The sequence below is a fragment of the Pyrococcus yayanosii CH1 genome (assembly GCF_000215995.1).
Lineage (GTDB): Archaea > Methanobacteriota_B > Thermococci > Thermococcales > Thermococcaceae > Pyrococcus > Pyrococcus yayanosii.
In genome coordinates this window covers 429,031-484,573 of the sequence record NC_015680.1, presented here as the reverse complement: position 1 = coordinate 484,573, position 55,543 = coordinate 429,031, and the positions used below count along the sequence as shown (strand labels likewise).

58 protein-coding genes, 3 tRNA genes and 1 pseudogene (2 of these 62 running past the window's edge) are annotated in these 55,543 nt (G+C 51.2%); 42 read left to right on the top strand and 20 right to left on the bottom strand.

The genetic code is table 11. The features are described 5' to 3' along the window. Together PYCH_RS02855 and argF are read left to right on the top strand one after the other, a co-directional pair. A protein-coding gene (locus PYCH_RS02855) for a sodium ion-translocating decarboxylase subunit beta (protein ID WP_013905328.1) crosses the window boundary here: on the top strand, window positions 1-736 show its 3' portion. It extends 467 nt beyond the left edge of the window; the window shows 736 of its 1,203 coding nt (coding positions 468-1,203); its start codon lies beyond the left edge, outside the window; it ends in the stop codon at window positions 734-736. Window positions 737-850: 114 nt separating this feature from the next. Further along, on the top strand, window positions 851-1,798 hold the full coding sequence (argF, locus tag PYCH_RS02850; protein WP_013905327.1) for an ornithine carbamoyltransferase: 948 nt from the start codon (window positions 851-853) through the stop codon (window positions 1,796-1,798). Between the two features lie 31 nt (window positions 1,799-1,829). Here the strand turns inward: argF and PYCH_RS02845 are convergent, their stop codons facing one another. Next, entirely contained in the window at window positions 1,830-2,582 is a 753-nt protein-coding gene (locus PYCH_RS02845; RefSeq protein ID WP_013905326.1) for a hypothetical protein, read from the bottom strand. A 50-nt stretch (window positions 2,583-2,632) separates the two neighbouring features. On the opposite strand from PYCH_RS02845, the gene PYCH_RS02840 reads away from it, so the two are divergent. After that, window positions 2,633-2,720: transfer RNA gene (locus PYCH_RS02840), tRNA-Leu, on the top strand. 1 nt (window position 2,721) lies between these two features. Here PYCH_RS02840 and PYCH_RS02835 read toward each other — a convergent pair. Continuing rightward, window positions 2,722-3,015 (bottom strand): family 4A encapsulin nanocompartment shell protein, encoded by a 294-nt coding sequence (locus PYCH_RS02835; protein ID WP_013905324.1) that lies wholly within the window; start codon window positions 3,013-3,015, stop codon window positions 2,722-2,724. Window positions 3,016-3,074: 59 nt separating this feature from the next. Between PYCH_RS02835 and PYCH_RS02830 the strand changes: the two genes are divergently transcribed. After that, entirely contained in the window at window positions 3,075-4,160 is a 1,086-nt protein-coding gene (locus tag PYCH_RS02830; RefSeq protein WP_013905323.1) for a radical SAM protein, read from the top strand. 6 nt (window positions 4,161-4,166) lie between these two features. Here PYCH_RS02830 and PYCH_RS02825 read toward each other — a convergent pair whose 3' ends face one another. After that, window positions 4,167-5,135 (bottom strand): beta-ribofuranosylaminobenzene 5'-phosphate synthase family protein, encoded by a 969-nt coding sequence (locus tag PYCH_RS02825; RefSeq protein WP_048058352.1) that lies wholly within the window; start codon window positions 5,133-5,135, stop codon window positions 4,167-4,169. Window positions 5,136-5,191: 56 nt separating this feature from the next. Here PYCH_RS02825 and folP point away from each other — a divergent pair, with 56 nt between their 5' ends. Further along, window positions 5,192-6,010: a dihydropteroate synthase gene (gene folP, locus PYCH_RS02820; protein ID WP_013905321.1), complete on the top strand. Its 819-nt coding sequence runs from the start codon at window positions 5,192-5,194 to the stop codon at window positions 6,008-6,010. Between the two features lie 200 nt (window positions 6,011-6,210). Then, on the top strand, window positions 6,211-6,600 hold the full coding sequence (locus PYCH_RS09590) for a hypothetical protein (RefSeq protein ID WP_193383890.1): 390 nt from the start codon (window positions 6,211-6,213) through the stop codon (window positions 6,598-6,600). 191 nt (window positions 6,601-6,791) lie between these two features. Here PYCH_RS09590 and PYCH_RS02810 read toward each other — a convergent pair whose 3' ends face one another. From PYCH_RS02810 to PYCH_RS10130, 6 genes and pseudogenes are all read right to left on the bottom strand, one after another. Continuing rightward, complete coding sequence (locus tag PYCH_RS02810) at window positions 6,792-7,058, bottom strand: hypothetical protein (RefSeq protein ID WP_013905318.1); 267 nt, start codon at window positions 7,056-7,058, stop codon at window positions 6,792-6,794. Between the two features lie 40 nt (window positions 7,059-7,098). Continuing rightward, a complete protein-coding gene (locus tag PYCH_RS02805) occupies window positions 7,099-7,890 on the bottom strand; it encodes a hypothetical protein (protein ID WP_013905317.1) in 792 nt (263 codons plus the stop codon). 40 nt (window positions 7,891-7,930) lie between these two features. Further along, window positions 7,931-8,263 carry a hypothetical protein gene (locus tag PYCH_RS02800; protein WP_013905316.1) on the bottom strand — a complete coding sequence of 111 codons (333 nt, stop codon included), beginning with the start codon at window positions 8,261-8,263 and terminating at the stop codon, window positions 7,931-7,933. A gap of 573 nt (window positions 8,264-8,836) precedes the next feature. Then, window positions 8,837-9,886, bottom strand: coding sequence for a hypothetical protein (locus PYCH_RS02790; RefSeq protein ID WP_193383889.1), 1,050 nt, complete (start codon window positions 9,884-9,886; stop codon window positions 8,837-8,839). Continuing rightward, window positions 9,871-10,902, bottom strand: a complete 1,032-nt coding sequence (locus PYCH_RS02785) for a hypothetical protein (protein WP_148236184.1) — start codon at window positions 10,900-10,902, stop codon at window positions 9,871-9,873. Before PYCH_RS02785 ends, PYCH_RS02790 begins: the two co-directional genes overlap by 16 nt. Window positions 10,903-11,104: 202 nt before the next feature. Then, window positions 11,105-11,304: pseudogene (locus PYCH_RS10130) on the bottom strand (hydroxylamine reductase); the annotation flags it as partial. 48 nt (window positions 11,305-11,352) lie between these two features. Here PYCH_RS10130 and PYCH_RS09455 point away from each other — a divergent pair. The 7 genes from PYCH_RS09455 (at window position 11,353) to PYCH_RS02755 (ending at window position 15,360) form a co-directional block, all read left to right on the top strand. Next, window positions 11,353-11,667 carry a hypothetical protein gene (locus tag PYCH_RS09455; protein WP_148236183.1) on the top strand — a complete coding sequence of 105 codons (315 nt, stop codon included), beginning with the start codon at window positions 11,353-11,355 and terminating at the stop codon, window positions 11,665-11,667. A gap of 178 nt (window positions 11,668-11,845) precedes the next feature. Then, entirely contained in the window at window positions 11,846-12,076 is a 231-nt protein-coding gene (locus tag PYCH_RS02775; protein WP_013905311.1) for an antitoxin VapB family protein, read from the top strand. Next, entirely contained in the window at window positions 12,046-12,417 is a 372-nt protein-coding gene (locus PYCH_RS02770) for a type II toxin-antitoxin system VapC family toxin (protein WP_013905310.1), read from the top strand. Before PYCH_RS02775 ends, PYCH_RS02770 begins: the two co-directional genes overlap by 31 nt. Before the next feature lie 174 nt (window positions 12,418-12,591). Continuing rightward, on the top strand, window positions 12,592-12,912 hold the full coding sequence (locus PYCH_RS10125) for a hypothetical protein (RefSeq protein ID WP_237698687.1): 321 nt from the start codon (window positions 12,592-12,594) through the stop codon (window positions 12,910-12,912). Then, window positions 12,905-13,246 carry a hypothetical protein gene (locus PYCH_RS10120; protein WP_013905308.1) on the top strand — a complete coding sequence of 114 codons (342 nt, stop codon included), beginning with the start codon at window positions 12,905-12,907 and terminating at the stop codon, window positions 13,244-13,246. The genes PYCH_RS10125 and PYCH_RS10120 overlap by 8 nt, the downstream gene beginning before the upstream one ends. 201 nt (window positions 13,247-13,447) lie before the next feature. Next, window positions 13,448-14,524 (top strand): hypothetical protein, encoded by a 1,077-nt coding sequence (locus PYCH_RS02760; RefSeq protein ID WP_013905307.1) that lies wholly within the window; start codon window positions 13,448-13,450, stop codon window positions 14,522-14,524. A gap of 44 nt (window positions 14,525-14,568) precedes the next feature. Next, window positions 14,569-15,360 (top strand): hypothetical protein, encoded by a 792-nt coding sequence (locus PYCH_RS02755; RefSeq protein ID WP_013905305.1) that lies wholly within the window; start codon window positions 14,569-14,571, stop codon window positions 15,358-15,360. Window positions 15,361-15,567: 207 nt separating this feature from the next. On the opposite strand, the gene ileS is transcribed toward PYCH_RS02755, so the two are convergent. Next, window positions 15,568-18,771, bottom strand: a complete 3,204-nt coding sequence (gene ileS, locus PYCH_RS02750; protein ID WP_013905304.1) for an isoleucine--tRNA ligase — start codon at window positions 18,769-18,771, stop codon at window positions 15,568-15,570. 154 nt (window positions 18,772-18,925) lie between these two features. Continuing rightward, window positions 18,926-19,285, bottom strand: a complete 360-nt coding sequence (locus tag PYCH_RS02745; protein WP_013905303.1) for a hypothetical protein — start codon at window positions 19,283-19,285, stop codon at window positions 18,926-18,928. Window positions 19,286-19,397: 112 nt separating this feature from the next. On the opposite strand from PYCH_RS02745, the gene PYCH_RS02740 reads away from it, so the two are divergent. Next, a complete protein-coding gene (locus PYCH_RS02740; protein ID WP_013905302.1) occupies window positions 19,398-21,119 on the top strand; it encodes a glutamate--tRNA ligase in 1,722 nt (573 codons plus the stop codon). Between the two features lie 130 nt (window positions 21,120-21,249). Then, on the top strand, window positions 21,250-24,729 hold the full coding sequence (locus tag PYCH_RS02735) for a CARDB domain-containing protein (RefSeq protein ID WP_013905301.1): 3,480 nt from the start codon (window positions 21,250-21,252) through the stop codon (window positions 24,727-24,729). An 89-nt stretch (window positions 24,730-24,818) separates the two neighbouring features. On the opposite strand, the gene PYCH_RS02730 is transcribed toward PYCH_RS02735, so the two are convergent. Further along, the gene (locus tag PYCH_RS02730) at window positions 24,819-25,700 is read right to left on the bottom strand and encodes an AEC family transporter (RefSeq protein ID WP_013905300.1); all 882 of its coding nucleotides are present in this window, start codon (window positions 25,698-25,700) and stop codon (window positions 24,819-24,821) included. Window positions 25,701-25,912: 212 nt separating this feature from the next. Here PYCH_RS02730 and PYCH_RS02725 point away from each other — a divergent pair, with 212 nt between their 5' ends. Genes PYCH_RS02725 through PYCH_RS02715 form a run of 3 tightly spaced genes read left to right on the top strand, consistent with a single transcriptional unit; the run spans window position 25,913 to window position 27,790 of the window. After that, window positions 25,913-26,227 carry a hypothetical protein gene (locus PYCH_RS02725; protein WP_048058173.1) on the top strand — a complete coding sequence of 105 codons (315 nt, stop codon included), beginning with the start codon at window positions 25,913-25,915 and terminating at the stop codon, window positions 26,225-26,227. After that, window positions 26,224-27,015 (top strand): hypothetical protein, encoded by a 792-nt coding sequence (locus PYCH_RS02720; RefSeq protein ID WP_013905298.1) that lies wholly within the window; start codon window positions 26,224-26,226, stop codon window positions 27,013-27,015. The genes PYCH_RS02725 and PYCH_RS02720 overlap by 4 nt, the downstream gene beginning before the upstream one ends. Window position 27,016: 1 nt before the next feature. Then, window positions 27,017-27,790 (top strand): oxygen-binding di-iron domain-containing protein, encoded by a 774-nt coding sequence (locus PYCH_RS02715; RefSeq protein WP_013905297.1) that lies wholly within the window; start codon window positions 27,017-27,019, stop codon window positions 27,788-27,790. A 24-nt stretch (window positions 27,791-27,814) separates the two neighbouring features. Here the strand turns inward: PYCH_RS02715 and PYCH_RS02710 are convergent, their stop codons facing one another. Continuing rightward, window positions 27,815-28,213: a transcriptional regulator gene (locus tag PYCH_RS02710; protein WP_013905296.1), complete on the bottom strand. Its 399-nt coding sequence runs from the start codon at window positions 28,211-28,213 to the stop codon at window positions 27,815-27,817. A 312-nt stretch (window positions 28,214-28,525) separates the two neighbouring features. Between PYCH_RS02710 and hcp the strand changes: the two genes are divergently transcribed. The 8 genes from hcp to PYCH_RS10090 all read left to right on the top strand — a co-directional run bounded on the left by hcp (window position 28,526) and on the right by PYCH_RS10090 (window position 34,660). Further along, on the top strand, window positions 28,526-29,866 hold the full coding sequence (hcp, locus tag PYCH_RS02705) for a hydroxylamine reductase (protein WP_148236182.1): 1,341 nt from the start codon (window positions 28,526-28,528) through the stop codon (window positions 29,864-29,866). A 224-nt stretch (window positions 29,867-30,090) separates the two neighbouring features. Then, window positions 30,091-30,474: a hypothetical protein gene (locus PYCH_RS02700; protein WP_013905294.1), complete on the top strand. Its 384-nt coding sequence runs from the start codon at window positions 30,091-30,093 to the stop codon at window positions 30,472-30,474. Window positions 30,475-31,011: 537 nt separating this feature from the next. Continuing rightward, on the top strand, window positions 31,012-31,797 hold the full coding sequence (locus tag PYCH_RS10115) for a hypothetical protein (protein ID WP_237698686.1): 786 nt from the start codon (window positions 31,012-31,014) through the stop codon (window positions 31,795-31,797). 10 nt (window positions 31,798-31,807) lie between these two features. Beyond that, window positions 31,808-32,347: a hypothetical protein gene (locus PYCH_RS10110; RefSeq protein WP_013905291.1), complete on the top strand. Its 540-nt coding sequence runs from the start codon at window positions 31,808-31,810 to the stop codon at window positions 32,345-32,347. A 346-nt stretch (window positions 32,348-32,693) separates the two neighbouring features. Beyond that, on the top strand, window positions 32,694-32,918 hold the full coding sequence (locus PYCH_RS10105; RefSeq protein ID WP_013905290.1) for a hypothetical protein: 225 nt from the start codon (window positions 32,694-32,696) through the stop codon (window positions 32,916-32,918). Beyond that, the gene (locus PYCH_RS10100; protein ID WP_013905289.1) at window positions 32,900-33,415 is read left to right on the top strand and encodes a hypothetical protein; all 516 of its coding nucleotides are present in this window, start codon (window positions 32,900-32,902) and stop codon (window positions 33,413-33,415) included. The genes PYCH_RS10105 and PYCH_RS10100 overlap by 19 nt, the downstream gene beginning before the upstream one ends. Beyond that, the gene (locus PYCH_RS10095; protein ID WP_237698685.1) at window positions 33,405-34,505 is read left to right on the top strand and encodes a hypothetical protein; all 1,101 of its coding nucleotides are present in this window, start codon (window positions 33,405-33,407) and stop codon (window positions 34,503-34,505) included. Before PYCH_RS10100 ends, PYCH_RS10095 begins: the two co-directional genes overlap by 11 nt. After that, a complete protein-coding gene (locus tag PYCH_RS10090) occupies window positions 34,496-34,660 on the top strand; it encodes a hypothetical protein (protein ID WP_237698684.1) in 165 nt (54 codons plus the stop codon). The genes PYCH_RS10095 and PYCH_RS10090 overlap by 10 nt, the downstream gene beginning before the upstream one ends. A gap of 300 nt (window positions 34,661-34,960) precedes the next feature. On the opposite strand, the gene PYCH_RS10085 is transcribed toward PYCH_RS10090, so the two are convergent. Continuing rightward, window positions 34,961-35,248, bottom strand: coding sequence for a DUF1858 domain-containing protein (locus PYCH_RS10085; protein ID WP_013905287.1), 288 nt, complete (start codon window positions 35,246-35,248; stop codon window positions 34,961-34,963). A 190-nt stretch (window positions 35,249-35,438) separates the two neighbouring features. Between PYCH_RS10085 and PYCH_RS02670 the strand changes: the two genes are divergently transcribed. The 3 genes from PYCH_RS02670 to PYCH_RS02660 are packed head-to-tail and all read left to right on the top strand — an operon-like array spanning window position 35,439 to window position 38,175. After that, complete coding sequence (locus tag PYCH_RS02670; RefSeq protein ID WP_013905286.1) at window positions 35,439-36,779, top strand: DUF438 domain-containing protein; 1,341 nt, start codon at window positions 35,439-35,441, stop codon at window positions 36,777-36,779. 1 nt (window position 36,780) lies between these two features. Further along, entirely contained in the window at window positions 36,781-37,092 is a 312-nt protein-coding gene (locus PYCH_RS02665) for a cupin domain-containing protein (RefSeq protein ID WP_013905285.1), read from the top strand. 3 nt (window positions 37,093-37,095) lie between these two features. Then, window positions 37,096-38,175 (top strand): M24 family metallopeptidase, encoded by a 1,080-nt coding sequence (locus PYCH_RS02660; protein ID WP_013905284.1) that lies wholly within the window; start codon window positions 37,096-37,098, stop codon window positions 38,173-38,175. Window positions 38,176-38,242: 67 nt separating this feature from the next. Here PYCH_RS02660 and for read toward each other — a convergent pair whose 3' ends face one another. Then, window positions 38,243-40,102 carry a tungsten-containing formaldehyde ferredoxin oxidoreductase gene (gene for, locus PYCH_RS02655; protein WP_013905283.1) on the bottom strand — a complete coding sequence of 620 codons (1,860 nt, stop codon included), beginning with the start codon at window positions 40,100-40,102 and terminating at the stop codon, window positions 38,243-38,245. Window positions 40,103-40,251: 149 nt separating this feature from the next. Here for and PYCH_RS02650 point away from each other — a divergent pair, with 149 nt between their 5' ends. The 3 genes from PYCH_RS02650 (at window position 40,252) to PYCH_RS02640 (ending at window position 40,955) form a co-directional block, all read left to right on the top strand. Next, window positions 40,252-40,749 (top strand): DUF2118 family protein, encoded by a 498-nt coding sequence (locus tag PYCH_RS02650; protein ID WP_013905282.1) that lies wholly within the window; start codon window positions 40,252-40,254, stop codon window positions 40,747-40,749. Between the two features lie 43 nt (window positions 40,750-40,792). Beyond that, a tRNA-Glu gene (locus PYCH_RS02645) sits at window positions 40,793-40,870 on the top strand. Window positions 40,871-40,877: 7 nt separating this feature from the next. Then, window positions 40,878-40,955: transfer RNA gene (locus tag PYCH_RS02640), tRNA-Ile, on the top strand. Between the two features lie 5 nt (window positions 40,956-40,960). Here PYCH_RS02640 and PYCH_RS02635 read toward each other — a convergent pair. Next, on the bottom strand, window positions 40,961-41,731 hold the full coding sequence (locus PYCH_RS02635) for an amidohydrolase family protein (protein ID WP_237698683.1): 771 nt from the start codon (window positions 41,729-41,731) through the stop codon (window positions 40,961-40,963). Between the two features lie 54 nt (window positions 41,732-41,785). Here PYCH_RS02635 and PYCH_RS02630 point away from each other — a divergent pair, with 54 nt between their 5' ends. Beyond that, window positions 41,786-43,756, top strand: coding sequence for an IGHMBP2 family helicase (locus PYCH_RS02630; protein WP_013905280.1), 1,971 nt, complete (start codon window positions 41,786-41,788; stop codon window positions 43,754-43,756). A gap of 1 nt (window position 43,757) precedes the next feature. Further along, window positions 43,758-44,345 (top strand): tRNA(Phe) 7-((3-amino-3-carboxypropyl)-4-demethylwyosine(37)-N(4))-methyltransferase Taw3, encoded by a 588-nt coding sequence (gene taw3 / locus PYCH_RS02625; RefSeq protein WP_013905279.1) that lies wholly within the window; start codon window positions 43,758-43,760, stop codon window positions 44,343-44,345. On the opposite strand, the gene PYCH_RS02620 is transcribed toward taw3, so the two are convergent. From PYCH_RS02620 to PYCH_RS02610, 3 genes are read right to left on the bottom strand one after another with little or no spacing between them, the layout of a single operon-like run. Next, window positions 44,332-44,673, bottom strand: coding sequence for a DUF192 domain-containing protein (locus PYCH_RS02620; RefSeq protein ID WP_013905278.1), 342 nt, complete (start codon window positions 44,671-44,673; stop codon window positions 44,332-44,334). The genes taw3 and PYCH_RS02620 overlap by 14 nt on opposite strands. Beyond that, the gene (locus PYCH_RS02615) at window positions 44,674-45,696 is read right to left on the bottom strand and encodes a radical SAM protein (protein WP_013905277.1); all 1,023 of its coding nucleotides are present in this window, start codon (window positions 45,694-45,696) and stop codon (window positions 44,674-44,676) included. It lies immediately after the preceding gene. After that, window positions 45,693-45,947, bottom strand: a complete 255-nt coding sequence (locus PYCH_RS02610; protein ID WP_048058171.1) for a hypothetical protein — start codon at window positions 45,945-45,947, stop codon at window positions 45,693-45,695. The genes PYCH_RS02615 and PYCH_RS02610 overlap by 4 nt, the downstream gene beginning before the upstream one ends. Window positions 45,948-46,042: 95 nt before the next feature. On the opposite strand from PYCH_RS02610, the gene PYCH_RS02605 reads away from it, so the two are divergent. Genes PYCH_RS02605 through PYCH_RS02595 form a run of 3 tightly spaced genes read left to right on the top strand, consistent with a single transcriptional unit; the run spans window position 46,043 to window position 47,154 of the window. Beyond that, the gene (locus PYCH_RS02605; RefSeq protein WP_013905275.1) at window positions 46,043-46,312 is read left to right on the top strand and encodes a 50S ribosomal protein L34e; all 270 of its coding nucleotides are present in this window, start codon (window positions 46,043-46,045) and stop codon (window positions 46,310-46,312) included. 11 nt (window positions 46,313-46,323) lie between these two features. Beyond that, entirely contained in the window at window positions 46,324-46,902 is a 579-nt protein-coding gene (gene cmk, locus PYCH_RS02600; RefSeq protein ID WP_013905274.1) for a (d)CMP kinase, read from the top strand. After that, window positions 46,903-47,154, top strand: a complete 252-nt coding sequence (locus PYCH_RS02595) for a 50S ribosomal protein L14e (protein ID WP_013905273.1) — start codon at window positions 46,903-46,905, stop codon at window positions 47,152-47,154. Between the two features lie 22 nt (window positions 47,155-47,176). Here PYCH_RS02595 and PYCH_RS02590 read toward each other — a convergent pair whose 3' ends face one another. Next, complete coding sequence (locus PYCH_RS02590) at window positions 47,177-48,148, bottom strand: TIGR00269 family protein (RefSeq protein ID WP_013905272.1); 972 nt, start codon at window positions 48,146-48,148, stop codon at window positions 47,177-47,179. A gap of 115 nt (window positions 48,149-48,263) precedes the next feature. Here PYCH_RS02590 and PYCH_RS02585 point away from each other — a divergent pair, with 115 nt between their 5' ends. From PYCH_RS02585 to PYCH_RS02565, 5 genes are all read left to right on the top strand, one after another. Next, the gene (locus tag PYCH_RS02585; RefSeq protein WP_013905271.1) at window positions 48,264-49,049 is read left to right on the top strand and encodes a TrkA C-terminal domain-containing protein; all 786 of its coding nucleotides are present in this window, start codon (window positions 48,264-48,266) and stop codon (window positions 49,047-49,049) included. Continuing rightward, window positions 49,049-50,491 carry a potassium channel family protein gene (locus PYCH_RS02580; protein WP_013905270.1) on the top strand — a complete coding sequence of 481 codons (1,443 nt, stop codon included), beginning with the start codon at window positions 49,049-49,051 and terminating at the stop codon, window positions 50,489-50,491. Before PYCH_RS02585 ends, PYCH_RS02580 begins: the two co-directional genes overlap by 1 nt. 4 nt (window positions 50,492-50,495) lie before the next feature. Further along, the gene (locus PYCH_RS02575; RefSeq protein WP_013905269.1) at window positions 50,496-51,632 is read left to right on the top strand and encodes an ATP-NAD kinase family protein; all 1,137 of its coding nucleotides are present in this window, start codon (window positions 50,496-50,498) and stop codon (window positions 51,630-51,632) included. 155 nt (window positions 51,633-51,787) lie between these two features. After that, the gene (locus PYCH_RS02570) at window positions 51,788-52,906 is read left to right on the top strand and encodes a cell wall-binding repeat-containing protein (protein ID WP_013905268.1); all 1,119 of its coding nucleotides are present in this window, start codon (window positions 51,788-51,790) and stop codon (window positions 52,904-52,906) included. 53 nt (window positions 52,907-52,959) lie between these two features. Continuing rightward, on the top strand, window positions 52,960-55,543 hold the 5' portion of the coding sequence (locus PYCH_RS02565; protein WP_013905267.1) for a lectin-like domain-containing protein. Its footprint extends 206 nt past the window's final position; only the first 2,584 of its 2,790 coding nucleotides appear in the window; its start codon is at window positions 52,960-52,962; its stop codon lies beyond the right edge, outside the window.

Here is a 55,543-nt window from a genome sequence, read left to right as displayed (position 1 = left end):
TTTTGATCTCACGGAGGCCGCTTCGATAGGGATAATTGGCGGTGCCGACGGACCTACGACGATTTACCTTACCACGAAGCTCGCCCCGCATATCCTCTCGGCAACGGCGGTCGCGGCCTACTCTTATATGAGCCTCGTTCCACTGATTCAGCCGCCCGTCATAAAGGCCCTCACCACACCCGAGGAAAGACGGATAAGGATGGAGCAGCTCAGGCCTGTGTCAAAGAGGGAGAAGATAATCTTCCCCATAGCCAGCATGATCATCATAGGGCTCCTCGTGCCCAGCGCTGCCCCGCTCATAGGCATGCTCATGATTGGCAACCTCTTCAGGGAGAGCGGCGTGGTCGAGAGGCTCAGCAAAGCTGCCCAGGAGGAGCTCATGAACATCGTCACCATATTCCTCGGCCTTGGTATTGGCTCAACAATGAGGGCGGAGAGCTTCCTGACGGCAAAGACCCTCATAATACTCGGCCTCGGCATAGTTGCGTTCGCTTCCGCGACGGCTGGAGGAGTGCTCTTTGGAAAGCTCATGATGAAGCTCAGCGGCGGCAGGATAAACCCGATGATAGGCGCAGCCGGTGTCTCCGCCGTCCCCATGAGTGCTCGCGTCGTGCAGAGGCTGGCCAGCGAGGAGGATCCGGGGAACTTTATCCTCATGCATGCAATGGGACCCAACGTGGCCGGGGTCATAGGAACTGCCGTGGTCGCGGGCGTCTTCCTGAGCGCCCTTGGCTGACCTTTACTTCTTTAAAGCCCTGGGCCCTTCTCCCCGAATATTTTCCGCACCTGACTATTTCACACCGACGAAACGGTTATTAATCGGGTCCCCTAGATAATTCCGGTGATGGCCATGGTCGTGAGCCTTGCAGGAAGGGACCTTCTCTGCCTCCAGGACTACACGGCCGAGGAGATATGGACGATTCTCGAGACGGCCAAAATGATGAAGATTTGGCAGAAGATAGGCAAGCCCCACAGGCTCCTTGAGGGCAAGACCCTGGCAATGATATTCCAGAAGCCCTCCACGAGGACAAGGGTGAGCTTTGAGGTTGCCATGGCACACCTCGGCGGCCATGCCCTCTACCTCAACGCCCAGGACCTCCAGCTCCGCAGGGGCGAAACGATAGCCGACACCGCCCGCGTCCTCAGCCGTTACGTGGATGCCATAATGGCGAGAGTTTACGACCACAAGGATGTTGAAGACCTCGCCAAGTACGCAAGCGTTCCGGTGATAAACGGTCTATCTGACTTTTCTCACCCGTGCCAGGCTTTAGCGGACTACATGACAATATGGGAGAAGAAGGGCCACATAGCTGGCCTCAAGGTTGTCTACGTCGGCGACGGAAACAACGTAGCCCATTCGCTCATGATAGCCGGAACCAAGCTTGGCGCTCACGTCGTCGTTGCAACGCCAGAGGGCTTCGAGCCCGACGAGAAGGTCATCAAGTGGGCCGAGGCTAACGCGGCCGAGAGCGGTGGAAGCTTCGAGCTCCTCCATGACCCAATTAAGGCCGTCAAAGATGCGGACGTCATTTACACTGATGTTTGGGCGAGCATGGGACAGGAGGCAGAGGCCGAGGAGAGGAGGAGAATCTTTAGGCCGTTCCAGGTTAACAAGGACCTAGTAAAGCACGCAAAGCCGGACTTCCTCTTCATGCACTGCCTTCCGGCCCACAGGGGCGAGGAGGTCACGGACGACGTCATAGATGGGCCCAACAGTGTGGTCTGGGACGAAGCGGAGAACAGGCTCCACGCCCAAAAGGCTGTGCTTGCCCTGCTGATGGGTGGGATTAAGGGCTGAGCCCTCTCTTCTAAAATTTTAATGAAAGGGATCAGCCAAGAGAAACAACTATCCTGCCTTTGAATGGCCTCACGGCGCTTGCCCGAAGTTCGTATTCCACGACGGCCTTCTCTTCGGATGAGTCGTTGTTAATGATGAGGTAGTACACCGTGCCCGGCAGGTCCCTTGATATCCTGTATATCCCGCTTTCGGCGTTCTTCTTTTCCGTCACGGGGACGAAATGCTGGCCCCTCTCCCATTTGCCATGCTGATAACTGTCGAGGAGCTGGAAGGACACGTTCCCCTGAATTATCAGCTTGAGCTGAAGGTTCTTCAGGAGGATGTATTGGCTTGCGTTGAAGGTTATGACAGTCCTGTTGGAGGGAAGCAACTCGACGGTTCCCTCACCAAGAACGACATCCTCTAGGGGAGCCTCCGGCGGTCCAAAGACGATGTAATACTTACCAGAACCAAGCGTGAAATTGTACGTTCCGGCAGTGACAGAATTCTTCCTGGCTACGTATTGAACTCCCTCATCGTTTAAAATCCACGTCCTCGCATCCTCGGCCCTTATTACCCCTAGGTACTTCAGAACTGCACCCTCGGGCATCTCGAGCTTGACACTCACAACAGCCTCCTCGGTCAAGTTCACTCTGATGGAGAATCTACTCCCAAAAGTGTGGGTTTCGTTAAAGATAACTTTCATTGGTCGGGTGGTGCGGGTGATGGTTGGGGAGGTCGTCGGTCCAATGCAGCCGGAGGCCAGCAGGAGCAGGAGGAGAGCAATCATCAGCCTACCCCTCATGGGAACCACCCATTAAGCTTATAAGCCACCCTTCGAAACTTCATCTTGGTGCGGGGGTTGCCGAGCCTGGTCAAAGGCGGGGGACTCAAGATCCCCTCCCGTAGGGGTTCCGGGGTTCAAATCCCCGCCCCCGCACCATTCATCCCACGATTCTAATTCTCCTCGCCGCTCCTAGTGCAAAACCTAATGCCTTTGAGTCTATGACCACAGCATATCCTCTGAGCTCATCTAAGATCACGATTTTCAGGCCAGAGAGCTCCGTTGGAAGCTCCTCACCACCTAATTCCGACTTGACGAGGGAAGATAAGAAGTTGTAGGCCTCTCTCCCGAAGAGCACGACGTCGGGCTCGAAGCCATCCATCTTGAGCTCATTGGCCTTTTCCTCAACGGCGCTAAGCACCCTTATAAGCTCACCCCTCACGTTCTCCACCATCCTAGAATCAGCCGCCACCTTTAAAAGGTAGTCCTCCGGAAGGGCTACCGGTCGGTGCTATGCCCAGGGAGACAACCTACTACTCATACGTTGTGGGAGAACTCCCCGAGGGTTGCCAGCTCTGCGTTAGGGGTGAGAAGCTCGTCCTCTTCGTCACTGGGGTCTGCCCCAGAAACTGCTTCTACTGCCCGCTGAGTCCATGGAGGAGGGGAGATGTCGTTTATGCCAACGAGAGGCCTGTCAGGAGCGTGGATGACATAATAGCGGAGGCACTGATACAGGAGGCAGGGGGAGCTGGAGTTACCGGTGGTGACCCGCTCGCGAGGCTGAACAGGACGGTCGAATACATCAGGGCCCTGAAGGAGCGGTTCGGCGAGGAGTTCCATCTACACCTCTACACCACCGGTGCCCTGGCTACGAAGAAGGCCCTCGAAAAGCTCTACGATGCCGGCCTAGATGAGATAAGGTTTCATCCAGATATTTTCACTCCGAATTCAAAGCTCTTCGAGAGGGAAATTGAGAACATAAAGAACGCCTTCGACTTCAGCTGGGACGTGGGTGGAGAGGTCCCGGCCGTTCCGGGCCAGGGTGAACGGATAAAGTGGTTCGCGGAGTTCCTAGACAGGCTTGGGGCGAAGTTCCTCAACGTGAACGAGCTTGAGTTCAGCGAGACCAACATGAGGAACCTCCTTGACAGAGGATACAAGCCGATAAACGACGAAAGCTCGGCCATAAAGGGAAGCTTAGAGCTCGGCCTCGAAATCCTTCGCTGGGGCGAGGAAAACACATCCCTGAGCTACCACCTCTGCACCGCCAAGCTTAAGGATGCCGTCCAGCTCAGGAACCGACTCAGGAGAATGGCCAAGAACGTGGCAAAGCCTTACATGGAGATAACCGAGGACGGGACGCTTCGCTTCGGCATAGCCGAATACGGGAACCTCGACGAGCTTTACGCTCTCCTCGTGAAGGATGCTGAAGTTCCGGCTGAGTGGCTCTACATAAACCGTGAGAAGGGTAGGATAGAGATGCCCGTGGAGGTTGCCATTGAGCTGGCTGAAGCTATAGAAGGCGACGTAAGGTTCTTCATCGTCGAGGAGTATCCGACGTGGGACAGGCTTGAAGTGGAGAGGATTCCCTTACCCTAACGTACTTCATTCGGCTACGCTCTTTATCAACCTTTCCAGGAAGGCGTTTTCCCGGACTATCTCAGCCCCACTGTTCCTGGGCAAACCCAACTCAACCCTCGCCCTAATTCCGTGCTCCCGCAGATAATCGGTTATCTCGTCGAAAAGCTCCTGAAATTCGGACTTCAGGATGAGGCCGTAAACTGTTGGTCCCCAGCTGCTTTGTCCTGCCCCGTAGGTTTTCTCTTCCAACCACTCAAGAATCAGCCTCACATCGTCCCTGAACTCTCCTCCTTGGAACTCCGAGAAGTGTCTCCCAACTAGTCTTTGAATAGCCGAAAGGTGCTTACCAAAAACTCTGATGTTCCTTTCCTTCAAAGCGGGCAGAAGGCCAAGGATAACCCGATAGCTTATCTCCATTGCCACATCAACGCGCCCGAAGGTTTTCTCCATTATCGGTTTTTCCTCCTCCTCGTCAAGACCCGGTTTTACATCTGGAATAACGAGCAGGAAAGCCCAATCCTCGGGAAAGTCCTCCCTGAGTATGAGTGGGGGAATTCCATCTTTCACACCGCCGTCAACCACGAAGCCTCCAACTGAAAAGGCGTAAATTCCTACCCCGCTGTTCTTCCCCCTCCCAAGAACTTTGGCAAGCTTTTCGATTGGAACGCTAATTTTGTTGAGCCTCGCTATGGCAGTGCCTACCGCAAGGCTCAGCTGCGTCGTCGAGCCTAGGCCAACGTGCCTTGGAATGGATTTTATTACCTCAAACTTGTAGCTCGTCCCGGTTCCAAAGGCGGAGTTCATCCTCTCGACGGCCTTCTCTATCGTCTTCCTGTCTTCAGCTTCGGCCATGATTTCAAGCCTCTCAGCTGAAAGAACTTTGAGCTCATAACCCCCTTCGAGAGCAACGCCAAGGCTTCCAAACCGTCTCCCAAGGCTTCCAGTGGGATCTATCAGACCGAGGTGAAGTCTCCGGGGAGTGCGAATTATCACGACCACCACCTCGAAGTTTTTTATTTCTTCCTCAAACTTTTCCAAGGGTGGTGCTCATGAAGTTTGCGGGTGTTAAACTGGACGAGCCGAGGATAATGGGTGTCATAAATGTCTCACCCGAAAGCTTCTACAAGGGGAGTGTGAGAAACAATGAGAAGGCCTTAGTTGAAACGGCAGTGAAGATGGTTGATGAGGGGGCAAGTTTCATAGATATCGGAGCCAAATCTACTGCCCCCTATCTCGAGACTCAGATACCGCTCGAGGAGGAAATTAGACGGGCCAAGTGGGCAATTAAAATTGTCAAGGATGTTGTTGATGTCCCGGTGAGTATAGATACAACGAACGCTAAGGTCGCCGAGGAAGCTCTCAAGGCCGGTGCTGACATAATAAATGATGTTACGGGTTTTAAAGGAGACCCTGACATGGCAAAAGTTGCCTCAGAATACAGTGCTCCAGTCGTTTTATGCGCCCATGGGCAGGTGAGAGACTTACTTGACCCTGTTAAAACAGTCATTGAGTTCCTACAGGAAAGTCTGGCAATAGCTGAGGAACATGGGATTAAGGATATAGCCATTGACCCCGCAATAGGATTCCTAAGACCTGCCTATCCACCCTGGTACGAGTGGGACTCAAAGGTCATAGCAAATTTAAACCTCCTCAAACTGTTCGGAAGGCCCATCCTTATCGGTGTCTCGAGGAAATCTTTTATCGGAGCCATAACAAGGAGAAAAGACCCATCCGAGAGATTGGCGGGCAGCCTCTCTGCGACGGCAATAGCCGTCTTGAAGGGGGCGAACATAGTTAGAACCCACGACGTCAGGGAGACGCTCGATGCCGTTAAGGTAGCTGATTTTGTGAGGCGATTTATTCCCTAAAGCTGAATTAGGACATTAAACTCCAACTGCCGGGGCAGTAGGAGTTCATTTTTGGAAATTTTTCCCGTAACTCCCTCAAAAGCCAATCAAGATGAAGGGAAAGTCGACAGGAAAAAGAAAGGATAATCTCGTCTCCCTTCAGGGCGGGGAGGAGGTCAGGGGTTCAAAAGACTTATTTACTCCCGATAATATTAACGGCCATGAGGGTTTTCATCAGGGACTACCTCATCCCGTGGCTTCTCGTTCCGGGCTCCTGGTTCGCCCTGTGGACTCTCTCCTCCCAGACGAGGAAAAACCTCAACGCCGTGAACCTTTTCATTGCCTTCCTCCTTCTCATCCCGTTTCTCCTTGTAGCGCTTCACTTCGTTGGAAAGGCCCTTGAACGCTACGGCTACTCACAAGATGACTTGAAACGTCTCCCAGAAATAATCGAAAAGACCCACGGTAGGCTCTATTTTTCGAAGGAAATTAATGCCCTCGCAGGAGTTGATTGCGAATGCTATTGCCTCAATAACGTCACCAACCGGGTCCTTGGTGAAGCAATCGCCCAGGAGTGTGGTTTTCTCCCCGTGTTTGATGGCAATGGTTAGAGTATCCTCTGGAACTTCCCCACGAAGCGCCTCCTCAAAGCCGAAGAAAACAAAGGAGAAAGACACCACATTCACCTCCTTCTTTTCCCTATGTCATCCGAGCTACCTATCGAACGAGAGTATTTCAATTGACCTGTCAATGTGCCTTATTGTGGCCTTGGCCAGGGATGAACGAATATCAATACGATCGGTTAGGACATATCGAAAATCCAAATCAGAAAGTTTCCACTCCTTAAAAGTACCGCATGAAGGGTAGGGTCAAAGGCCCCAAAGTCCATGTCCACGTAGAGTTTGACCTTTGGTCGTATTCCCACCCAGCTTGGAAGACTTTCAACGGGCTTCAGAATATCCTCAGAAACCATCCTGCCGTCTCCTGCAGGCGTTTTAACTCCCGGTCCTCCAATGAAATTTCTGAACTCGTTCTCCTCGTCTCTGGTTATTGTTATAACGGGCTTCACTATGACGGATTTCAGATTTTTGGAGGGGACTTAGATGGAGTTAAGCCTTCAGTCTTTCGAGTTCCCTTTCCGCGTTTATGATTGCTTCATCCAGGGCTTTTAAAAGGACTCCTTTTGAAACTTTAACTGTGATTTTAGCCCATGCAACAAAGAACAGAACTACCATGCCACCAATACTGGAGACGTAGATTATTTCCAGCGGGTCGTAAGTCCCAAGCGTAAACCTGACAAAAGGTGGACGGGTAGGGCTGGCCAACCTAACCAGTATTGATAACGCTTTTTCCAGACCCGGCTTTAGCTGGGCAGTGTCCCACACTACTCTCCACTCTTCCTTGGGCAGTTTTTCTTTCTCAATGAACTCTTTCAGTTTTTTCAGATCATCAATGTAATTCTTTAAGTTGATGGTAGCATTTAAAATATAAATATCACCATAAATCTCAACATCATATTCATTCAAGTAGCTTTCATCGCTCTCGTTCCAAAACTCACCAGGACGGAGGAGTCTAAATCTTAAATGCTCAACTTTCACCGGCTTCTTCTGCATAATACTACTTATGTTTTCGATAGTGCGTTGAATGTTTTTAGTAAACTCCCTAATGGGAACCTGGAAGTCCCTGTCGTCGGGAAGTTTAATCGTAACGTGCCCTCCATTTCCCACGATTTTCAGTCTGAAAAAGTTACCTGGAGCTTTTAACTCTGCAAGCATCTTCAGCACTTCCATGAACTCCTGTACCGGGACGGGTTCATCGGTGAGGAATATGGGTTCATCGGCCGTTATTAGAACGGGAAATCCTTCCTCTTCTGCAGTGAAATAAAAGGAAAGATGGGCCATAACACAACCCCCTAATATTTAGATGCAGGGAATGCGGTGACTATCCTATACCACCCTTTCCCCACTTTTCAAGAACTATTGCCATTTTTGTTCCAAGTTTTGGAGAGTATCTCACGAGTACTATTCTGTTCGGTTTCTTTCCACAGTCCATGTAATCTGGATTTCGTATGGTTTCCTTTATTTCTCTTATGATATCCTGGGCAGAGATGTACTTAAATTTGTCCTTGAATTTGTATACGTTTGTGAGTATGTGTCGTACAATGATGTGTTTAGCGCCTTCCTTATCAATGATGACTTCTCCCCCAGGGAAGTAGCCTCCACAGTTGTATCTTTCCCTGAAGTGTGCCCTGAAATTTTTGTACTTCCTATTCAACCATTCACTCAGCCATGCGTTTGCAAAAATACAACTGGGCTTATCAGACTGTCGTGTCAATTCTCAATGTTGTTCATTGAGACGTTATAGTTCCCACCGCACTTACGTGCGACTTTTGAAGAGAACTTTCCAATTCTCCTTAGAAAGTCAAGGTAAGCTCTCGCAACATCTTGAAGTGGTTCTCTAATTAGCGACGTGAGCTCGTCTAGCTCGTCAAAGGTTACCTCACCCAGTTTGTGAAACTCACAGGCGAGGGCCCTTGCATTGCATCTTATGAAAACTTCTACAATTTCACAATTATGGTCACCGGAGGGGATCGCTTTATTTGCACAGATATAAGCGCTATCCCCTTTCAGTTTGAAAAGAATTGGTCGGTTAAGCTTCCCGAACCAGACCTCAAACGCTGTACCTTTTATTTTGGAGCATTTGAGGCCGTACTCATACTCAAGCTCCGAGATAGGTGTTTCTTTAAGCCGTGGATCGGGATGGATTTTTTAGGAGGAATAAACCTCTCAGCAAGCTTCCGTCTAATTCTCTCCAAGTTGAAGTGCCAACAGAGCATCTTTGTGTGAATCATTGAAGGGCCCCCTCAAGCTCCCCTATGAGCATGGAAACGGCATCCTTCTTCCTTATGGGGCCGATGAACTCCTCATTCCATTTCCTTAACTCCCTTATTATCTCCCTAACAACATTAACAGCTACAGCCTCCGCTTCTTCTTTCTTGACCCTAATGACTGACCCGGTTTTAGTGTTCACAAAAACGAGTTCGTCATCAACATTGAATACAAACACCGTGCCAGGCCACTCGCCTCCAAACCAGAGTAAGAGGTAGTTACCCGGATTATCGCTTTCAACAAGAGACAGCGCCTTTTCAAGGACGTCAGTGTGGGGTGTCATGTCAATCTCACACCTAATTTCCATGCCCCGGCTGAATTTTAGGAGGTTTATCAAGTCTCCTGCAAAGGCTACAGGCTCGACGAGCCCGCTGAATATTTCCCTCCCATGGCTTACGACAGCGTAAACCAACGGAAATTTCTCCTTCCCGCATTTAACTTCCCCAAGCCATTCAACCTTAATTTCAAATTTTCCCTCAGCTGGAAGAAGACCCTTCCTCCTCGCCATTTCCTCCACAATCTCAACCTTCCTCATCAACCCCTCATCCGGAAACTTCGCAAGAAAAGAACGAACAAAAGCCAGAGAAGAGGAAACAAACTCCTCACGAGGAACCTCCACAGTCTCCAAATCTTTTCTGTTCTCTCTGTGTATTTTGAGCTGGAGGAGGTCGCCCCTGATTTTAAACCTAATATGAGACATTGGTTCATAAGTGCCTAACCTCAAGGTAATGCTGTTATCTCGGCAATATCTGCCTGGAAACAACAAAACTCCACACCGTCCGCTCCTGAGGTACAATTCTTTAACGCCTTCGCAGGAGTTGATGGCGAATGCTATTGCCTCAATAACGTCACCAACCGCGTCCTTGGTGAAGCAATCGCCCAAGGGTATAATCTCATCCCCGTGTTTGATGGCAATGGTTAGAGTATCCTCTGGAACTTCCCCACGAAGCGCCTCCTCAAAGCCGAAGAAAACAAAGGAGAAAGACACCACATTCACCTCCTTAGCCACTCTAAGTACGCAGTGATAATTTCATACCATCCCTTTGACCTGTTGTACCTTAGTATTACCCTTAGTGTTTTTGACGTATGTGGGTTAGTCCTAAGCTCTGGGAATGTTTTTCTAATTATCACAGTATTTGGATCCTTTGGGTCACATGTTACGCTACCAGTTTCTATGGCCTTCTTGATTAAGATTACTATTTCCCTTATCGTTAGGTATTTTGGAAATATCGTTGGATCTGATTGACCAGCATACTCGTAGATCCCAAAGACGTGCCTGCCAACTATGTGCGCAACTCGTTTCTTTGTGAGTACAACCTTGCCAGGTGGGAAGTTCCCACATGGGGCTCCTCTGAACGTCACTCTGTTCTTAACGAATACATCTTTGTACGCATCATAGAATTCTTCTACTACATTCTTCGCATCGTTAGCGTCCCAGCCTTTGAGGTATGCCCGTGCAAGGAGTTTGCCATATTCCTTCGGGCTGAATAAGTCTTCGACAGCCTTGACTTCGTCTCTGGTTATTGTTATGACTGACTTCACTATGACGGTTTCCTTTTTGAGGCCAAACCACTTCTTTTTAACATAGCCGTATCCAATTTCTACTTTAGTCCCCCATCGGTTCTTGTTCTCGATTCCTTTTGCCAGTTCCTGCCCGTTGTATGAAATTCTGTCTGGAAGTTCTTTATAGAACGCTTCAGTGAACTCACTAACCGGTTTGGAGTACAAATATTTTGAAATTGCCAATACAACTCCGCTTATAAACACTACCCATCCTATGCCCGGAACAAATGTACCAAAGAATTTCTCTACTACAATCTCAGCACCAACATTCTCAGGCTGGACCTCATCGCCCGGCTTCCCCGGACTGAGGTCTCCGGGTAGCGTTGCCGTACTGTTCACCGTTGCATTAACGAAGCTGGCAGTAGCACTGGCTCCACTGACCGTCATTCCAAGGAAGAGCACCACCAATGCCAGCGCAACAAACCGCTTCCAGCCCATGAGTTCACCTCCAATATTGTTCATAAGGATAACAAATCCAAGTCTTAAAAAGTTTTCTATTATTAGTATTAACAAAACAACGGCAATTAAAATTAGATCACTACTCCATAGGGAGTTCAGATTACAACCGCCGAAACATGACAATCTAAGAACAGCCAGAAGCCCCACAGAATCCAAATCCATGAATCTAAACACCAGTAGCCGAAAGAGAAAAAGTAGAGTTGGTTTAATCAAGCTCCTCCGCCAGAGCGGAGCCTTCTTCTATTTTAACCCCCTTGCTGAGTATGTCCCTGAGGTCAGCCTCCGGGTCGCCGGTGAGCCTTAGGTCGAACTGCTTCCTGAAGATTTCAAAGACTCTGGGGTGAGGAACTCCGGTGGCTTGGGGCCGAGGTAGATGCCCTTAATCCCTAGGTAGACTTTAACATAATCGGAAAAACACTCGTCTTCTGGGGCCTCTTCGCGAGCTCCCTGGTGATGGCCGGAGGCCCGGTGAGGGGAGTTCTCAATGGGGTTGCTATATTCGCCAGAATCTTTGCCTTCTTCGTTCTCCTCGTTTCCATGGTCATCTGGATCCTGGGGCTTCCCTTTGCCCTCTACGAGTTATTCAAGGGAAAGGAACCTGATAGAGATTTTTTAATTGAGCTGACGGTTAGACAGAACCTCTTTTATACGGCAGTCCTCGTCGCGGTCAGGCTCATCGCGCTCCACTCCAGCTATCCGGCTGGCGACGACCCTATCGGGAGCTCATGGCCTTCGGGCGGAAAACGGAATTGGTGGTCTCACTGCTAGAGCTTTCCGGGTTAAACTTACTCTTTGGTTTAATTGGCCTTTACCTTCCTAAAAGATCGAAGAAACTAACCGCTCTGGCTTTAACAATGATTTTTGTGGCCTAAATCTGGATGGTTTGGAGATGCTCGCGGGCAAGTTTTAAATATTTCGTGCATGCATGCACTTATAGGTGGTGCCGTTGGGAAAGACGATAACCATAGCGGATGACGTTTACTACGAGCTCGTCAGGATGAAGGGGAACAAGAGCTTCTCCGAGCTCCTGAGGGAGCTCATAGGCAAGAAAAAGAAGGGCAACCTCGGTGTGCTCATGATAGCCTTCGGGACAATGACGGAAGAAGAGGCCAAGGAATTTGAGAAGGAAATGAAGGAGGTCGAGGAATGGCTGAACTCCTGGACACCAGCGTGGTGATTGAGCTGTTCAAAGGCAATCAGAAGGTTTTAGTGCAGCTCTCCGAAGATGCCGAGTATGCCCTTCCGTCGATAGTGCTCTTTGAGCTCCTCTGCGGGAATCTCAAACCCCGACAAAGGCTGGCCCTTGAAAAGATGCCTGTCCTGGACTTTGACAGGACAAGTGCAGAGATTGCAGGTGAGATATTCAGGGACCTGATGTCAAAGGGCCTGAGACCTCCAACAAAGGACCTTCTCATAGCTTCCACTGCCATAGCCCATAACGCAACGCTCTATACCTGCGATGCTGATTTTGAGCGCTTTAAGGAGTACGGTCTGAGGGTAAAGGTTTTGGAGAGGTGAACCTCAGAAAGCCGGGGGATGCTTTGTGAGTAAAAACCCTATATCTTTAGCATTTAGGTACGCCCCCTTTTCCTGATTTCGTTTGGGTTCAGAGTGCTATTATTTGGGTTTATCTACTTGATGTTTGCGAAACCGGGCACTTCTTTCATTCCCCTCGTTAAAATGCTCGGTGTTTTGTTCATAATCGGTGCCTTCGCGCTGTTTCTTGTGGTGACACTACAGGAAAGGGACAAGAAAACACCGGAAAAAGTCTTCTACTCCTGGAGAGACTTCCTCAAGGAACTTTCAGCATTCCTCCTTGTGTTCACAATCGCGTACTCCTCGGGGGTGAGTCTGGAAAAGAGCCTCTCGATGGCGCTTTACGTTCCTGTTATAGCTGGCTGGTACTGTTCCATGATGGCCCACAGGTACGTAATATCCGACCGGATACTCAAAATCCGGGCCGTTGTAAATTTTGTGGCCATAACTTTTGGGGCTTTACCTCTTCGTGATTGATAGTCTGGTCATAAGCGGGCTGATTGGGATACTTTTCGCGGTTGTTTCTGAAAAAGACTACAAGGTAACACAAAAACTCCTGGAAACGGGTCTGCTGGAGAGGAAATACGCCGAAGGCGGGGCCTGGCGGTTGTTTTACAGCATCTTTTATGAGTTTGGGGTGGTAGTGGCTCTGATGATATTCACGGGGAAGTACAGTGATTTCTTCATCAGGGAATCCCTGCTGACGATGTTCAGGCTGTTTTATATATTCACGACGGTTTTCCTCCCCTTTGGGACGTTTCTCGGGTGGTTGAGGTTGAAGGTTCATGGAATAGAACTCGATGACCAATGATGATATTGCTAAGGGTGAACTTTTGTGTTCTTTTGTTCACTCTTTTACTCTCCCTTCTTTCGTCTTGTTCTCGTCGTTTTGGTACGGTTGGAAATTGAAAATCCTACGAAAAAAAAACGTTATTAAATCCAACTTATAAAAGGAAAAAATTTATATATGGAGATTGCCTGCTCTCCTTGACCGACTGGTCAGGTGGTGGCCATGAACTGGAGAAAGGCGACGTTCGGCGTGTTTCTGATCTTCATAGTGTTGAGCCTGCAGTTGATTGCGGCACCGCAGGCCATGGCAATGAGTACCAGCAACGCCAGCGTAACCTTTAGGAGGGCAGTCGTTGCTTGGTACGATGAGAATGGTAAACTTCAGATGAACGTAACTTGGGTGAATGCAACATTAAACTTCACTAATTTGACGCATTCTCCATGCGTTTGCCAGAACGGTAGTTCCTGTGGTGCTTTTAATACGAGCGCTCACGTTAATGTTTCGATAATAACCCTGTACAACATGACAAGGGATCATGAACAGTTGTTGTTCGTCAAGGTTACTGCCTACAATGCCACCGTTAACTATACCATATATAACCTTGTTTATAGAGCCGAGAGAAGTCAGTATAATTTTACGCTAATCACTAAAATCCTAACCGACCCGGAGACTGGGGAGTACAGGGCTTTTGTTACTGGGATGAACATCGCTCCCCATGATAAGGATAAAGCTCTTCCTGTCGGGGATACTGTGCTTGTGCTCGGCAACCTTACGCTTTCAGATTACTACTGGACTCTGAACAAAATTCTTATGAAGCTTCGTAGGAGTGACGAGACGAGCTGGATTTGGGGCAGGAGTGCTTACGAGTTAAGACATCTTTCACACCTTGTGAGGCTTAAGCTTCCTGAGTACAACGGAAAAACAAACTTAGGGTACGCTATAGTCATCGATGACTACTCAGGATGCTCCCACCTTTGTGATTTAGCATGTACCTCTGCTTTTACTATAGTATGCTTAGGGGCTATGGCATCTGGTGGATGGGTGCTTAGTGCCATCTGTCTTATTGGAGGCGGAGTTTGCACGTTGGGATGTAGTACTTTATGCGGCTCAATGGACATAAAGTCACTTGCTTCAAGTGCGGGTTGTTCTTATGGTTGCAGTGAAATCCTTGTGAAAAAAGTATTCTGTGGAAGATACATATGTAAAATACCATTTCCTGGATGTGAATCTGGCTGTGCGGCAGTTTTTACTCCTCTATTTTGTCCCCAATTCTGCGCGCTTTTGGCTTCACGAATCTAAATGTTTTTATTTTTTCAATTTATAAAAATCCCCCGGTGGTCTCAATGAGGAGGAGAAAAATCATTCTTAAGATCTTTGTTTTTCCTGTGGTGCTCTTCGCGGTGCTATTTGGTTTCGCCTGGGTGAAACTTGGCGTCATAACCCTTGAATGGGTTCTTAGTACGGTCCTTCTTTTTGTCCTCATGGTAGCTTCAATGGTCTTCTTCCTCGCCCGCATTCTAGAGAAGCATGGATACAGGAAGAGGGACATCAAGAGAATTGACGAGATTCTTGAGGAGCACTGGGATGAGCCGTGGGATTCAGGCTACCTGAAGTACGACGTGCAGGAATGCATAGCCCATCACCTCATTCTCTGGGGAATTTTCAGTACGTCTCTCCTGGGGTTTCATGATGTTTTCCTTGCCATAATGGCGTTCGTTGGCCTGGCTTTTCTTATGGTGGTGATGTATCCTGTCTTCGCCACGATGGTGGTATGGATTATAGTCCTCCCGTTGTACTTTCTCAGGAGTAAAAGGACAGATGATGGCTTTGAGTTCGTTGGTAAAACCTCTCTTGCCTCAACTCTCGCGATTCCCGTTATCTGGGCCGTCTCCTCTTACGTTTTAACCCAGAACTATCCAGAAGACGTTCTGAGGATGTTCAATGCCGTGGTTAGGAACGCCGAAGGGTTTTTGATTCTCTCAGTTTTGAACACTCTGTTCGGCTTTCTGGGGGTTTACCTCCCGCGCAGAGGTGGAAGGAGAATCCTCACGATTGTCTTGCTCTCACTTGCAGTGGCCATGCTCTTTGTTGTCTGGAGCATCCTTCAACCTTTAAATTCTGCCGGGGGTATTTAAGATGAAATCTAGAAAAAGGTTGGTAATAGAGGTTGTAAAGCTTACAGGCCTTATTGTGATCCTTATTGCGATGTTCTCTTCGATATTTGCACTCTGGGGAAAACTCGCCTATATACCTCGCAATAGTTGGTGTTATTCTGTTGACAATGCTTGAATTCTCAGAAGAAATGGGAGAAGAGAAATAAAAACGGCCATTAATGCCCAAAGTTATCCCTCGACCCTCTCAATCCCTATCTTCGCCTGGACTTCTGGCCACTCAACCACGTAGCCCTTTGCCTCGCCGAAGATTACTTCCACAGCTCTCGTCTCCTTCTTCACGTAGTTGAGGTTCTCGCTGAGCAGCTCGCGGTTCTCTTCGCTCGTCTCTATCGTAACAACTATCCTGTCGTTGACGTCGAGATCGAGCCTCTTCCTCATCTCCTGTATCCTGCGCACGAACTCCCTCGCGAGGCCCTCCGCTAAAAGCTCCCTCGTGAGTGTCTTGTCCACGAAGACCCTTCCGCCCTCGAAGTCCTCAGCAACGAAGAAGTCCGGCAGCTTCTCCTCTATGCTGAGGTGCTCCCTCGTGAGGTGGAAGGTCTTTCCTCCGATTTTCACGTCCATCTCGCCCCTCTCGTAGAGTTCCCTTCCGTGCTCGTTTATCCACGCTATTACGAGCCTGGCATCGCCCTTGAACTCGGGGCCAACTTTCGCGAAGTTCGGCTTGATGACGAGCTCCCTCTCAACCCTTCCTACAACAACTTCCTTGGCGTTGAGCTGGTCCTTCAAAATGCGGTTGAGCCTCTCGACGGCCTTTTTTACGGTCTCGTCCTCGGTCTCAATTATTATCCTCCTGACCGGATAACGGAGCTTTATCTTAGCCCTCTGTCTTGCTGAAGAGCCCGCCTCGACTATCCTCCTGACGTACTCCATCTCGCGCTCGAGCTCTTCATCAATGGCCTTCTCGTCCGCTTTAGGCCAGTCGAGCATGTGGACGCTCTCAACACCGATGAATGGCCTCAGTAGATTCTGGTATATCTCTTCAGCTATGTATGGCGTGAAGGGAGCCATGAGCCTCAGCAACACATCAAAGACCTTCCAGAGCGTGTAGTATGCCGCCAGCTTGTCCGGGTCGTCGCCCTCAACCCAGAGCCTCTTTCTTATGAGCCTGACGTACCACCTGCTCAAATCCTCAACTACGAAGTCGTATATTGCCCTAGTTGCCCTCGTGAGGTAGAAGGTCTCTATGCCGTTCTCGACTTTCGAGATTAGGCCGTTTACCCTGCTGAGTATCCATCTATCCTCTTCCCTGAACGGAAGCTCCTCCGGCTTAAGCTTTGTGGGGTCAAAGTTGTCGAGGCTCATATAAGTGGCTGAAAGCACATACACGTTCCAGAGTATGTTGAGCATCCTCTTGACCTGCGCCAATCCCTTCCAGCTGAAGCGCAGGTTCTCCCACGGGTTCGTCGCCCAGAGCATGTAGAACCTGAACGAGTCCCTGCCCTCTTTCTGAACGACATCCTCCGGCCTTATAATATTGCCAAGGCTCTTGCTCATCTTGTCGCCCTTCTCGTCGAGAACGTACCCGTGCATCGCCACTTTTCTATAGGGGACTGTGTCGAAGGCTATAACGCTGGCAGCCTGCTGGGAGTAGAACCATTTCGTAACTTGGTCTTCACCCTCGACTATGAAATCAGCCGGCCAAAGCTTCTCGAAAAGTTCCTTGTTCCTTGGATAGCCTAAGGAGGCCCAGCTGGCTATTCCGCTGTCGAACCAGACGTCAACGACGTCCTTGACGCGGCGCATCTCCTTGCCGTTGACCTTTATGATGAAGGCATCGACGTAGGGCCTGTGTAAATCCTCTGGGCCGAGCTTCTCTTCAATGACCTTGAGCTTCTCTTCGTAGCTTTCGGGAAGCTCTATCCTCTCTCCGTTAACCTCTATCGCGACGGCTAATTCAACGAGCTCCCTGAAGCTTCCAACGACGTATATCTCACCGTCATCGCTCTGCCATATAGGGAGCGGTATGCCCCAGTAGCGTTGCCTGCTTATGACCCAGTCGCCCGAATTGAGAACGCCATTGTCGTACCTAACCTTTACCCAGTCCGGATACCAGGTCACCTTCTCGTCGTTCTCCTTGATTATCTTCTCCTTAACTTTGCTGACCTTGAGGAACCACTGGTCTGTTGCCCTGAATATCAGCGGGGTCTTGCAACGCCAGCAGTGAGGATACTTGTGCTCTATCGTTCCAGCCTTCACGAGGTAGCCCTTGGCTTTGAGGTGTTCTATTATCTGCGGGTCAGCATCCTTGACGTAGATGCCCTTCCACTTGCCCTCCACGTATCGGCCCTGGTCGTCTACAGGGGAGTAAACGGGCAGGCCGTACCTCTGACTAACCTCGAAGTCCTCTTCACCGTGGCCTGGAGCGGTGTGAACGACACCTGTACCCTCCTCAAGCGTGACGTGCTCGCCGAGGATTACGCGATGGGCCCACTCATATTTCTCCCGAAACTCTTTTTGTCTCGGATACTCGTCGAGGAGAACGTGGACGTAGCGGAGACCTTCGAGCTCCTCGCCCTTGAACTCCTCCACTACCTCACCCTCAACGCCAACTTCCCCAAGAACCTTCTCGACAAGGGCCTTCGCGATTATCCAATACTCCTCGCCGCTTTCGGTCTTAACCCTAACCTTGGCGTAGTCGTATTCGGGGTGAACCGCAACCGCGAGGTTGGCCGGCAGAGTCCAAGGCGTGGTCGTCCAGATGAGGATGTACTCGTTCTCCTTCCCCTCAACCGGGAACTTAACGTATATACTCGGGTCCTTCCTCATCTTGTACTCGCCGCGAACCTCATGCTCGGCCAGGGCCGTCTCACACCTCGGACACCAGTGCAAAACTCTTTTGTCCTTCTCAAGGAGGCCCTTCTCCCAGGCCCTCTTGAGCGTGAACCATGCTGACTCAATGTACTCGTTCTTTATGGTCATGTAGGGGTTGTCCCAGTCCATCCAGATTCCGAGCATCTTGAACTGTTCCGTCATTATCCTCAGGTTGTTGAGGGCGAACTCCCTGCACTTCCTGATGAAGTTCTCGACACCTATCTTCTCCTCAATTTCCTTCTTGGTCTTAAGGCCAAGGGCCTGCTCGACCTTGACCTCTATTGGCAATCCATGCATGTCGAAGCCCGGCTGTCTTCTCACGTTGTAGCCCTGCATCGTCCTGAAGCGGATTATCATGTCCTTAATTATCTTGTTCCAAGCCGTTCCGAGGTGTATGGCACCGCTCACGTAGGGTGGCCCGTCGAGGAAGTAATACTTCGGACCGTTCGCCCTGCTTGCTTTCACTTTCCCGTATATGTCGTTCTCTTTCCAAAAGCGTTCGATTTTCTCTTCCAGCCTGTTCGCATCGTATTCTCTGAACTCGGGCTCCCTAATCATGGCAGAACCCTCCAGAAGCTTTCAGAATGACCGCTAACGGGGGATTTTACCTCAGGCCGATACGACAAAACCGAAGATAAATAAATCCCCCCTCATTGGCATCGGGCAAAATCGGGGAGAGGTGTTTATAAGGTTTTTGGATAACAATAGTAGTCTATTTATTCTCTCCTGACTCGCTCTTCCTCCGGCTCTCGTTCTCTATAACCTGGATTATGTAATCAATGAACTTCCTAACTTCCTCGAGCTCCTCCTCTGGAATGTCCTTTATCTTCCTGTTCTTGCTCTTGTAGGTGAGCAACTTGAGAAGTGCCAGCCTTCCGATGGCAGTCTTCGTGTTTATCTCACCGTTCTTCCAGTCGCGCCAGATGGCATTGGCTATGCCATAGAACTCAGGGATACTGTCAAGACCAGGATCTCCAACGTCTATGACCTCCTTGCCGAGATACTTGTAGCGCTTCTCCTTCTCCTCCTTTGAGAACTCCTTTATTTTTCCCTTGATGTATTCGTGCACCATCGGGCATCACCAACTAATCTTCCCGATGACATTTATTAACATTTCGTATCTAAACCTTCCGCCCACGTCAAGATTTATAACCCGGCCTGCCTCACTCAACCCGGTGGGTCATATGGACATTGAGAGGCTTATCCTCAAGCACGCGCTCATCAACGCATATCAGCACGGGGGAAGGGCGAACCCGAAGGCCGTCATCGGCAAGGTCCTTGGCGAGAACCCGGAGCTCAGGCCAAAGGCCAAGGAGATAATCCCCCTTGTCAACCGGATAGTCGAGCAGGTAAACGCACTCTCCCTTGAAGAGCAAGAGGCCAAGTTGAGGGAAATTTATCCGGAGTTCTTCAAGGCTAAGAAGGATAAGAGGGAGGAGAAGAAAGGTCTTCCTCCACTTCCGAAGGCCGAGAAAGGTAAAGTAGTAACACGGTTTGCACCAAACCCCGACGGCGCCTTCCACCTGGGTAATGCCCGCGCCGCAATTCTCAGCCACGAATACGCCCGCATGTACGACGGCAAGTTTATTCTCCGCTTCGACGACACTGACCCGAAGGTCAAGAGGCCGGAGCCTATCTTCTACGAGATGATCATCGAGGACCTCGAGTGGCTCGGCATAAACCCGGACGAAATCCACTACGCCAGCGATAGGCTAGAGATATACTATAGGTACGCAGAGGAGCTCATCAAGATGGGTAAGGCTTACGTCTGCACATGCCCACCGGAGGAGTTCCGCAGGCTGAGAGACGCCGGAAAGCCCTGCCCGCACAGGGATGAGCCCGTCGAGGTTCAGCTGGAGCGCTGGTATAAAATGCTCAATGGCGAGTACAAGGAGGGCGAAGCCGTAGTCAGGATAAAGACAGACCTAAACCACCCAAATCCCGCTGTGAGGGACTGGCCGGCTCTAAGGATAATTGATAACCCGAACCATCCGAGGACTGGTAACGAGTACAGGGTTTGGCCCCTCTATAATTTCGCCTCTGCCATAGACGACCACGAGCTCGGCATTACCCACATCTTCCGTGGTCAAGAACATGCAGAGAATGAGACGAGGCAGAGGTACATCTACGAGTACTTCGGTTGGGAGTACCCGGTTACGGTTCATCACGGCCGCCTCTCCATAGAGGGCGTGATACTGAGCAAGTCCAAGACGAGGAAGGGAATCGAGGAGGGCAAGTACCTCGGCTGGGACGACCCAAGGCTCGGAACTATAAGGGCCCTTAGGAGGCGGGGCATAAGGCCGGAGGCGATAAGGGAGCTCATAATTGGGGTGGGTCTCAAGAAGAGCGACGCGACGGTTAGCTGGGACAACCTCGCGGCCATAAACAGGAAGCTCGTGGACCCGGTCGCGAACCGCTACTTCTTCGTCGCCGACCCGATTCCGATGTACATCGAGGGCTACGATGAAGAATTCATTGCCGAGATACCCCTCCACCCGGACCACCCCGAGCGCGGAAAGAGGAGGCTCGTCTTCAGGCCCGGGAAGCCCGTCTACGTCTCCCGTGATGACCTGAATCTCATCAAGCCCGGCAATTTCGTCCGCTTGAAGGACCTCTTCAACGTCGAGATACTGGAGGCATCGGAGGAAGGGATTGAGGCTAAGTTCCATAGCGTTGACTACGAGGTTGCAAGGGAGAAAGGGTGGCGCATGATTCACTGGGTCACGGATGGGAAACCCTGCAAGGTGTTTGTGCCACAAGGGGATGAGCTCCTCGTGAGAAGGGGCCTGCTGGAAGCCGATGCGGCCGTTAATGTTGATGAAGTCGTCCAGTTCGAGCGCTTCGGCTTCGTCAGGATAGATGATGTAACTCCAAAGGAAGTCGTGGCAATATTCGCCCACAAGTGAACTCTTTTCCCCAAGTATTTTTTCATACATTGTTTGACAGATCTTTTTTGAACAGTTCAAAGGCCATCGTGCATCGTGGGTAAGGTATATAAGTCTTCAACTTTGTATGTATCACTTGAGGTGAACATTGATGAAAAAGGGGGCAGGACTGCTCGTAGTTCTCCTGCTCTTCTTGAGCCTCGTTCCGATGACAGACGTCGTCAGTGCAATGTATGGCACTAAGATCATCGACGGCGACCTAAGTGATTGGACGCCCTCCGATATCGTGGCGGTAGGTGTAGACAATGGCCAGGCAGGAGCCAATCTCGACAGACTTTACGTCGCGTGGGACGACCAGTACCTTTACATAGCTATCAAAACTAACAACACTGAGAGCTGGGGCATCGTCTACGGCATAGGAATAGACGTCGACCCAGGAACAGGGAGCGGATATACCTTCTACGACCAGGATGGCAATCCTTCAACTACGGAGGACATGTGGTGGAGAAACATTGCTTTCGGTAGCGGATATGCGATTGACTATGAAATATACTTCTGGTACGATGCCGAAAACGATAGGATTGGTGGTGGGAGCTTTGGAACGTGGACTGGTAGCGGATGGGAAACGACCGACGTTAACAACGTACTCCAGTACGCCCAGACTAGCGGAAGCGGTCTTCAAGTTCTTGAAATGGCAATTCCATGGAGCGCCCTTGGAGGGAAACCAAACAAAATCGCCATAATCTCATGGATTTCCGGTGGCAACGGTGGAGACTCTGCCGTAGACACCCTCCCAATTGACCCAGCAATTGATTACAACAACATTGGTAGCGAGTGGACAGACGGGGATACCCTTACTAACCTTGCAGAACTCTACGTTGGAACTAAAACCATCGACGGAGACCTCAGTGACTGGACGCCCAACGAGAGAATTTCTTCCGCGGACAGCGGACTGGCTGGAGCTGAGATAAAGGCCTTATATGTCTCCTGGGATAGTGAATACCTCTACATTGCCATCGAGACGGGCAACACCCAGAGCTGGGACGTAGCTTACGGAGTGGGTATAGACGTCGACCCAGGAACAGGGAGCGGATACACAGGAGGAGATAACCCCTCTGACGCTTGGGGAAGGAAGATAGGATTCGGAAATGGATACGCCGTTGATTACGAGATTTACTTCTGGTGGGGCTGGAACACCGGCATGGGAGCTGACAACTTCATAAGGTGGACCGGCAACGGCTGGGACTATAAGAGCTTGGCCGAGATCGGGGCCACCTTTGCCTACACAGGCGACACCTCTACCGGCCTCCAGACCCTTGAGATAGCAATCCCGTGGAGCGCGCTCGGAGGTAAGCAGTCCAGCTTCGCTATCATCACATGGGTTGCCGGTGGAGATGGAAGTAGTGCCGTTGACTCCGCACCTGTTGACACCGGCATCGACTACACGAACATCAATGGTGAGTGGACCGACAGCGACATCTTTACGAATCTGGCTACCTTTGAGTGGTTCCTCATGCCCGACCTGACGGTCACGGTGAGCGGACCTGCCGCCGTAGGGGTCGGTAAGGAGGCTGAGTTTACAGTCAGGGTTAAGAACGAGGGATCCCTGCCAGTCACAGGGGCGTCCGTTAAGCTCTACATAAATGAGGAGCTCCACGCCGAATGGAGGGTAGACCTAGGCCCCGGTGAGGAAACGTCCCTTACTACCATCTGGACGCCCGAGGTAGAGGGCACCTACACCTTGAGGGCCATCGTCGATGAGGACAATCTCATAGCTGAGGCCAACGAAAACAACAACGAATTCGTAATGACAGTGAACGTAGTGTGGGTGGGCACGGTAAATGTGGACGGAGATCCAGGCGATTGGCCAACGATTACCGTCGAACCTAACTCTTACACGCTCAAGGATGGCGTCTTCTTCTGGAACGACTCGGTAGGAGACCAGAGGCATAGCAAGGATCTTTACCTCCCGGGTGAGACATCGTCCCATGCCGACCTTGTCGGAGTGGGTGTCACGAAGGACGATAGGTATGTGTACTTCCTCTTCAGGTTTGCCGATATGAGCAACATCAAAATCGGGGATAACGGAGCTACGTTCATAGCCGTTCCAATCGATTACAAGGAGGGCGGTGCCGACTGGTTCGCTGGTGAGATGGACACCAAGACCGTCATCCTATGGGACATTCAAATGGTCGTGAACCTAGGTGGAACTGAGTATTCAGGACAGGTGCAGGCCATAGCTCCGGCAGGCGAAAGCAAGACTTCCCTGCTGTATTTCGTCGATGCTAAAGGTGACATCATTCCAGTTGAAGACGCACTTATAGGTGTTGACCTCACCAAGAACACCGTTGAAGTCAGGATACCGCTAAGCATCTTCGAAGGTGCGAAGGAGTTCAGCTTCCAAGTCGCCACCGCTTTCAGCTACGGTCCAGCTGTTTGGAACTTTGGCGACCCATTCGCCAATGACGAGAAGACAGACATCGTGGACACGATATCGACCGAGGACACTGTGCAGGAGCTCGCAGACAACGTTCCCCACTTCTATGTGAAGATCAAGATGAACTCGATAGTCGAATATGCGGAGGTAGTGGATTATAGGGTTATAGAAGAGCTCATGAGGCAGAAGCAGGAGGAAATGCGCAGAATTCAGTATATGAACGCCTTTGTGAACGTAGCGAAGTTCTACGGAATCAGGAGCTTTCAGAGGGACTACGCCAGATATAGGGAGCTAGTTGAGATGCTATCCTCCAAGCCCCTACCAGATGAAGTCAGGGGGAAGCTCCGCGAGTACGAATTCGAGGTTCAAGAGCTCCTGAACCTCTACAACTACGGAAAGGAGAGGATAGAGAAGAATTACCTCGCCTTCGGAGCCGCCCTCAAGATATACCGGGCCTATATCAGGCTCAGGAGCATAGTCAGAGACCTCGAGGAGATCATGAATATGATCGAGAGCGGTGAGCTGGAGTGGCAGAAGGAAATGGAGCGTCTCAGGCAAAACCTCACCAAGGAAATTGACGGAGATATCAGCGACTGGAAAGTCAAGCCGGTAGTTGAGGACACCACGGGCTTTGGCCAGGACGGTGCAAACCTTAAGGCCTTATACGTTGACTACGACGAGAACTTCCTCTACATAGCACTCACCACCGAGAACAAGGCTTCCTGGAGGGTTGCATATGGTATATCGTTAGACTTCAAGGAGGGCGGATACACGGCTGGCCAGGACGCTTGGAGCAGGAGTATAAGCTTTGACAGAGGCATAGACGCTCAGCTGTACTTCTTCTGGAACGGTGAATTCTTCGGTGACCCGGGAACGAGCACCATAACCAGCGCCCAGCTCGCGCTCTGGAACGGAACGGCCTGGGTCTACAATGATCTTGACTCGGTGGCATTCTATGCCTACACCGGAGGATCAGAGAACGGCCTGCAGGTCATTGAGATAGCGATTCCGTGGAAGGTCCTCGGAGGAAAACCCACGGAGATATACATTGTCGCCTACGTGACCGGCCAGGGAGCCGGAGACTCTGCTGTTGACGCTCTCCCAGATCAGTCAGCCCTCCACGACAACGAGCCCGGCAACGAATGGACTGATGAAGACTTCTTCACGGAGTTCGCGAGAGTCGTGATAAGGTAATTCTCCCCTTTTTCTCTATACTTTTTTAGCGAAGGTTTCGAAAAATGATTGAAAGCCAAGACTGGAGCCACCTAACCCCCGGTAGCGGATCATCCAATAAGGAGCCTGAAGATTAAGAAAAGGCCAAGGACGGCTAGGGTCAGCACAAAGGTAACGCTTATCGCCTCTTCTGCCTTCAGCCTGTACTGTGCCAGGATAGCATTGGCGGCTATAGCCGGCGGCATCGAGGCTTCGACGAGAACAGAGTAGAAGACCTTGGGGTCAGCATTCCTCAGCGTTAGAAAGACGAAGGTGAAGGGAATCGCTATCCTGAAGGCGGCCACCTCTAGAAGTCGCCTGACGTGCAGAGCTCTCAGGCTTATCCTAGAGCCGAAGTAGACGAGTATCAGCGGGATGCTCCACCACCCTACGGCCTTGATGGTGTCGAGAACCGCGGCCGGCAACCTCACGCCTCCCAGCACCAAGAAAATTGCAAGGAGGTTCGCTAAGGTTGGGGGAAAGCGGAGAGCCCTAAAGAAGCTCCTCTTCAGAGAGGCTCCACCAGTAGAGTAGTGAGCCGCTATGAAGGTCACTATGGGAAGCACGATAAGCGAGTTGGTCGTCGAGTAGAGGATGGCAGGAGTTATGTCGTCGAGAAAAAGGCTCACCACAGGAAAACCTAGGGCAGCCGTGTTCGGATAAGCGGAAAGCGCCATAAGAGCTCCTGCCCACTCCTTATCCTTTAAAAAGAGGCGACCATAGAGGTAGGAGAGGCCCAGGCTCATCCCTATCACTAAAAAGACGTAGAGGAAGACGAGCTTGATACTCAAAAGGTATTCCAGATCCTTGCTCGCAACGTTTCCGAATACGAAGAAGGCGAGAAGGATCTGGTTGGTAACGAACCGGAGGGCATCGAAGAATTTCTCTTCCCTTACTATCCTCCTGAGCCCATACCCCAATAAGATGAGCCCAAGCATCTCTAGGATATCCATGGGTGAAGCTGCAGTTTAAGCGTTAAAACGATTTTGGTTCAGGGGACGGACCTTGTATTCTTCCCTGCTTATAAAAGCTTTATCGGCCTTGGTCATTCAACTTGGGAAATTTATAAAGTGGAAAACAATATGCGCGAAAATCGAAAAGAAAAGTTTAAAAACCAAACTATTAAAGTTTTAGACAAGAAAAAGCAATTTCGGAGGGATTAAAGATGCTTACCCGTGACTTCGCTGGCACGATTCGGAATACCTCATGGGGGATAAACCCGTTAGAAGTTATCCACTCTTCATGGAGCACCATAATGGCTATGAACGATGAGAGGGGCAAACCCCATCTAGTCGGAAGGATAAAGCTTAGGCATCGAACCGTGGTCGACCTCAACCTATGGCCTGTTCTTTATGAAAAGGAACAGAAATTTACATTCAAAGATGGAGATGAGGTGTTCTTCATAATCCCCTTTGATGTTAGCGAAGGTGTAGAAGGAGTATACCTCCGGCTGATCGAGGTCTTGGGTGAGATGAAATGAAGCGGAAAACCAAGGAGGTAACTATAGACGTCCCCTTAGATTCCGTTCGAAAAGTTCTCTCTGACCCAGCTCAGTTTATAATGAACTGGCCATACGTTGTCCGGGTAAGCACTAAGAATGGAATCACCGCTGAGATATCCCTCCCGAGATTCCTGTTCAAGTTCAACGACATATATAGATTTGCCTTCCATGAGGATAGAACAACCTTCATATATGATGGTTCAGGTAAGAAAAGCGATATCATCGTTACAGTAACGCTAAAGAAGTGGCAAAGAAACGTATCCGGCGAGATAGAGGTTGCCTACCATGGTAGGGGGGAGTTTTTCTTAGGGAAAACCCTTGAGCTTTTGGCCGAGGGCATAGCGAAGAGCCTTAAAGAACTGGCCAAGAGCTATTCCCCGCCAGAATACGTTACCTCAAGTGATGTTATCCTCCAGGTAGACTTCGCCGATCCGATGAGCGTTGCGAACTTCCTAGCCAAGGCAAAGATGATTCACAGCGGGCTCCACATGATAGAAAACAGAAAGTTCTTCGACGTCCTGATGGAGCTCAAGAAAACTGTCAGCGCCAGGATAATTTATATTTCTGGCATAACTCCGGACGGAAACAAGGCGTTTAAGGTTCTCATAAAGGATAGTCAAATACTCGCCCTTGAGCACCGCGACGGGGTCACGGCCGAAACAATAAAAGTGGACGATGAAGAAACCGCAAGGAAGGTCTTTGAGATTTTGTCGCGAATTGAGGGAACTTATATGATTAACATCTGGGTGCCTGTTGGAGGTGAGTGAAATGATAAGGAACATGAACAGCTATCCTCTCTACGATGATGGGGAGCATAAGGTTTACTGGCTCGGTATTGAGGAGGCCGAGGACGAAAAGGGCATCTTAACCAACCAGTACCTTGTGATTGACGGAAACGAGGCCGCTTTAATAGAGCCCGGTGGGTTCTTCGTCTTTTCACGCGTTCTCAAAAACGTTTCCTCACTGATTCCACCTGCACAGATTAAGTACCTCCTATATTCTCATCAAGACCCGGATGTTGTCGCCGGCTTGAACCTCTGGTTTGAATACGCACCCCTTGCAAAGATTGTCATCTCGGAGCTGTGGGTCCGCTTTATACCTCATTTAGCGGTCCTAAATGGGGGTAGGGTTATAGGAATCCCCGACAAGGGAATGGACATCAAGCTCGGCAGCTCGGTGATAAGGGCAATCCCAAGCCATTACCTTCACAGCCCAGGGAATTTCAGTTTTTACGACGAGAAGAGCGGTGTTCTATTCAGCTCTGACATAGGCGCGGCGGCCTTTCCTCAAGGCGAGTGGTACCTCTTTGTGGAGGATTTCAAAAGCCATACAAAGCTCATGGAAGGATTCCACAGACGTTATATGGGTTCCACCAAGGCGTTAAGGGCGTGGGTTCGCTCGGTCAGAAAGTTGAATCCAAAGGCCATAGCTCCACAACATGGGGCAATATTCAGGGACAAGAACGTTGGCAAATTTCTCGACTGGCTCGAAAGCCTGGAAGTTGGAATAGAAGTCTTTGAGAAAGAATTCTACGACGAGTAATTTCTTTTTTCCACAATTTAGCTTTTAAAAGGCTAAATTCTCGAAGAGCTCCAGACAGATGCGACACTTCATGGGATCAAGCTCGGGATCTATCTTTGAGTGGAAGGAGCATACGTAGCCCCTGCCGAGCATTTCCAGGGACACCTGAACAAGCCCCAAGTGGATCTCGTACTCGCTTGGCCTTCTGGAGATTATCTCATCAGCTAGCACCTTAAGCTTCTCATCGATGTCGGGGAATTTTGTCACGTCTATAAGGGCACCCCGATCCATCTTCAGGTATCGGGAGACTGCTGACTGGGTTATATGGAGCAACCCTGCTATCTCCGTCTGTTTAAGGCCTTTCTCACGGAGTATCTCCACGAGTCTCCTTCTAAGCGATGGATAAACGTAGCGAGCCACAATCTCAAAGGCGTTGGTTCTCATGGTTGGGCCATATGACAAGTGGAATATATAAGGGTTTTGGAAGGCCTCTGGTTGATTTATGCCCAGAAAGCTCCCGGTAGAGAGCATTTTATGACATGTGTCATGTAAACCCAAACTTATCCGAGCATATTGTAATTTTATTTGGAAAATAACTAAACATTTAGTATTAATTATTTGAAATTTTATATCAAAGTAGTCTAACTTTTAAATGCAAAGCACATACTTTAAGTTAAGAAACCGAAATTCTTTTATAAACGGGCCGGCATATCCAAATTCGAAATATATGACACGTGTCATATGGAGGGAGTGGAGATGCTGTGCAACCAGTGTTCGATGAGCTTGAAGGGAGGATGTACCGTCAGGGGCGTGTGCGGAAAGGATCCAGATCTGAACTCGCTTCAGGAGGCCCTGCTCTACGGGATAAAAGGAACGGCCGCCTACTACTACCACGCCCTTGAGGTCGGCTACGACGACCCGAGGATAGGCCACTTTTTAGCTGAGGCCCTCTACTCGACGCTGACCAACGTCAACTTCGACAAGAACCGCTTCCTTGAGTTGATACTTGAAACCGGGAGAATTCACCTTGAGGCTATGAAGCTCCTCGATAAGGCCTACGTTGAGACCTTTGGAAGGCCCGAGCCGGTTGAAGTCCCAACCGGAACCGCGGAGGGGCATGGCATCCTCGTCACCGGCCACAGCTACAAAGCCCTTTACGAGCTTCTCAGGCAGATCGAGGAGATGGGCCTCGATGAGGAGATAAAGGTCTACACACACGCCGAGATGTTCCCGGCCCACGCGTATCCAGAGCTTAGGAAGTTCAAGGCCCTCTACGGCAACTGGGGTGGCAGCTGGCTCTACCAGAGGAGAGAGTTCGCGGAGTTTCCAGGCGTCATTCTGGGCACAAGCAACTGTGTCCAGCAGCCAACCAAGGCTTACGCCGACAGAATCTTCACCGTTGGGATAGCGGGCCTTGAAGGTGTGCCGCACATAAGGGACTACGACTTCGAGCCACTGATAAAGAGGGCTCTGGAGACGCCTAAGATGGAGCGCAGGGAGGGCGGAAAGCTTCTCACGGGCTTCCACCACACCAACGTTTTGGCGATGAAGGACAAACTGATAGAGCTAATCCAGGAGGGCAAGATAAGGCATATCTTTGTCGTCGGCGGCTGTGACACGCCAAGTCCAAAGATGAGCTACTACGAGAGACTCACCGCACTGATTCCAAGGGATGCACTGATACTCTCTGCAGCATGTGGCAAGTTCCGCTACAACGCGAGGGACTACGGCACCATCGAGGGAATCCCGCGCTTCCTCGACTTCGGCCAGTGCAACAACGTTTATTCCATAATCGAGATTGCCCTTACGCTGGCAAAAGAGCTTGGCACCGATGTGAACTCTTTGCCTGTCAGCATAGTCCTGAGCTGGATGGAGCAGAAGGCCATAGCGATACTCTACTCGCTCCTCTATCTAGGGATTAAGGGCATTTACATCGGTCCTAAGTCACCGGAGTTCCTGACTCCTAATGTGTTTGAGATCCTCAAGAGGCAGTTTGACCTAAGGCTCATTGGTGATCCTGAGAAGGATCTAAGGGATATGCTAAGCAAGGGAATAAGCGTGGAGGAGAGTTCACCCCTCGCGGAGGAGCTGGGTTAAGCCAGCTCTTCTTTTCTCTTTGATTTGTTGGTGTTTGAGTTCTTGGATTTGATTCTGTTGGCCTTCTGGTGGTTCTTAGATTGTCATGTTTTGGTAGTTGTAACCTTTCTCTCTTGTAATGCAGTAATCTGATTTTAATTGCCGTTGCTTTGTTAATACTTCAAATAGTAAATTTTATAAGGTTTGGATTTATTATCCTGGTGAACAATATTGGAGGTGAACTCATGGGTTGGAGGAGGCTTCTTGCTCTGGCCTTGGTGGTACTCTTCTTGGGAATGACCCTCAGTAGTGCCAGCGCCACTGCCAGCTTTGTTAACGCGACGGTGAACAGTACAGTAACGGTTCCGCCGGAGTTCAGTCCTGAGAGGAAACCAGGAGGCGAGGTTCAGCCGCAGTTTGGGGGTGCTACTGTTGTAGTACAGCCTTTCCTTGAGGTTTTTGTTCCGGGCGTAGGGTGGATTGTAGCAGTAGGAAGTATCATCGCGGCAATCGCGAAGTACGTTTATTCAAAACCGGTTAGAGAATTTACTGAAGCTTTCGTGAGCGAGATTCCTGACAGGATTTCGTACAATGGTTGGGAACTTGCGAAGGGCGTTAGGATGAAGTAGAAGAATTTGAGAGAGAGTACAAGGACTTCTATGCATTTTACAGTGGCGGATATCATCCAAGTTGTGAAGCGGGACCCGGTGATAATCAAGCAGTATGGAGCTCGGCACATTATCAGGCGACACATAACTCAAGAAATCCCTGGAGGGACTCCATGGGAAGTTAATTCAGCAAGAGAATTGTTGGACATCATTAAACAAGTTATAGAGAATCCCGATATTGAAGAATGCAAACCATGGAAGGATACGCACAGAGCTGTCCTCATAAAAACATAAATGGGAAATGGTACACAGTGGTGATAGAAAGGGTTAGATACTGGTGGGAGGTTGTTACTGCATTTCCAAGGGACGCTCCTCCCCTTTGATTTTTATTTTTAACCCCAACTAAATTTTAAAGGGGGTGTAGTATGCATGGAATGCTCTCTAACGTGGGACGAGCTCATCCCTGCGGATGGGCCCCTCTGGAAAGCCCTTATCGTTCCTCCCGGACACTACAGGATAATGCTTGGCCCGGTGAATGTGTTCTCGAGGGTCCACAGCTTGAAGTTGATACTCGCCATAGATGGCCTTGCTAAAAGTACCATCTACCTTCTCTCCAGTGACTTTGAAGGGATGGAGCTTGAGGATGAGCCTGATTACACCACACTTATAAGCTCCTGCAGAGCCTTTAACGGCTTTTTCCTGCTAACTCTCGGACTACCAGAGGACTTTGGAGTACTGATGAAGAGGGAGGGCGATAAAGTCACCCTCTGTTACCCTGATGATTTCAACCTCTTGCTCCCCACGTATTCCATCAGAAAAGTGGAGCTCCCTGCGAGGGAGCTTGGGTTGTGCATGAAAAGTGCGGCACTCAACGCGCTCGGGAGGCTTGATGATAGGATTCCGGAGGGTTTAAGGGACGAATACCTGGAATGGAAGAGGAGGATTATGGAATATATTTCAGCATCTAAATATTGGGGGCTGTACCGGATAGTTACGGCATTCCCACCATCTTCAGGGAGATACTCACAGGAGGTGATTTCAATCTTTGCTTTTTCCTTCTTCCCCCAGGATGGAGACAGGGGATTCCCCATGCTGGTGCTCGGAGATAGGCCGGTTTTCATCAGCGAAACCCCAGTGACGCTGGATGAATTCATGAGCTCCCTAAAGGCGCTCCAATCAATGGATGCTTTCCCGAAAAAGCTCTGGGACCTGAAGATAAGGGTCGAAGGTGAATGGGTTTGCCTAACCCTCCGGAGTGGTAGGGAAGTACAGGTCACCCGTAAAAAAACTCGTCGAGATAATCCGGACTTCCATCCAGAACCTAAAAGCGGTTCTCAACAATAAACCTGTGCGGATGGAGTGGCTCAGGTTTAAGCTAAAGCCGCCTTCAACTGAAGTGCTTGAGATGTTCGGTGAACCTGAGGACGTTATGGACGAATACGAAGTTCAAGTTTACGGGAGCACGTACATACTGGAGGCGTTCGTTAATCTCGAGGGGTACGTTAAGGAGCTTAAACTTCTCAAGGCTTTCGTGGCGGACGGCAAACTGCCCGCAGAGGAGTGGCGGGTAAAGCGGAACGTTGATGGCGAAATCAAGAGGCTGTCTTCCAAAAGGGCAGAAAAGCCGGAGGATAGGGGCCTTCTCCGCGAACTGGCGGGCCTTAAAAAGCTCTCAGCAGGAGCGGCTCCTCCCTTCGTTCGCTTTACCCTTTCAACCTACGACCCCTTTGAAGTTCTCTACGCGGCAAAATTAGAGAAGGACTTTTTGCTGGCATTCGTCCTGTATTCCGGTATGGCCGTCAAAGTCCCAAAGAATGTCCTCCTAAGGGCCATTGATGAGGCCATCAAAGATACAGAAAAGGAACTCGAAAGGATAAAGCTGCCTAAGAGGTGAACTTCGTGTCTTTCTCCTTTGTTTTCTTCGGCTTTGAGGAGGCGCTCCGGGGGGAGGTGCCTGTGGATATCCAACCATCGCTATCAAACACGGGGAGAAAACCATACTCCTGGGCGATTGCTTTACTAAGGACGCGGTTGGTGACGTTATTGAGGCAATAGCATTCGCCACTAACTCTTGTAAGGGCGTTAAAGAGCTGTACCTCAGGAGAGGAAAGTGGTGGACCTTTCGTGGGGACTCGGCCCACTGTCAGGATAACAAAAACAAGATTATCCTAACTCTTGGGACGTATGAACCGATGTCCTGCCTGGTTATAAGAAAACATAGAGGTACGTTAGAAATCGAAGTGCACGAGGAGGATTTACCCAAAACCAAAATAACTTTGGCAACGTCAGAGTTCGTTTCATCTGCTCTGGACTTTGTTCGTTCTTTTCTAAAGGAGTTTCCGGATGAGGAATTAATGAGGGAGCTTGAAATTGTAGAGGAAATGGCGAGGAGAAAGGGCATGCTTCCCCCTGGGGGAAAGTTAAATGCGGGAAAGAGAAGTTTCCAATGGTTTACGCTGTTGTAAGCCATGGGAGGGAAATATTCAGCGGGCTCATCGAGCCTGTAGCCTTTGCAGGAGACCTGATAAACCTCCTGAAGTTCAGCCGGGGCAATTTTGAAGGCATGAGCATTCAAGGTATGTCGGTGGCATATGTTGACTGGTTCAATGAAAGTTTATCTCTACTCAGGGCGATTGACCAAAGGTCGACTGAGGGAAGCTTCATCCTCCTCACGTTTAGAAGTGAGTACCCAAAGCCGGTTTTAGTTTTTAAAAAGGGCGAGGAAGTTCTCCTTGTGAGCTCATACACAAAAATCGTGGTAAAAATAGGCATGGATGAGCTTTTTGAGGCAGTAAAACGCGCGGTTGTGGAGATTATTAAACACATAAGCCAATGGGACGGCACTCTCTTGGGTGGATGGACCGGGAGGGAAGCGGCTTCAATGCTCGCAGGGGAACTCAAAGATGTTCGTGAAGCGGACGTGCCTGGCGTATCCGGGGGAGGTAGTCTTAATGCCGGTTAAGTTCTTGGTTGATCTCACTCTCGAAGAGTTGGAGGAATCCGAGGGGTTTGGGGCTTGGGTTATTATAGAGGTGAATGGAAAGCGGATTGTGTGGGTCGCCTGCTATATTGTGCAGGCGCTGTCGGCAATCCTCGCTACAGTAACCTTTGCAGTCTCGTCATGTGATGAAATCCCCTACGTGCTTGAAAAGTTCGAGGAGGAAGGGGGGTGGGTGATTAGGAGGAACTGCAGGGGCGGGAAGCTCGAGGTGGGTTTCGGCACTTACGAGCCTGTCTCTCCCGTGGTGTTCAGGAAGGAGGGCGATTACCTGCTCATTGAAGCCTTCGAGGATGGACGATTTATTGGTAGGGAGAGGGTTGAAGTCAGGGAGTACGTGAAAGCCGCCCTGGAATTCCTTGAGGAGTGCCTGAAGGGAACCAGGGACAGTACAAGGACGTGCTCGAGGGTTGATGCTGTGAAATGCTTGATACTGAAGTTACATTTTTCTCTTTATGAGACAGGGGGGAGTGGTATGGGAACCACGTATTATGTTGTCGCCGTGTTTGATAAGCCTTGGGGAGAAGTGCTCGAGAAGCTCTCGCGCGAGTTCAGGTACACCCGCGAACTCGCGTACCAGCAGGGGGACAGGAAAAAGCACCTGCGGTTCCTGTTTGACGTGAGAGGCTTTAATCTGGTCGCAGTGGGGGAGGCGCATTACACTCTCAGAACCACTGAGCAGAGCACTGTTGACTGGTTCGAGGTCGAGACGTACTCAAAAGAAAACATGACACTCATCCAGATTGAAACCCGGTTAAGCGCGTGGATGTTCGTCCTGAGCCCTGAACTTATGAAGTTCCTCAGAAAGCTGATGAAAGCTGGGGCGGTTCTCATCTGTGGTTACACGGACGACCTGGACTTCAGGAAAGCGGGCTTTGAAGAGAATAACCAGTGCCTCCTGTACGAATGGTTGGTCGAGACCGTAAAACGGGGGAAGCTTGAAGTCCTTCCCTCTAGCATTACTATTGTGAAGAGAGAACTCTTAGACTTGGAGGATGGTCTCTACGAGCTGATTGAAGACCCAAGCGTGAGGAGAAGGAGTACGTGCTGGTGAAGAGTCTGAACAATAATAAGATACTTGTTACAGTATTTGAAGAGCATTTGAGGGACGAAGAATGCTACCAAGACTTACTCGAGGACAAAGCATGGTTCAGTCTGCACATAACTGCAACGGTTTTCAAGCGTATTGGAAAGAAAATTGAAAACTAATTCCTAACCAAAAGGGCCGAGGAATACTTTAAAGCTCAAACAGGGGCTGAACCATATTGAGCGAGCAGCGGCCTCGCCAAAGTCTAAAAGTCTAGTGGCTTTAAGAATTAACAAAAATAATCCATCATAGGTTGAAATTACTGAAAAAACAAAATAACTTCAATAGGAAACTCTTTGAACTGGGCTATCTACCTCTTTCCAACTCTTTCAGTTCCTCCATCATTTCCCTAAACTTCTCGTCTCCCATCCCAATGAGCTCCTTCGCCTGCTTCAACGTAATCGTCCTCGCGAGGGTCTTCCTCATCTCGGGATTCTCAAGGGGGAGAATCCGTACTTCACAAGTATCTTCAGAGATTCGGGATAGGCCTTCAGGAGTTTGGCCACGTTGGTTTCCTCCGTTATCTCGTCCAGCTTATCGTCGCACTCCCTGATTTCCATCCTAAGCTCCATGGAGTCCTCGGTCTTCATAATCCTGAGCACGAATGCCCCGCCAACTTCTTTCAGTTCAACCCGATAACCTGCCTCCTCAAGTCTCCCCAGCATGTCAACGAAGGGCTTGTCTTCTATAACTTCAAGAGTCTCCCCCACCTGGAGCTTTTCGAGGGAGTTGGATTATCATGACCGCCGGCTGGGGAGGCTGTAATCCACGAACGTCAGCATAATTTTTCATCACCGCTCCCTTCTATGACGTGCGACATATAAAAATTGTTGGGCAAATCTGCCCAGAAAAGCTTAAAAGTGTCTAATATGACACCTGTCATGAAAGAAGGTGATAAAGATGACTGAGTTGCTGAACAATCGCGAATACAAGAAGGAGCAACTGAAGAAGCTCCTCCTTAGAATTCACGAGGGTGAAGATGTCAACAAACTCAAGGAAGAGTTCCGCCAGGTTTTAAGCGGCATTTCGCCCCTTGAGATTCCCATCATAGAGCAGGAGCTCGTTAAGGAAGGAATTTCGGCCAAGGATATAGCCAAGATGTGCGACCTGCACGTCGAGCTGTTCAGGGAAGCGGTTGCTGGGACGGAAGAGGTTGAGGAGAAAGACCTTCCGGACGGGCACCCGCTCAAGACGCTCTACCTCGAAAACAAGGAGATAATGAAGGACGCCGAGATGCTCAACCTCTACGCGAGGACTTTGGCGACTACCAAAGATGAGCGCATGAAAGCTGAAATCCTCGGTGTCCTGGAGGAGATAGTGGGCAACCTCAGAAAGGTCGGCTTCACCCACTACAACAGGGAGGAGATGCTCACCTTCCCCTACATTGAGCGCAGGGGTTTGACTGCCATAGCGACGGTTCTCTGGACGAAGCACGACGAAATCAGGTTCATGGTAAAGAGGCTTGCTGAACTCTTAAGGAAAAAGGATGAGATGCCCTGGGAAGAGTTCGTTGAGCGCTTTAAGGAGAAAGCCAGCGAGGTTTCCTTTGCGCTGAGCGATATGGTCTTCAGGGAGAACAACATACTCTACCCAACGCTCAAAGCGTTGCTAAGCGAGGGCGAGTGGAAGGCAATAAGGATGCAGGAGGATGAGATCGGCTATTACAAGGTCAACCCACCCGCCTGGGATCCCGGTGAGGACGTTAAACCGCTCCATCCATGGGAAATCAACCCTGAACTGAGCGTTGAGGAACTTTTGAACCTTCCAAAGGAAGTTCAGCAGGCCCTGAAAGGCCGTCCTCTGGAGTTTGACAAAAGTCAGCTGAAGCGCGAGGGCGACATCGACCTCGGAACTGGCTTTCTCAGCATCGAGGAACTTAAGGCGATATTTGAGGCCCTTCCGGTTGATGTGACCTTCATCGATAAGGACGACCGCGTTCGCTTTTTCTCTCCGGGCGAGAGAATATTCACTAGAACTCTCTCGGTCCTCGGAAGGCCGGTCCAGCTCTGCCACCCGCCGAAGAGCGTCCCCATCGTAAACAAGATTCTAAAGGCCTTCAAGGAGGGCAGGAAGAGCGAAGCAACCTTCTGGCTCAGGATTGGGGAGAGATACGTTTACATAAAATACGTGCCTCTCTTTGACAAGGAGGGCAACTATCTGGGAACCCTCGAAATAACAATGGACATCGAGCCCTACAGGAAGATTAAGGGAGAGAAGAGACTGCTGGACTGGAGGGACTGAGATGAAGGTTGTGAGGGTTGAAGAGGCCGAGAGGGTTGAAAATCCTCACGGAGTGGATGTGAGAAAGCTGATAGATGAGAAAAGTGCCCAGATATTTTACATAACCCTGAAGCCGGGAGAGAGTCTGAAGAGACACACAACGCCAGTTGATGCGTTCATCTACGTCCTTAAGGGCAGGGGCATCGTGGAGGTCGGTGATGAAAGGGCAGAGGTTAAGAAGGGGACTGCCATATACCTACCCAAGGGAGTGCCGCACGCGGTCTCCAACGGAGGGAGCCTCGACATGGCATTCCTCGTTATCAAGGTGGTGTGAAAGATGAGGGGTGACCCCGAGGTATTTCGAAAACGTGTGGAGCGCTTTCAGGAGCTCCTCAGGGAGAACGGGATTGACGGTGCGGTCATAAGGACACTCTCCAGCTTCATATACTTCACCGGAACCAAGTGGCTCAGGCCGAGCCTCCTCATCCCGGCAGAGGGAGAGCCAGTGGTTTACGTCGTCAAGGGTGAAGAAGAGCTTTTCCGGGAGAAGAGCTGGATCGAAAACGTCGTGGAGTTCCAGCGCGTTGAGGATCTCATGGCGGGTATAGTAACGTGGATACACGGGAACGGAATGACGAGAGTAGGCCTTGAGTTTGGCATCGAAAGGGACGCCTACCTGATATTCCTCAAGATATTCGAGCGCCTCAATCCCACCGTGGAAATAGTTGACATCCTTGACCTCACCATGAGGCTGAGGGTGATAAAGGACGAGTGGGAGCTTGAAAACATCAGGAGGGCCGGGAAAATCGCGATAAAGGGCATGAAGGTCGCTGAAGAAGTCATAAGACCCGGAATCAGCGAACTGGAGATAGCCGCGGAAGTTACTAGGGAGCTCATGCTCAACGGCAGTGAAAACCCGAAGGTCTACGTTTCCGTAACCCCCAGAGCGCATGCAGAACCCTTCCGCGATTTGAAGGTCCCCGAGAACGGCGTCGTTACCGTGGTCATCGGGGCGGACTGGAACCACTACTACGCCAACATGGCGAGAACCTTCATCGTCGGAGAGCCGGGGCGAAGGGTCAGAAGGGCCATCGAAGTCAAGGAAGAGGCATACAGGATTGCGCTTGAGGAGACGAGGGTTGGCATCCCGCTCTCAGCAGTCGAGAAGAAAATAGTGGCCCTTGTCAGGAAAAGGGGGTTCGGCGACTTCTATCTGGCTGGATACACGCACGGTGTCGGTCTTCTCATTGAGGAGCCGCCGATAGCGACAATCGTCGTCCCGCAGAGGGCCCAGAAGGTTCAGGAGAATATGGTCCTGGCCATAATACACCCACCCCTTATGTTGCCTGAGGGGGCGATAAAGAGAGAGGACACATATGTAGTAAAGAAGGACAAGCTAGAGCCAGTGACGGCGTGAGAATATTTTTGGCCTTTACGTTTTTCACCCAAAAAGGGATTGCGAAAAATAAATGTGGTAGGAGGACTCAGTGGAGCTCCGTGACCTTCTCCAGCTCTGGAATGACGAATTCGAGGCCGAGCTCCTTGAGGGTCTCCTTCTTCGGTATTCCACGCTCGTCCCAGCCCCTAAGCCTGTAGTACTCGCTGAGCAGAGCATCGTACTTCTCCCTGTCGAGGTGCTGGCCCTTGTAGGGTCCGCTCTTGAGACCATCAATGAACCACCTCTTAGGCGGATAGTCCATCGTTCTGTCCCACTTGCCGTTGAACTCCCTGACCCAGTAGGCCCTGATAAGGGCGTAGACCCTGTCCGCAGCTTTATATAGGTCGTCCCAGGTGTACTTGACGCCGGTTATGGCTTCAAGGAGCCTCGGGTAGTAGTCGAGACTCAGGCCAACCTCGACCCATGGCAGTCTACAGGCGGTGAGCATCTCGAAGAGACCGCCCCTGAGCCTCTGGAGCTCTATGACCTTGGCGGGCTTCTCCGGACTGTAGGTTATCTTATACTCGACCTTCTTGGCCTGCTCACCCTCGATTGGGGCCGTTCCAATCTCCCAGGCTATGACCCAGGCCTCCTTATGGTGGGCACCTATGGAGCTGGTTCCGTAGGCGAGGGCCATCGCGGGATAAATGTAGCTGTTGTATCCACTGACCTCGAGGCCCTTAACGTGCATGGCGAAGCTGTCATCGCCGAGCTTCTGGGCCATCCTCATGACCCCCTCGGCCGCGAAGTTACCGAGTTCTCCTCTGCGATAGGCTATGTCAAGGGCCAGTTGTTTGGCGCCCTTGAAGTCGCCAAAGGTCGGCCCTTCCTTAAGCAGACCCCTCTCGACGGCCTCCATGACGAAGCCTATGGAGACGCCAAGCGAGATAGTGTCCATGCCCATGTCGTCGGCAATCCTGTTGAGGGCGGCGACCTCGTTGAGCTTCCCTATGCCGAGGTTCGAACCAAGAAGGGCGACGTTCTCATAGTCGAGCTCGCTCTCTAGACCCTCGACGTCAAGGACAACGTTTCCGCAGGGCATGTTACAGTAGGGGCAACCTCTCTGCTTGACCTTCATCCCCTCGAGGGTGTAGCCGTCAATGGAGCGGGCAAACTCGAACTGACCGTCCTGGAAGTTCCTTGTTGGTAAGGCGTAGTTCTCATTCGTCCATTCCACCGCGGCCATTGTGCCCTGCCTCTTCCAGAACGGATAGCCGGGCGAGTTGAGTATGGCCTGATAAGCCTCTTGACTGAGCCTCTTGAGCTCCTCTTTATCGGCGACGGGTATATCCTTGGTTCCCCTTATGACCACAGCCTTAAGATTCTTGCTTCCCATTACGGCACCCATACCGGGCCTTCCAGCCGCTCTGCCCTCCTGGGACATGACGACGGCGTACCTAACTAAGTTCTCACCTGCGGGACCTATGCTTAGTATTCCAACGTTCTTGCCGTGTATCTCCCTGAGCTTCCTCTCGGTCTCGAAGGTTCCCCTACCCCAGAGGCCTTCTGCGCTGAGTATGCTCACGTTATCATCCTCAATGTATATGTAGACCGGCTTTTTCGCCTTGCCCTCGACGACGAGGGCATCGTAGCCAGCCTTCCTCAGATGGACGGTAGCCATTGTTCCAAGGTTCCCGTCACCGTAGCCACCAGTGAGCGGGCTCTTCGCTGCGACTACCATCTTGCCACCGCTTGGTGTAGGCAGGCCGTTAAATGGTCCGGCAGCGAATATTAGCTTGTTCTCCGGACTAAGCGGATCAACGCCCTTGACCTCGTCCCAGAGAATCTTGATTGCAAGACCCCTGCCACCTATGAACTGCTGGGCGATGTTGGGGGAGTATTCCTGAACCCTGACCTTGCCGGTGGTCAGATCGATCCTGAGAATTCTTCCCCACCAACCTTTCATAGAAGATCACCATTGATCGTTGGCGAACCTTTTTAATAAATGTTTTGGGCTTAAGAAGATATTTAATCGCAGAAGAGCAGGAAAGTGCACTCGTTAAACGTCAAAACCTTTTAAACTTCCAAACACCAGCCGGATTTGGTGAGCGGTGCATGAGAAGACTTCCACAACTCTTCGTAGAAGCGAGCTACGAGGAGTGCTTCGACGAGGAGGGGAAAGCAAAGGTCGACTGCATAGTTATCCAGGGGAACGTCGAGGTTAGAATGAGGAAGGGCGAGAAGCTACCTGCTTTCATAGACCCGAAGGAGGCCAAGTTCCTTGCCAAGGAGGTTTACGACAGGTTCCACTTTTATGTTGACCAGTACGAGCACCGGATGAGAGTTGATGCCATCATAGTCCTGCCAGATAGAAGGACGGAGATCAGGCTCCAAAAAGGGGACGAGCTCCTTCTCCTCCCAGTAGAGGGATACGTCGTCACGCTTATCGCGGACGTTGGAAACAGGGTGAGGACAGGAGACGCCTTCGCGGCCGTAACGACGAGAAAGGGCGAGGTTCACTACATGAAGCCACCGAAACCGGGAGTCGTTGTATACATAGACGAGTTCACGAACAGGCCCAACTACGTCTACTACATACTGCCTGAGGAGTGACCGAAAACTTTATAAATTGCTCCCGCCCCCTCAATATCGGCGCGCCCCGGTGGTGTAGCCCGGTCAATCATGCGGGACTCTCGATCCCGCGACCCGGGTTCAAATCCCGGCCGGGGCACCATTCTCCTGGGCCCGTGGCTCAGCCTGGTTAGAGCGCCCGCCTGATAAGCGGGAGGTCCGGGGTTCGAAGCCCCGCGGGCCCACCAGAAATTTACAGCTCCAACAGTTCCTTAGCATTTTCGTAGAACACCTTTCTTAGGGCTTTTTCATTAAGTCCACTACTCAGCACTTTCACGATTTCAACGGCGGGGTGGTGGCATGGCACGTCGGTACCGAACATCACCCTGTCGGGAACCTCCAAATAGGCCTCGGCAATTTTTGAAGACATTGGCATACCAGATGTCTCAAGGTAGACATTGTCGAGCTCCTTGCCGATGTCTATGGCCTCTTGAATGTAGTATGCGTTACCATGTCCCATGTGGACAAAAACGAATTTTACGTCTGGAAAATCCTTGACAAGTCTGGCTACTTGGGATGGGAGAGAAGTAGGGGCATGGCCTGTGTGAATGAAAACCGGAATGCCTAACTTTCCTGCAATCTCGACGATTTTCCGTACTCTAACGGAGGAAGGGCGGAACATGTGCAAGAGGGGGTGCAATTTTATTCCCCTGAATCCGCTGTTAATAATGTTGTCCTCAGCTTCTTTCGGACTTTCGGCCCTTGGATTTGCCCAGTATATGCCAATAAATCTGTCTGGATTCCCTCTCACTATCCTCATTATCTTTTCGTTGTCAACATCCGATATCACGGCAAGTTCTATTGAGTATTCTTCCATCAGCCTTAGCATGTCCCTTTCCGTTATTCCGACGTTGAAGGGGTCTCCAAGCTCCTGGATGTGAGCGTGGGCGTCGATTTTCCTGTGCTTTTTAAGGTTCAGCTCCGGAACTGTCCAGTGATACTCGAACACCATTTCAACCACCATCTCGATTTTGCATTTACAAAAAGATTTTAATCCTTGCCGGCGAGGCTGGGGCGGATGGTGAGCATAAAGGGATTCGTAAACAAGCTAAAAGAACTCGTTGAAATCGAGAGAGAGGCTGAAATAGAGGCCATGAGGTTAGAGATGAGAAGGCTGAGTGGAAGGGAGAGGGAAAAGCTTGGTAGGGCGATTCTCGGCCTCAACGGGAAGGTGGTGGGTGAAGAACTTGGTTATTTTCTCGTCAGATACGGCCGCGAGAGAGAGATAAAGACAGAAATAAGCGTTGGCGATTTGGTAGTAATCAGCAAGAGAGACCCACTGAAGAGCGACCTCGTGGGGACGGTTGTCGAAAAGGGAAAGCGCTTCATAACCGTCGCCCTCGAAACCGTGCCGGAATGGGCTCTCAAGGGAATCCGGCTTGACCTCTACGCCAACGACATAACCTTTAGGCGCTGGCTTGAGAACCTTGACAACCTGAGGGAGGGTGGAAGAAAGGCCCTAGAGTTCTATCTTGGCCTCAGGGAACCGGAAAAAAGTGAACCTGTCGAGTTCGAGCCAATAGATAAGAGGCTGAACGCGAGCCAGAAAAAAGCTGTAAGCCTCGCCCTTGGAAGCTCCGACTTCTTCCTCATCCACGGCCCATTCGGGACCGGGAAGACAAGAACCCTAGCAGAGCTAATCAGGCAGGAAGTAAAGCGCGGCAACAAGGTTCTAGCGACGGCAGAGAGCAACGTCGCCGTGGACAACCTAGTCGAGAGGCTGGCAGAGTTGAATGTCGTCCGCATCGGGCATCCTAGCCGAGTGTCGAAGCACCTCCATGAGACGACCCTCGCCTATCAGATGACCCGGCACGAGCTTTATGGTGAACTGAGGGAGCTTCTCGTAACGGCCCAGGGGCTCGCGGAGAAGAGGGACACTTACACGAAGCCGCTGCCTAAGTTCAGGCGCGGCCTGAGCGACAACGAAATACTCAGGCTTGCTGAGAGGGGGATAGGGGCAAGGGGTGTCCCTGCACGTTTGATAAGGGAGATGGCGGAATGGATAAAGCTCAACCGGCAGGTCCAAAAGGCCTTCGATGAGGCGAGAAAGCTTGAGGAGAGGATAGCGCGGGAAATTATAAGGGAGGCCGATGTTGTCCTGACGACGAACTCCTCGGCCGCTCTTGAAATCCTTGACGTGGCTGACTTCGATGTTGCCGTCATAGACGAGGCAACGCAGGCAACCATACCGAGCATACTGATTCCGATAAACAGGGTGGAGCGGTTCATACTTGCGGGTGACCACAGGCAACTGCCCCCAACCATCCTCAGCCTTGAGGCCCAAGCCCTCTCCAAAACTCTCTTCGAGGGGCTCATAGAACGCTACCCCGAGAAGAGTGCCATGCTGAACATCCAATACAGGATGAACGAGCGCCTAATGGCCTTTCCAAGTAGGGAGTTCTACGAGGGAAAAATAATCGCCGACGAGAGCGTCAAGAATATAACGCTCGCCGACCTGGGCGTTAAGGAGCCAGGGTTCAGCGAACCCTGGGCCGAAATACTAAGGCCGGAGAACGTCCTCGTGTTCATAGACACGGCTCATAGGCATGACAAGTGGGAGAGACAAAGGAGGGGAAGTGAATCGAGGGAAAACCCGCTTGAGGCCAAGATAGTTGCGACAATCGTCGGGAAGCTCATCGAGATGGGAGTTAAGCCAGAGTGGATAGGCGTCATAACTCCCTACGATGACCAGAGGGACCTGATAAGCCTAAACGTTCCGGAAGATGTTGAGGTCAAGACGGTTGACGGTTATCAGGGGAGGGAGAAGGAGGTTATAATACTCTCGCTCGTTCGCTCCAATGAGAGGGGCGAGATTGGATTCCTCAGGGATTTAAGGAGACTGAACGTCTCCCTGACAAGAGCCAAAAGGAAGCTCATAATCGTGGGTGACTCCGCGACCTTAAGCTCCCACCCGACCTACAAAAGGCTCGTGGAGTTCGTGAAGGAGAAGGGCAAGCTCGTGGACGCGAGAGAGTTGAGGGGGGTGTAAGGTGCTCCCCTTCACGAAGAGCTTCGAGGCCGAGAAAAGGAAGGCCCTCGAAAAACTCAGGGCGGCCATGGAGAGGGGAGATGTCGATGAAGACATAATTCCCCTCCTGGGGAAGTTCAACGCCCTTCCCAGCTATTTTACCACCTCCTCCTGCTCGGGCCGAATATCAGTTATGGAGATGCCCAACTTCGGAGACAAGGTTAATGCCGTTTGGCTTGGTAAATGGCACCGAGAGGTTTCCCTTGAGGAGGTCCTTGGGGCTGTGAGGAAGCATAGAAAAGGCCAGCTATGGTTCCTCGTGAGGAGCCCCATACTCCACGTTGGGGCAAGAACGTTGGAAGATGCTCTAAAGCTCCTCAACCTCGCTATCGGGGCGGGCTTCAAGTACTCCTGCATAAAAAGCGTAAGCGAAAGAAAGCTGATAGTCGAAATCCGCTCAACTGAGAGAATGGACGTGCCCCTTGGTCTGAACGGAACGCTATGGGTCGATGAGAACTACCTGGCCAGAATAGTGGAGATTGCAAATGCCCAGCTCAGGAGGTTTAAAGGAAAGCTTAAGAGGCTTGAGGAAGCCGTCACCAGGTTATAACATCCCCTTCCTCCGCGTTCAGGGCACTTATAAGGCCCACGGGCCCCTCCACCACGTAGCGAGCCGGCCTTTTTGGAAGGTAAACGTGCCAAGGCTTAAGCAGGGTCATATCAACAACCCGTCTCTCGGAGTCAAGGAAGATGACGTCTATGGGCTCCCTCATAAAGAAGCCGTGAATTGAAGCGTTGGTCCGTGTTTCGGTCGGTAGAACGAGGATGAGGGCGTAGGTTACCCGGCGGAACATCAGGCCAAGGAACCTCTTAAGGAACGTATCCGCGATACAAACTTCCCCCGTCCACACCTTCCCCTTTGTATCGTTTCTCAGCATTTAGCCCACCAAGGCGTTCCTGAGGCCGAGCTCCTTTACAATCATTTCGGCCCTTTCCATCTCCTCTCCCCAGAGAAGCCTGTTAATTTCTGGGTATTCATCAGCCTTGTACTCAGGCCTATACTGGAACATGACGTTAACCCGCACGTCCCGGCCGAGGTTCTCCGCTACCCACTCCAGAATCGGCCTCGTGCAGCACTCGAGGTGGCCGGGCATCACGAGGTGCCTTATTAGGAACTCAGCTCTAAAGTGCCCCTTCGCGAGGAGGAAGTTCCGGGTTACAACGGCCCAGTAGCGGGGAGCCTTCGAATATTTAAGGGCGCATTCGTCGTTGCCCCACTTGAAGTCACCTAGATATATGTCCACTATACCATCCAGGAGCTTCATCGCGGCCTCGCTCATATACATGTTTGAGTTCCAGATAACGGGGATTGGAACCCTAACGTGCCTTAGTGTTTCAAGTATGAATGGTAGGTTTGGCGTAGGCTCGCCGCCGACGAAGTTGACGTTCTTAGCCCCCTCGGCAAATGCCAGCTCTATTTTCCTCGCCATAATGTGAGGGTCGTAGGGCACGCCAACGCGGAACTGGCTTATGTCCCAGTTCTGGCAGAAGACGCAGCGGAAGTTGCACCCGCTGAAGAAGATGGTGTAAGATGGCACCAACTCCGGCTCCTCTCCGAGGTGCAGGAAGTCGCTGGCGACGAGGCTTTCCCTGACGCGACAATATCCGATATCCCTCTTCCTATTGACTCCGCACTTAATCTCGCAGAGGTGACAGCTCTCCAGAATCCTCTCCGCGATGGCCACCTTAAGGTCGAGCAGGTTTTTCGGGCCCTCCCTGAGGTCGTTCTCCCTTAGTCTGTCCAGGCCTTCCCCATGCTTTGTCCAGAGGTCATCCAGAGGGGCATCAGGAGAGAAGTCAACGCCTACCTTCCTCACGAGGAAGAAATTGGGAACATCTTCCCCCTCAAGGATTGCAAAATATTTGGGAAGAGCTTTTTTTGCTTTCTCTAACTCCCTCATACCCTACCCCTTCTCTCCTTAAACTCCAAGATGAGCTCTTTAACAGCCCTAACCATCTCTTCCAGGGTGGCTTTGTCGTGGCTTATACCTATGGTTATCTTGGCGTCCGTGGTCGCAAAGGATATGTAGACGGTATTTCCCTTGCTGTGAGCGAAGAACTGCTCCACGGTCTCCTCGCTAGCCTCTACCTCTTCCTCTCCTCCGGGAACAACCTCTGGCTCTCCCTCAAGGATCATCGGTCTTGGCTCCATCCCACCACCACCCAAGCCTAAAGGAGGAGGCTTTTAAACTTATTCCGGGTTAAATTTAAAAATGCTCCCCTAAATGCATAGCCGAGGTGGAGAGAATGAAGCCTATGTACAGGTCAAGGTCATGGAGGAGGAAGTACGTCAGGACGCCTGGCGGAAGGGTGGTTATCCACTTCGAGAGGAGGAAGCCAAAGATCGCTCACTGCGCCATCTGCGGCAGGCCCCTCAACGGGATACCCAGGGGCAGGCCCGTCGAGCTCAGGAAGCTTCCCAAGACCAAGAAGAGGCCCGAGAGGCCTTATCCACACCTCTGTCCCAAATGCATGCGCAGGGCAATGAAAGAGCAAATTAGGGCCCAGCTCAGCTGAAGGGGTGCCCCATGCCCAAGGGGTGCCTCGTCGTAACCGTAAGTGGTTTGGCAGGTTCAGGAACCACAACCCTCTGCAGGAAGCTTGCAGAGTACTACGGCTTCAAGCACGTTTACGCGGGCCTCATCTTCAGGCAGATGGCCAAGGAGCACGGCATGACCCTTGAGGAGTTCCAAAAGTATGCCGAGCTACATCCCGAGATAGACAGGGAGGTTGACAGGCGCCAAATCGAGGCCGCAAAGGAGTGCAACGTGGTAATTGAAGGTCGTCTCGCCGGATGGATGGTAAAGAACGCAGATCTGAAGATATGGCTCGACGCCCCCATAAGGGTGAGGGCCGAGAGGGTTGCCCGCAGGGAGGGTATAAGCGTCGAGGAGGCCTTCATGAAAATCGCCGAGAGAGAAATGCAGAACAGGAAAAGATATTTAAACTTATATGGAATCGACATCAACGACCTCTCCATCTACGACCTGATAATCGACACTTCGAAATGGTCGCCCGATGGGGTCTTCGCCATCGTGAAGGCCGCCATCGACCACCTTGACCCCGTCGGCGACGCGGGGTCGAAAAAAGAGAAGGAGGTGGGATGAATGCCTGCGATCGAGGTCGGTAGGATTGGTGTTATAATAGCCGGAAGGAGGGCAGGACAGAAGGTCGTGGTCGTGGACATCATAGACAAGAACTTCGTGCTCGTTACCGGGGCCGGCCTCAACAAAGTAAAGCGCAGGAGGATGAACATAAAGCACATCGAGCCCCTCCCCGAGAAGATTAACATCCCGAGGGGCGCCTCCGACGAGGAGGTCAGGCAGGCCCTTGAGCAGGCCGGCATAAGCCTGGCCTGACCCTCCTCCATCCTTCTGGCAGTTATGGTTCTCCTTGAAGAGTGAAAGCAATGCCCTTCTTTCTCGCCCTCTCCACGACCTGAAGTCTGAACTGGCAGGCCTTGCATATCTTCCCCGCCGTCGGCTGGCCGCAGAGCTTGCAGCGGTTAAGCCCTATCTCCCTCGCGTAGGTCTTAGCTATGAGGGGGAAGAGTCTGTCATAGCTCCTGAGGAGCTGATACTTTGTGCCCGGATGCTTTTCCTCCATCTCGTTGAGCCAGTCCCTTATCTCGGCCCTAAAGGCCTCAACGGCGTAGGGACACTCGCTCAGATCGACCTCGATATCGTTGAGAACAGCATAAAGGACGATCTCCTTCTCGGGAACCTCGCGGAGGGGTTTTATTCTCGGAACGAGACCCTCATGAATTTCTTCATAGTAAGGACCCGTTCTGCCGAGCCTCGCTACATCTCCCCTCATTAGGTTCATGAGGAACATTTGCACCTCATCGTCGAGGTTTAGGCCAACCGCCAGCTTGTCAACCCCGAGTTCTCTCGCCGCGCAGTTGAGAAGCCATCTTCTCCAGACGCCGCAGTATGAGCAGGCTCCGACACGCTCCTCACGAGGGCCCATTATCTCGACGGTCTCGTCAAGGGTGAGGCCTATGTAATCCCTGAAGGAGTATATGTGGTGCTCAATGCCAAGAAGCTCCGCGTTCCTCTTCGCGATTTCAACGCTCCTGTCCCTGTAACCCCTTATTCCCTCGTCTATCGTTATGGCGACAAGCTCGAAGGGGAACTTCCTCCTGAGCTTCGCGAGAAGGTGCATGAGAACGACGCTGTCCTTGCCACCACTCACGGCAACCCCTATCTTTTCGCCCCTCCGTATCATCTGGTACTTCCTGATGGTTGCCTTGACTTTCCTCTCTACCATCTCGTTGAAATGCCTGTGGCAGTAATATCTACCTTCGTACCTTGCAAAATATACTGCTTCCCTACCACACTTGGAGCACCTCATACTATCACCGGGTCAGCCCATGCGAGTCTCGTCATCACTCAGCCGAAATCTCCCTCATCATTCCCGCCCTCCTTTGGGGGTAGGGGTTATAAAGGTATCCATCAAGTTAGGGCCGATGGCCCTAGGCATAATACCCCTCGTCTCCTTCCTGCTGGTCGTTCTAATCTCCGTCATTATCGTTAGGATAGGGGCCGTTGCCCTAGAGATGACAGGCCTGTCAAGGGATGTCGCGGCGTTTCAGGCTCAGTCTGCCTTCTCGGGGGTTGGGTTCACCACCAGCGAGAGCGAATACGTGGTAGCCCATCCGGTGAGGCGGAGGATCATAAGAACCCTTATGTTCCTCGGTAGCGCTGGGATAACCTCCGCAATAGCGACCCTCGTCCTGAGCTTTATGGAGACCTCTCCGCAGCAGGCGGGAGTAAGGCTTCTCCTTCTCGTGGTAGGCCTCATCGCCATGTATATCTTCTTCCGCTCCAAGCTCGTGGAGAGGGCAATGAGGAGGGTTATCCGAAAAGTTCTCGGTCGTCTCGCTCCATCTCTGAGAATATACGACTACAGTCAGCTCCTTGGGATAACGAGGGGTTATTCAATATCCCAAATTAGGGTTAAGAAGAACAGCTGGCTTGCAAACAAAACCCTGAGGGAGCTGGAGCTCGACAAGGAGGGTGTACTCGTCCTCGGAATATATAGGAAGGTAAACGGGAAGGAGGTGTACATCGGGGCCCCGCACGGCAACACGAAGATAATGCCCGGCGACCTCGTGATTCTGTACGGGCCGGAGGACACACTACTTAACCTCTCCCGGAGGGTTAAGGGAGCCAGAGGTAAGGCGGAGCACGAGGAGGCAGTCGAGAAGGCGAGGCTCAGGAGCATGCAGGAAGAAATGGAGGGAAGGATTTAATGTGCGAGTACACTTATTCAAACGGCAAAAAATGTCGGAGAAAGCCCCTAAAAGGTTCCAAATACTGCTCCCTCCACATACCCTTCGAGGAGGGAGAGCTCCTCTATGGCGAGAAGATTAAGGAAATAAAGAGGAGGGCATTCGAGAAGGCCCTCGAGAGGGGGGTCAGGAACTTCGAGGGCGTTCAGCTCTACGAGGTCATGATAGCGGGAAAGGACATTGAGGGACCACTCATCTTCAGGAACTCCACTATAGGTCGGATTGTTATAGCTAATTCAAAACTCAAGGGTCTCACACTCATCAACACGAACGTCGAATCCGTGGTAGTCATAGAATCGTCGATTAACTTCTTTTACGTGAACGGCTCCACCCTCTACGGGCTCAGCCTCTGCTCCGTTGAGTTCTCATCTTCCATCCTCATCAGGAACAGCTCAATAAAGTACGTCATGTTGAACTCCGTAGAATACAGGGAAGCCCAGATAACAGCGGAAGAAGAGTACGGCGAGAGGGGCAGGATGGCGGGTAGGGTAGAGCTTTCGAACCTACGGGGCGTCAGAAGAATAGCAATAAACTCCCGCTATCCACTCATAAAAAGGCTTGCTGAAGAGTTGGGAATAGAGTTTAATAGGAAACGGAAGCCTGTCCGGATCCACATGCTCTACATTGGCGGCATAAAGTTCGATGAAAGTCCCCGCTTCAAGAGGCAAGTGCGTCTCTACATAAACGCTCTAATTGGAGGACTCACGATTGAGAATACCTCCATCCCGGGTCACGCGGAAGTCGTGAACAGTAGGATAAGGTACCCCGAGTTCGTCCACGTTACCGTCCATAACAACTTTGTTCTCAAGAACTCAAGGTTCTATAGCGATGAGACTTGGAACCTGACGTTCCTCCCCAATCTTCTCGCCGAGCTTGAGGTATTGGGCTTTATAGTCATCGAGAACTGTCTCTTCAACAATCCCTACCTCGCGGAAGTCTTCTACAGGATAGCGAGAACGACTTGGGAGAGGAGCGGGGACAAGGAAAAGGCGGATGAATACTATTACCTTGAGATGATTGCCAGAAGGGAGAAGCTCCTTCACCACTACCTTAGGGGACCAAAGACGCCTAGGAGGATTTTCAGACTTTTTGAGGTCTTCTTCGAGTGGCTTTTCGCGGACCTGACCTGCAAGTACGGAACCGATTGGAGGAGGCCAGTCTTCCTCTGGGTCTCCCTTGTGCTTGGTGTATTTCCTCTCTTTTACTACCTCACGAGGAGCGTGGAGGTAACGAATTCTTTCTTCGACTACGTTTATTTCAGCATAGTGACAGCCACGACCCTTGGCTATGGAGACCTTCACCCGGTTGGAGTTGGAAAGATGATAGCGTCGGTCGAGGCTATCTTCGGAATGTTTATGTGGGCCGTTTTCCTTACCGTCTTCGCGAGGAAGTACATGAGGTGAGCGGATGAGGGTGGGACTGATAATCAATCCAATAGCCGGGATGGGTGGAAGGGTAGCCCTGAAGGGAACGGATGGAGTCGTCGAGGAGGCCATAAAGAGGGGCGCCAAGCCGATTGCAGGTGATATCGTCAGGCTGTTCCTCAGTGAGCTGAGCCACTATGATGAGGCAAAGGACGTGGAGTTTATCACGGGACCTGGGCCCCTCGGGGAGGACGTCCTGAAGGAGTTCCCTTTCAGATACGAGGTGATTAAACACAGGGAAATCAGCTACAGAGATGTTAGGGGCGTCAGGATTCCTGACACTACCGCGGAGGACACGAAGGAACTGGCAAGGAGGATGCTTGGAAAAGTTAGGCTAATAGTCTTTGCGGGCGGAGACGGAACAGCGAGGGACGTTTTCGAGGTCATTGGCAGAGCAGTTCCCATGCTCGGCATCCCTACTGGTGTCAAGATGTTCTCGGGGATCTTTGCGTTATCCCCCGAGGATGCGGCCAGACTCCTAGTAGCCTTCCTGAAGGGGGAGGCCCCCTTAGAGCTTCGACCCATTATTGACCTCGACGAAGAGGCCTACAGGAGGGATGAGGTGAGGACAAGAGAGTTCGGAAGGGCCCTGACACCCGTCATTGAGAGCCTCATTCAGGGGAGCAAGGAGCCCACCCCCGTTGATGAGGCGGAGGAAGTGGAAGCCCTCGCCGATTCCGTGGCAGAAGAGATACTCGAAGAGGACGGCATATACTTCCTTGGGGCAGGCTCAACCATCAAGAGGATAAAAGATAAGCTCGGTATAGACGGCACCCTCCTCGGTGTGGACGTGGTAGAGGTAGAGGGAGGGAATGCTAGGCTCCTCGTTAAAGATGCCACCGAGAGGGATCTTCTGCGCTTCCTTCCCACGAGACCAAAGATTGTCGTGACGGTTATAGGGGGCCTTAGTTTCCTCTTCGGGCGCGGCAACCAGCAGTTCTCCCCTGCGGTTCTCAGAGAAATACCCAAGGAGAACATAATCGTCGTTGCGTCTGAGTCCAAGATAAGGAATGGCATCGTGAGAGCCTACACGGGCGACCCAGAAGTTGATGGAAAGCTGAAGGGTTATATAAGGGTCCGTGTGAGCCCGTGGAAGGAGAGGGTGGTTAAAATAGTTTAGGCTTCCCCCACTACTTCTGCTCGATTTGAATTCTATGATACACTTTAACTCCATTTGGGCGCCTCAGAAACAGTTTGGAACGCGAAACGGACACAGTATCCCTTTTTTACATCGCAATGCTATACTCCAATGAAGAAAACAACGGGGTGGTGGGAATGAAGAAGGTTGGTATTATAATGGGGGCCATGCTCCTGATGGCCCTGCTGAATATGGGTGAAGTGTCTGCACAAGCGGCCAACATAGTGATACTGGTCAGCGACAACGAGGCGGACCTGACCCTCGCGGAGAAGGTCGCGGAGCTCCTCAATGCCACTATCGTCGTGACCTCGTGGGGGGTTTACAACGAGGAAGTGACTGCCGAGATAGCATCACTCGGCCCGAGCCTCGTATTGATAATCGGAGGACCCAGAGCCGTCGTCAGCCTGTACGAAGAGGACCTCACGGATCTTGGCATAAACGTCACCAGGATCGGAGGAGAGGACAGGGTTGGGACCTGCAGACTCGTCCTTGAGATGCTGGCCAAGGATTATCCGGAGCTCCTCAAGAACGTTGGTGGGGCAATAGCGTATGGATGGGACATAGCGGCCCTGATGCAGATTAAGGCCAGGAAAGGCCTCCTACCGGTTCTAGTATCTGAGAACGAAACCGTTGATGAGCAAATACTTCAAAAGTTCAAGAACGTGACAATCATGGAGACGCCATATTCCCTCCGAGTCATGGAAAGGGTTAGGGCCCATATAGGTGAAATCGCCAAAGAGGAGCGGCTCAATATCACCGCCGAAGTCGCCTGGGAGGCCATTGAGATAGCCGAAAACAGGACGGCCCTTGCTGAGGAGCTCCTGCAGAATGTCACTATCCCCGCGGCCAGCAAGCTCCTGGAAACTGCCCAGAAGCTACTCACTGAAGCAAAGAACGCCTATGAGGACGGGAACTACGAAAAGGCTTATGGGTTGGCGATAGCGGCCAAGGCCCACGCGGAGGCCGTCATAAGAATGGCCGGTGAAGATGCAGAGATGAGTATTAGGAAGAGCCTCAGCTTGAAGCTTGAACTCAAAGTTAGGATGATTGAGAGGGTTGCCCTGAGGCTCCAGGCGATTGGCTACAACGTCTCTCAGGAGCTACAGCTCCTCCAGCAGGCAAAGGAGGCACTCAAGAGGGGAGATACCAGCAAGGCCCTTAAGATACTAGAAGAGGTTGAGCAGATGATCAGGGAGAAGGTCAGAACAGTTCCACCCAGGCATCACAAGATGCCCATAAGACCCGGCAGGCCATGAGCCCGGCAGAATTTTAAACTCTTTTCTCCAATTAACTTTTTGGTGATCCTACCATGAAAAGATCCGTTGCATTGTTCGCTCTTCTGATGATACTCACCAGCCCAGCGGGAGCCCTTAAAGTTATATCTCTCAGTGAAGCGGACTGGATTCTTCTAGGCAATGCAGTGCTCTCAGGGGATAGGATAATATTAACCCACGCCATGCCCGATCAAGTGAGTGCCGCGTGGTTCAACCGGATGATAGATGTGAGTAGGGACTTCAGCGTCGAGTTTGACGTCCACTTCGGTTCCTACGTGAGTGGAGGAGAGGGCATGGCCTTTGTCCTCCAGAGTGAGGGGCTGGCCGCTCTTGGTTCGGGAGGAGATGGAGTTGGCTACGTCGGGATATGGCCGAGTGTCGCCGTTAAGTTCGACACGAACCCCGGGGAGCAGGTTTACGTCATGGTGAATGGAAGACAAATCTCAAGGACGCTCTTCGACCTCCAGAAGCTGGGCCTCATGGAGGATGGAGGGCTTCACAGGGTTAAGATAATATGGGACGCGGATGAGAAGCTTTTGAGGGTTTGGGTAGATGGAATAAAGGTCATAGAGTACCGGGTAGACATTGAGGAAGTTCTCGAGAGCCGGTACGCTTACGTTGGATGGACAGGAGCCACGGGCCAAGGGGTTAACCTGCAGTTCGTCAAAATTGTAGAACTCGACCTCCCGACGGTTGAGAAGGCTGAGACCGTTGGCCAGTGGAACACCGTCGGCACGGCCTATCACTATCCCGTGAAGATGGGTTTTGTTCTCACCCCTAATGAGGCTTTCAAAGCTGGTGCTATCTGGAATAAAGACAGCCTTGACCTCAGGCAACCCTTCTCGATGATCTTCAGGGTCTATCTCGGTGACCATAACGGCGGCGATGGTTTAGTCTTCGTGCTTCAGAGCCAGTCTAAGAACGCCCTTGGAATGCCTGGAAGAGGCCTCGGATACCTAGGCATAGCTCCAAGCGTCGCCATCAAGATAGATACGGACGTCGGCCTCGACAGGCACGACAAGGAGGACTACATCGTTCTCATGATCAATGGTCGGGAGCTCGACGAATACAGGACACACCTGGGCGAGGTGGAAGATGAGAGAACGCACATATTTGAGGTCAGATGGGAACCAACCTCCAAAACGCTTAGCGTTTACTTGGATGGGGAGCTCAGGATTAAGGCTCAGGTGGATCTCATTAACGTCCTCGATTCCCCCTATGTTTACTTCGGATGGACCGCGGGCACTGGACTCAGGACAAATCTCCACTATGTGGTTCCCCTTCAGCTCATCTACAGTAGCGGGGGCCCAGTAGATGAACACGGGGCCTACGCTCTCTGGAAGACCGTCGGGGAGGCCCATGTAAATGAGAACATCCGAGGAGTTCAGCTCGTAGAGTGGCCGGGTGATGGCCTCGGAGCGGCGTGGTACGGCAGGCTCGTGAACCTATCGAGGGACTTCAAGATGACCTTTTACTTCGGCTTTGACAGTGGAAGGGCCAAGGCGGTGTACTTCCTTCTCCAGGGAGTTGGTCCAGATGTTACATCCCCGGAAATTAGTCCTAGCTACGGTGTGAAAATCTGGGTTGATGACGGAGAAGGCTACCTCGGAGTCGTAGAGAACGGGAACGTCGTGGAAAAGTTCAATGTTGGAAAGCTTTACGGAGACGAGCTTCATAAACTAAGGGTGGAATGGCTTGCGGATTCACGCGACCTTATGGTTTACCTCGATGAGAAGAGGATATTCCTCAAACACGTAGACCTCATCGACAACCTAGGCGAGAAGGCGTACTTCGGATTCATCGGGATTGGCGGCTCCTTCTTCAAGCAGGGCAAGCTAGAGTTTATGGCCATTAAGCCCACCCCCAACGTTGGAACGATATTCGAAGAAGCCATTAGGGCCGTCGAGCGGGCGCTGAACGTCAGGGTCAGGGCGGAATATAGGATAGCCAGCGAGTGGAGGGTCGAGGGGGAAGAAGTCTTCGTGAACGCCAAGGATTTGGAAGAAGAGTGGTGTGGTGTTGATGGTGGCAAGGCGTATGTGGAAATTGTTAGGAGTGTCGTTAGGATAGCCCTCTCCGAGAGAATGCATACGCCCAGCGATGACCTCTTGGACGCTCTGGCCTATAGAGTTATGAAGGAGGCTGGAAAGGTAGGTAGCGTCAATTTCTCGAAGCTCGCCGAGTGCTATATTTCTCAGATGCCAATGACGCCGATGTGGTACAGGTATTATGAGGGCCACCTCCCATCCCCACGGCGTCCAGAGGGCTGGAGGATAGAGGGGGGAGATGTCAGCGGCTCCTTTGTGGTTCTCAAAGGTGGCAGGGCCGAGTATCTTGAAACCCTAAGGGGGTTCCGCCTGACCCTCAGGACGAAGCTGCAGGAGGGTGAGTCCCTCAGAATCAGGATTGGAGATGTTTCAGTCATCCTCGGAGTTCCAGATGGTGTTATTGTCGAGGTTAATGGGTCCAAGGCATTCATCGTTCCCTACCCGATGGATGGCGACCACGTGATCTCAATAGAGCTCTCCGGAAGCACGATTTTCATAAGCGTCGACGGAATAATGCTAGGAGATGTATCGGGGATAACCGGCGATATACGGTTGAGCATAGAGGGGAGGG

Excerpts from the sequence above, each read along its gene's own strand:
- argF (WP_013905327.1), top strand. The coding sequence starts at position 851 with ATGGTCGTGAGCCTTGCAGGAAGGGACCTTCTCTGCCTCCAGGACTAC.
- PYCH_RS02845 (WP_013905326.1), bottom strand. The coding sequence starts at position 2,582 with ATGAGGGGTAGGCTGATGATTGCTCTCCTCCTGCTCCTGCTGGCCTCC.
- PYCH_RS02835 (WP_013905324.1), bottom strand. The coding sequence starts at position 3,015 with ATGGTGGAGAACGTGAGGGGTGAGCTTATAAGGGTGCTTAGCGCCGTT.
- PYCH_RS02830 (WP_013905323.1), top strand. The coding sequence starts at position 3,075 with ATGCCCAGGGAGACAACCTACTACTCATACGTTGTGGGAGAACTCCCC.
- folP (WP_013905321.1), top strand. The coding sequence starts at position 5,192 with ATGAAGTTTGCGGGTGTTAAACTGGACGAGCCGAGGATAATGGGTGTC.
- PYCH_RS09590 (WP_193383890.1), top strand. The coding sequence starts at position 6,211 with ATGAGGGTTTTCATCAGGGACTACCTCATCCCGTGGCTTCTCGTTCCG.
- PYCH_RS02805 (WP_013905317.1), bottom strand. The coding sequence starts at position 7,890 with ATGGCCCATCTTTCCTTTTATTTCACTGCAGAAGAGGAAGGATTTCCC.
- PYCH_RS02785 (WP_148236184.1), bottom strand. The coding sequence starts at position 10,902 with ATGAACAATATTGGAGGTGAACTCATGGGCTGGAAGCGGTTTGTTGCG.
- PYCH_RS09455 (WP_148236183.1), top strand. The coding sequence starts at position 11,353 with ATGGCCGGAGGCCCGGTGAGGGGAGTTCTCAATGGGGTTGCTATATTC.
- PYCH_RS02770 (WP_013905310.1), top strand. The coding sequence starts at position 12,046 with ATGGCTGAACTCCTGGACACCAGCGTGGTGATTGAGCTGTTCAAAGGC.
- PYCH_RS02760 (WP_013905307.1), top strand. The coding sequence starts at position 13,448 with ATGAACTGGAGAAAGGCGACGTTCGGCGTGTTTCTGATCTTCATAGTG.
- PYCH_RS02755 (WP_013905305.1), top strand. The coding sequence starts at position 14,569 with ATGAGGAGGAGAAAAATCATTCTTAAGATCTTTGTTTTTCCTGTGGTG.
- ileS (WP_013905304.1), bottom strand. The coding sequence starts at position 18,771 with ATGATTAGGGAGCCCGAGTTCAGAGAATACGATGCGAACAGGCTGGAA.
- PYCH_RS02745 (WP_013905303.1), bottom strand. The coding sequence starts at position 19,285 with ATGGTGCACGAATACATCAAGGGAAAAATAAAGGAGTTCTCAAAGGAG.
- PYCH_RS02740 (WP_013905302.1), top strand. The coding sequence starts at position 19,398 with ATGGACATTGAGAGGCTTATCCTCAAGCACGCGCTCATCAACGCATAT.
- PYCH_RS02735 (WP_013905301.1), top strand. The coding sequence starts at position 21,250 with ATGAAAAAGGGGGCAGGACTGCTCGTAGTTCTCCTGCTCTTCTTGAGC.
- PYCH_RS02730 (WP_013905300.1), bottom strand. The coding sequence starts at position 25,700 with ATGGATATCCTAGAGATGCTTGGGCTCATCTTATTGGGGTATGGGCTC.
- PYCH_RS02725 (WP_048058173.1), top strand. The coding sequence starts at position 25,913 with ATGCTTACCCGTGACTTCGCTGGCACGATTCGGAATACCTCATGGGGG.
- PYCH_RS02720 (WP_013905298.1), top strand. The coding sequence starts at position 26,224 with ATGAAGCGGAAAACCAAGGAGGTAACTATAGACGTCCCCTTAGATTCC.
- PYCH_RS02715 (WP_013905297.1), top strand. The coding sequence starts at position 27,017 with ATGATAAGGAACATGAACAGCTATCCTCTCTACGATGATGGGGAGCAT.
- PYCH_RS02710 (WP_013905296.1), bottom strand. The coding sequence starts at position 28,213 with ATGAGAACCAACGCCTTTGAGATTGTGGCTCGCTACGTTTATCCATCG.
- hcp (WP_148236182.1), top strand. The coding sequence starts at position 28,526 with ATGCTGTGCAACCAGTGTTCGATGAGCTTGAAGGGAGGATGTACCGTC.
- PYCH_RS02700 (WP_013905294.1), top strand. The coding sequence starts at position 30,091 with ATGGGTTGGAGGAGGCTTCTTGCTCTGGCCTTGGTGGTACTCTTCTTG.
- PYCH_RS10110 (WP_013905291.1), top strand. The coding sequence starts at position 31,808 with ATGGAGTGGCTCAGGTTTAAGCTAAAGCCGCCTTCAACTGAAGTGCTT.
- PYCH_RS10100 (WP_013905289.1), top strand. The coding sequence starts at position 32,900 with ATGGTTTACGCTGTTGTAAGCCATGGGAGGGAAATATTCAGCGGGCTC.
- PYCH_RS10095 (WP_237698685.1), top strand. The coding sequence starts at position 33,405 with ATGCCGGTTAAGTTCTTGGTTGATCTCACTCTCGAAGAGTTGGAGGAA.
- PYCH_RS02670 (WP_013905286.1), top strand. The coding sequence starts at position 35,439 with ATGACTGAGTTGCTGAACAATCGCGAATACAAGAAGGAGCAACTGAAG.
- PYCH_RS02665 (WP_013905285.1), top strand. The coding sequence starts at position 36,781 with ATGAAGGTTGTGAGGGTTGAAGAGGCCGAGAGGGTTGAAAATCCTCAC.
- PYCH_RS02660 (WP_013905284.1), top strand. The coding sequence starts at position 37,096 with ATGAGGGGTGACCCCGAGGTATTTCGAAAACGTGTGGAGCGCTTTCAG.
- for (WP_013905283.1), bottom strand. The coding sequence starts at position 40,102 with ATGAAAGGTTGGTGGGGAAGAATTCTCAGGATCGATCTGACCACCGGC.
- PYCH_RS02650 (WP_013905282.1), top strand. The coding sequence starts at position 40,252 with ATGAGAAGACTTCCACAACTCTTCGTAGAAGCGAGCTACGAGGAGTGC.
- PYCH_RS02635 (WP_237698683.1), bottom strand. The coding sequence starts at position 41,731 with ATGGTGGTTGAAATGGTGTTCGAGTATCACTGGACAGTTCCGGAGCTG.
- PYCH_RS02630 (WP_013905280.1), top strand. The coding sequence starts at position 41,786 with ATGGTGAGCATAAAGGGATTCGTAAACAAGCTAAAAGAACTCGTTGAA.
- PYCH_RS02620 (WP_013905278.1), bottom strand. The coding sequence starts at position 44,673 with ATGCTGAGAAACGATACAAAGGGGAAGGTGTGGACGGGGGAAGTTTGT.
- PYCH_RS02615 (WP_013905277.1), bottom strand. The coding sequence starts at position 45,696 with ATGAGGGAGTTAGAGAAAGCAAAAAAAGCTCTTCCCAAATATTTTGCA.
- PYCH_RS02610 (WP_048058171.1), bottom strand. The coding sequence starts at position 45,947 with ATGGAGCCAAGACCGATGATCCTTGAGGGAGAGCCAGAGGTTGTTCCC.
- PYCH_RS02605 (WP_013905275.1), top strand. The coding sequence starts at position 46,043 with ATGAAGCCTATGTACAGGTCAAGGTCATGGAGGAGGAAGTACGTCAGG.
- cmk (WP_013905274.1), top strand. The coding sequence starts at position 46,324 with ATGCCCAAGGGGTGCCTCGTCGTAACCGTAAGTGGTTTGGCAGGTTCA.
- PYCH_RS02595 (WP_013905273.1), top strand. The coding sequence starts at position 46,903 with ATGCCTGCGATCGAGGTCGGTAGGATTGGTGTTATAATAGCCGGAAGG.
- PYCH_RS02590 (WP_013905272.1), bottom strand. The coding sequence starts at position 48,148 with ATGAGGTGCTCCAAGTGTGGTAGGGAAGCAGTATATTTTGCAAGGTAC.
- PYCH_RS02585 (WP_013905271.1), top strand. The coding sequence starts at position 48,264 with ATGGCCCTAGGCATAATACCCCTCGTCTCCTTCCTGCTGGTCGTTCTA.
- PYCH_RS02580 (WP_013905270.1), top strand. The coding sequence starts at position 49,049 with ATGTGCGAGTACACTTATTCAAACGGCAAAAAATGTCGGAGAAAGCCC.
- PYCH_RS02575 (WP_013905269.1), top strand. The coding sequence starts at position 50,496 with ATGAGGGTGGGACTGATAATCAATCCAATAGCCGGGATGGGTGGAAGG.
- PYCH_RS02570 (WP_013905268.1), top strand. The coding sequence starts at position 51,788 with ATGAAGAAGGTTGGTATTATAATGGGGGCCATGCTCCTGATGGCCCTG.